The organism is Fodinibius sediminis (assembly GCF_900182555.1).
Lineage (GTDB): Bacteria > Bacteroidota > Rhodothermia > Balneolales > Balneolaceae > Fodinibius > Fodinibius sediminis.
In genome coordinates this window covers 173014-230684 of the sequence record NZ_FXTH01000004.1, presented here as the reverse complement: position 1 = coordinate 230684, position 57671 = coordinate 173014, and the positions used below count along the sequence as shown (strand labels likewise).

Here is a 57671-nt window from a genome sequence, read left to right as displayed (position 1 = left end):
GGGTTGCGGTCTCCGCCCAGGATCCAAATGATGGGTTTATTCCGGTAGCGTTGACCCAGGAAGCGCCCGTATTCGCGGGCATTTTCAGGGGTGAAAATTTCTGGCCCCTGGCCCCACTTTTTATTGAATTTATCTCCCCAGGTGGGAAGCATGCCGATATATAGGCCAAGTTCTTCGGCCTTGTTGACGATATAATCCACATGGTCAAAATAGGCGTCGTTGGGCAGGCCGGGATTATGGTTTTCAAGCGGAAGCTCCCCGTAGGGGTTGGGGATTCCCAGGCCGTCAAGCTCGGCCAGGACTGCTGCCTGGATGACTGTAAATCCCTTTTGGGCCCTGTTTTCCAAATAGCTGTTTGCCTCCTCACGGTCGAGCCGGTGGAAAAGCTCCCATGCGGTATCACCCAGCCAGAAGAAGGGACGGCCATCCCCGCTTTCCAGGTACCGGTTGTTGTCGCTGACCCGGAGTTGCTGGGCGTTTGCCGGGGGGAACGGTTGAATCAGAAGAAAAAATATTGAAAAAACTACAGCAAGATGCTTGTTGTCCCATCGGTTTTGTTGAGGCATGGTTCCACCATTTGATCCCGTTCATGTTTAAGACTATTATAGGAATAATTGGAGAAAATCACGATCATCCTGTAGTGGCGGATAAGGAAAAGGCATGAACAAACGGGGAACAGCCCCCCTCATGGTAAAAGATAGGACAAAAAAAATCTGCCTGGAAAACCAGGCAGATTATGAATCATGAGTATATATTCTGACTCACTATAGGAAGGTACCCGGTTGAAGGTCAGGGTTAAGATGCTTTAAGACAGCACTTCCCATCTCCTCGGTGTCTACCAGATACTCGCTTGACGGATCCGTGGAAATATCACCAGTGCGGAACCCATCTTTCAGTGTCGTCTGTATCGCCTCTTCGATTTCCAGGGCTGCTTCAGGCATATCCAGTGAATAACGGCACATCAAGGCTACAGAAGCAATGGTCGCCAGGGGGTTGGCTTTGTTTTCTCCTGCAATATCGGGAGCTGAGCCGTGTACGGGTTCATACATGGCATGTTCCTTACCCAGGCTTGCCGATGGCAGCATGCCGATAGATCCGGTAATCATCGAGGCTTCGTCGCTGAGGATATCACCAAACATGTTGGCCGTAACAATGACGTCGAACTGGCTGGGTGCCCGTACCAGCTGCATGGCACAATTATCAACAAGCATGTGTTCCAGCGTTATTTCGGGCCATTGCTTGGCCGATTTTTTAACGGTTCGCCGCCACAGGCGGGAGGAATCCAGCACATTAGCCTTGTCAACGGAAGTCACTTTCCTGTTGCGCACAGCGGCTGTTTCAAATGCGGTATGGACAATGCGTTCCACTTCCTCAGTCGTATAGACGAGCGTGTCCACTCCCCGTTCTCCTGTATTTGTTTTCTCGATCAGGCGGGGACGTCCGAAGTAGATGCCTCCTGTCAGTTCGCGGACAATCATAATATCCACGTCTTTTATGATCTCTTCCTTAAGTGGGGAAGACTGGAGCAGCGGCTCATAGGTTTTAATCGGCCGCAGGTTGGCATAAAGTCCCAACTCTTTTCGGAGCCCCAGAAGGGCAGCTTCGGGACGTTTGTCCTTGGGCTGGTCATCCCACTGTGAGCCTCCTACAGCGCCAAGCAAAACGGCGTCGGCCTTTTTGCAGGCTTCCAGCGTTTCCTGGGTCAGGGGACGTCCATAGCGGTCAATGCTGGCCCCGCCGACATCATAACTTTCGGTTTCTAATTTATAGCCGTGGCGCTCACAAACAGCTTGTAAAATCTTAACGGCTTCTGAGGTAACTTCGGGCCCGATGCCGTCACCGGGCAGCACAACAATATTTTTGGTTACTGACATGGGATCATTCCTTCTTTTCGTGCAAATTCAAAAATTCCACCAGCGTTTACAATATCTGCAACACTGCCCAGGGGACGAATTTCGTACTCTTTGTCCTGGGTTATATTTTTCACTACGCGCTCTTCGGGATGTATTTCAAGTTCATCGCCCGTATGGACTTCCTTGCTCAGATCCTCCAGGCTTTCATAGGGAACAACAAAACCGCCATCTACCGAATTACGGTAGAAGATGCGGGCGAAGGTCGGAGCAATGATGGCCTGAACGCCGGCGATATCCAATGATGCCGGAGCATGTTCGCGGGAAGAGCCGCAGCCAAAATTGGGACCCCCTACGATGATGTTGAACTCACTTTCGAATTTGTCTTCTTCGACCAGCGGAATATTTCCCTGGGGCAGTCCCGACTCTGCATCCGGGACTCCGGACAGGGAATATCGGCCGTAAAACTTACGTTCTTCCGGGTCGTCTAAACTATATACAAGATGTTCCGCAGGAATAATCTGGTCGGTATCAATATTCTTACCGAGCACAAATGCTTTTCCTGAAATAATTTGGTCCTGTTTAGCCATAATTTGTGTTAATAATTGAGTGTTTTAAATAACAGTTTGCTGAATGAAAACGCGGGGGTCCGTAATCTTTCCGGTTACCGCCGATGCTGCGACAGTATAGGGCGATGCCAGGTACACCTGGGATTCTTTAGAACCCATTCGTCCCGGGTAGTTACGATTAGTGGTGGAGATACAGACTTCCTGATTGTTGAGTCGCCCGAAGGTATCAGACGGCCCGCCCAGGCATGCGGCACAGGAAGCCTGTCCAATTTTACAGCCCGCTTCCCGGAATATCTGCATCAGCGGTTTGCCGTTCAGCGTATGAGTTTCCAGTCCCCGGGCGATTTCGGTTGTGGCGGGAACGATGTAGGTGTCAATTTTCAAGTCGTTGCCGGCAATGATCTCGGCAGCGGCTTCAAAGTCAGATAATTTCCCGCCGGTGCACGAACCGATATAAGCACGATCGAGATCGGTGCCTTCCAGTTCAAGGGCCGTTGCCTTGTTGTCCGGACTGTGCGGCTTGGCAACCATGGGAACCATATCTTCCAGGTTGTAGCGGTACTTGCTGTGGTATGTGGCATCCGGATCGCTGTATACAGGGTCAAAATCTTTGTCGGTACGCTCTCGAACGTATGCTTCTGTTTTGGCATCCGGCTCTACTACTCCGTTTTTACCACCGGCTTCAATCACCATGTTGGTAAGTGTCATGCGATCTTCCATTGACATGGCACTGATGCCGGGCCCACCGAATTCCATGGTGCGGTAGGTTGCGCCGTCTACGCCGATGTCGCCAATGATCTTGAGGATGATATCCTTGGCCATCAGATAGGGAGGCATGGAAGTGCCTTCGAATTCAAACCGCATGGTTTCCGGCACTTTAACCCAGAGCTGGCCCGTTCCCATGATAAATGCGGCGTCGGTATTGCCAATACCGGTAGCAAACTGTCCAAAGGCCCCGGCCGTGCAGGTATGTGAGTCCGTCCCAAAGAGCACCTCGCCCGGGCGGGTGAACCCTTCCTCGGGGAGTGCGATATGGCAGACGCCCTTGTAATCTTCCGATCCTACGTCATAGAAATAGGGAAGGTCCTGATCAGCGGCAAAAGCCCGCAGGATGTCAACGTTGCGGTTGGCATATTTGTCTTTGGTAAAGATGTAGTGGTCGGGGATGATAACCAGCTTTTCCTTGTCCCATACGCGGGCATCCTCGCCAAACTGGTTTTGAAAAATACCGATTGACGGGGGGCCGCATACATCGTGGGTCATCAATACATCGACGTCAACCCAGACGCTTTCGCCCGGTTCCACGGAGGAAGCACCACTGTGGTTTGCTAATATTTTTTCGGTGAGAGTCATTCCCATAATTCTGATCGTTTAAGCGTGTTTAAATTAGTAATATGATGTTAAAAGGTTCTATTGTGATGAACTTCAGCAGGGGGCGTCCCCTGCAAACCGGGAACTAACTGGTTATAGTCGTATCTCCCGAAATTTTCTGCTGGGGCAGGATTTCGCTGACCAGTGCAAGCAGATCCTGCTCCTCAACGGTTTTTTGCTCATCAGCAAGATTGGTGAACTTCAGATACACCTGGTTCAATTCATCTTTGCCGAGTGAGTAGCCTAACTTCTGCAGCTTCTTATTAAGGGCAAACCGGCCGGAGTGTTTGCCCAGGACAATTTTGTTGCTGGTCAACCCCACGGATTCCGGTGTCATGATTTCATAGGTCATGGGATTGTTCAAGACCCCGTGCTGGTGGATGCCTGCCTCATGGGCAAAGGCATTCTCGCCGACAATGGCCTTGTTGGGCTGTACTTTGTTGCCGGTTATCTCGGTCAGCAGCTTGCTGGCCGGCACGAGTTGATCGGTAGCCACATTGGTTGTTTTGCCCATGTTGTTCTCCCGCGTAGCAATAGCCATAACCACTTCTTCGAGAGAAGCATTTCCGGCTCGCTCACCGATGCCGTTGATGGTACATTCAATCTGCTGGGCTCCGTTCTGCACGGCCATGAGTGAATTGGCCACGGCGACCCCTAAATCGTTGTGACAGTGTACGCTCAAGGTTGCTTGGTCAATATTGGGAACATTTTCTCTGATACTTCGGATCAGCTCCCCGAATTCCCAGGGCAGTGCATAGCCAACGGTGTCAGGGACGTTGATTACGTCTGCCCCGGCATCGATGACAGCGGTAAAAATATCAAAAAGAAATTCCGGATCGCTGCGGGAGGCATCCTCAGCTGAAAACTCAACTTCATCACAGAATTTGCCCGCGTACTCTACCGCCGAAACGGCAGATTCCAGCACCTGCTCCCTGTTTTTCTTGAGTTTATACTGCATATGGATGTCCGATGTGGCAATAAACGTATGAATGCGGGGCTTGGCCGCCGGTTCAACCGCCTCTGCTGCCCGGTCGATATCGGCAGTAGTGGTTCGGCAAAGTGCGGCAACCGTACTGTGTTTTATGTGCTCACTGATTTTCTTTACGGTTCGGAAATCTCCTTCTGATGCTATTGGAAAACCGGCCTCGATAACATCCGCCTTTAGACGTTCAAGCTGGAGGGCAAGCCGCAGTTTTTCATCCTGGTTCATGCTAAAGCCGGGAGACTGTTCTCCATCTCGAAGTGTGGTATCAAAAATTTTGATTTGGTTTTCCATAGTAGTGGAATTAAAGGTATTGAGAGTTAAATTCTGATATTGTTTTAAGGTTATGAGCGAAATAAAACAGCGGTAACACGACACTGTTCAGGGATATCCTCCTGACCATTTCAGATCGCTTCTTTTGGTTGAAGATTTTTCTGCTCTTGTGCCAGAAAATAACTGAAGCTGTCGGTCAGGGCCTGCCAGCTGGCATCAATGATATTGTGTGAAACGCCAACAGTACCCCAGCTCTGACCGTGTTCGGCTGAGTCAATAAGTACGCGCACATCGGCTCCTGTACCGTCCTTTTCGTTGAGCACCCGCACTTTGTAATCATTCAGGTGCATATTGCTGATTTCAGGGTAGAATTTCCGCAGGGCTTTTCTGAGGGCCTTGTCGAGGGCATGAACCGGTCCATTACCTTCGGCGGCACAGTGTTCTACCTGGTCGTTGACCTTGATACGCAGGGTGGCTTCAGTTCGGGAACTGCCGGATACGTTCTTTTCGACGATGATGCGGAAGCCTTCAAGCTCAAAGAACTCTTCCCAGACCCCGGTCATTTTTTTAACCAAAAGCTCGAAAGAAGCTTCGGCTGCCTCAAACTGATAACCCTTGTTTTCCAAATCCTTGAGTTCCCGTACAATTTCGGAAACATTATCGCTGTATTTGTCCAGTTCAATTCCGAGCTGTTCAGCTTTGTAGCTGATATTACTTCGTCCGGAAAGATCCGAAACCAATACCCGCCGGCTGTTTCCAATTCTGCCGGGCTGTATGTGTTCATAGGTCTCTTCATTCTTCATGACGGCGCTGACATGAATACCTCCCTTGTGAGCAAAGGCGCTGCGTCCCACATAAGGCTGACGGATATCAGGGGTCAGATTCGCCACTTCACTGATGAAGCGGGAGAGAGCCGTCAGTTCTTCCAGGTGTTGATCCGGAATGCACTGATAATCCTGCTTGATCTGGAGGTTGGGTATCAGGGAGCAGAGGTTGGTGTTTCCACACCGCTCTCCGTATCCGTTGATGGTGCCCTGCACATGCGTACAGCCGCTCTGCACCGCGGCCATGGCATTGGCAACGCCCAGTTCACAGTCGTTGTGGGCATGGATGCCGACAGGTATATTGACCTGTTTGAGCACCTCCGAAACAATTTCAGATACCTGTCCGGGAAGCGTGCCGCCGTTGGTATCACACAAAACAACCGTATCGGCACCGGCTTCTTCCGCTGCTTTGAGGGTGGCTACCGCATAATCCGGATCCTCTTTGTAGCCATCAAAGAAATGTTCAGCATCGTAGATGACTTCCTTATTGTGGTTTTTGAGAAAACGGACCGAATCCCGGATGATTCCGAGATTCTGCTCCGCGGTAATTTGCAACGCCTTTTCAACATGCAAGAGCCAGCTCTTTCCGAAGATGGAGACGGCGGGTGTTTCCGCCTCAACCAGCAACTGAAGATTGCGGTCCTCATTCGGTTCGTTGCCGGCACGGCAGGTGCTGCCGAATGCAACAATCCGGGCATGATCGAAGGAGGCCTCTGCGGCCAACTCGAAAAACTCCATGTCCCGGGGATTGGAGCCGGGCCATCCGCCCTCAATATAATCGATACCAAAGGCATCGAGCTGCTGGGCAATGCGCAGCTTGTCCTCGGCAGAAAAAGCTACTTTTTCGCCCTGGGTTCCATCCCGAAGAGTGGTGTCAAATATGTTGATTGATGTGTTCATCAGTTAACGTCTGTTCTAAACTAGTTGTCTGCTTCAATCCAGTCCATCATGGATCGGAGCTCTTTACCAACTTTTTCTATTTTATGTTTGCTGAGATCGTTGCGAAGTGCCTTGAGCTTGGGAAGTCCGTCTTTGTTTTCCTGGATCCACTCATCGGCAAAGGTATGATCCTGCACCTCTTTGAGTACTTCTTTCATGCGTTCCTTGGTCGACGCATCCACCACACGGGGCCCGCGGGTGAGTCCGCCATACTCCGCTGTATCGCTGACCGAGTAGTACATGCGTTCAATGCCGCCTTCGTACATGAGGTCTACAATCAGTTTCAGTTCGTGGAGGCATTCGAAATAGGCAATCTCCGGCTGGTATCCAGCTTCGACAAGAACCTCAAAGCCCAGCTTGACCAGCTCGGAGGCCCCGCCGCACAGTACGGCCTGCTCGCCAAAAAGATCAGTTTCTGTTTCCTCTTCAAACGTTGTTTCCAGCACGCCGGCCCGTGTTCCGCCAAGTGCTTTGGTATAGGCCAGGGCCGTCGCTTTGGCTGTACCCGTAAAATCTTGTTCAATAGCGATCAGGCAGGGAACGCCGGATCCTTTCTCATATACCCGCCGTACAAGGTGGCCCGGGCTCTTCGGGGCAACCATGAATACGTCGACGTTGGACTCCGGTTCTATCTGCCCGAAGTGGATATTGAAGCCGTGAGCAAAGGCCAGTACATTGCCTTCCGATAAATTGGGTTTGATCGATTCTTCATAGACATCAGCCTGATATTGGTCAGGGATCAAAATCATGACAATATCACCGGCTTCGGCGGCTTCGGCAGTGGGCAGAACCTTCAGTCCGGCTTTTTCGGCCTCTTCACGAGAGGAACTTCCCTCACGAAGTCCTACCACTACGCTAATGCCGCTTTCTTTGAGGTTAAGAGCGTGAGCATGACCTTGACTTCCATACCCAATGATGGCAACCGTTTTATCACTGAGATACGTAAGGTCGGCATCGTCGTTATAATAAGTTTTAGCTTTCATGTCTATGGTTTATTTAATGATTTATTTAAAGTTATATTCCTAATTATACATTTCCGTCGAATTCTCTTTTCAGCGCAACGCTTCCGGTACGGGCAATTTCCGTGACTCCAAATGGATCGAGCATGCCTATGAAGGCATTAACTTTATCCCGGTTGCCGGTGACCTCAATGGTCAATTTTTCCGGGCTGATGTCGATGACCTTGGCCCGGAACACCTGAGCGATCTGCATAATCTCTGATCGCCTGGATCGGGTGGCCGTTACTTTGATAAGGGCCAGTTCCCGTTCCACAAAGCTGTCGTAGGTAAGATCATTGACTTTGACAACATCAATAATCTTATTCAACTGCTTGTTGATCTGTTCAATAATCTGCACATCGCCGTGGGTTGTAATGGTGATGCGGGCCAGGTCAGATTGTTTGCCCGATCCAAAGCTGATACTGTCTATTTCGAAGCCCTTGCCGCTGAAGATACCGATAATACGGGACAGGGCATTCAGATTATAGCTTACCAGCACCGAAAGGGTGTGTTTGTTAAGCGTCTGCGTGGTACCGTTTGTGGATTGTTTCATTATTCGTCACCTTCAACCATTTCGTTTAATGCGGCCCCTGCGGGTACCATTGGATAACAATTTTCGTGTTCCTCGACCTGGAAGTCCATGACAACGGGACGATCGTTGATGTTCATGGCCTGTTCCAGAACCTCATCCATTTCTTTTGGATTCGTCGCGCGGAGCCCTACCGCTCCGTAGCTTTCGGCCAGCTTCACAAAGTCAGGGTTCCCCTTCTTCAGGATCGAATGGCTGTATCGTTTGTCAAAAAACAGCTCCTGCCATTGCCGGACCATGCCGAGGCACTGGTTATTCATGATTGCGATCTTCAGCGGCACCTCGTATTCAACAGCCGTAGCCAATTCATAAACAGTCATCTGGAACCCACCGTCTCCGGTGATACAGACAACGGGCCGGTCAGGACAACCAAAGGCGGCTCCCAAGGCTGCGGGGAATCCGTACCCCATGGTACCCAGCCCACCGGAAGAGAGGAAGGACCGAGGGTAATTGTAGGTATAGTGCTGGGCCGCCCACATCTGGTGCTGGCCTACGTCTGTGACGACAATAGCCTCCCCGTTGGTATATTCAGATATTTTTTCAATCATCAACTGTGGCTTAATAGTATCCTCTGATTCGGGTACTTTCAGGGGATGCTCCCGTTTCCACTTGTGGATGGTATCCCACCAATCATCAATTTCCGGTTTGGTCGTTTGCTGATCGATAGCAGGGAGCACCTTCTTGACGTCACCGACAATGGGAATGTCCACGGGCACATTTTTCCCTATGTTTGAGGGATCGATATCAATATGAATTTTCTTTGAATGCGGAGAGAATCCGTCCAGCCGACCGGTCACGCGGTCGTCAAAGCGGGCACCGACAGCCAGTAATACATCACATTCGGTCATGGCCATATTGGCATAATAGGTGCCGTGCATGCCCAGCATACCTACGGACTGCGGCTTGCTCTCCGGAAAACCGCCGAGGCCCATCAAGGTGGTGGTTACCGGAATGTTGAGCCGTTCGGCCATAGCAGTCAGCTCCTCCCAGGCTTCGCCCAAAACGGCCCCTCCGCCGGCATAAATCAAAGGCTTTTCGGCTTCACTGAGCAGCTTTGCAGCTTTGGCAATTTGGGTGGAGTGTCCTTCCTTGGTCGGCTTATAGCTGGGAATTGAAATCTTTTTGAGGCCGCTGTAGTGGCATTCCGTATTCAGCATATCTTTGGGCAGATCCACCAGTACAGGTCCGGGACGTCCGCTTGTGGCTACATGGAATGCTTCGCGAATGACCTGCTCCAGATTGTTAACATCCTTAACCAGATAATTGTGCTTCGTAATGGGACGCGTAATACCTACAATATCCGCTTCCTGAAATGCATCATTTCCAATCAGGTCGGTCGGCACCTGTCCCGTGAAAACGACCATGGGAATGGAGTCCATGGCGGCAGTGGCAATGCCTGTAACCGTATTGGTTCCTCCGGGTCCCGAGGTCACCAGCACAACACCGGGTTTGCCCGTAGCCCGGGCATACCCATCAGCGGCGTGGGTACCAGCCTGTTCATGGCGTATAAGTACATGATTAATATCGTGTACGTCAAATAGGGCATCATAAATCGGCAATACGGCCCCGCCGGGATAGCCGAAAATAGTATCGACGTCAATATCCTCAAGCGTTCGGATCAGCAGTTCCGCGCCGTTTAATACAGCCGGTTCGGGCGTCGTTTGAACTTTGTCAGTTTCTGCACTGTCGAGTGATTGTGTTTTTGCTTGTGCCATATGACCTGGTAAATATACTTTTCCCACCAGAGGTCAGAAGGAAATAAAATGTTTGTTGGACTTTTATTCTAACCCCTGGCTGCTATTATTAGCTGATAATTAGAATTAGGTTGATAATGCCAGAAATTAGAATAGGTAGAATGAGTAGGATACTAATCAGACCTATTGCAGAAGAGATAGAAACGGCAGCTGAGAAGAACAGAGAAAGTACCAGTACCAAGAAAATATGATCCTGCTTCGATGCCATGGAAATGGATTCCGAAAATCGCGCAGTAGTCAACGTATTATGTGGTACTTGTGTGTTCAACGGTTGCCTTTTTTCTATTGAGAAAGGGCATGATAGAAAAAGGAATCATTGTTGTCAAATTTAAATGTGACTTTTTTGTTTTTTCTCTTGTTTAGTTCCGGGATTCTTTTAGTTTTTAAAGCGATAATGAAAATACTCAGCCTTTCCGTTGGAGTCACAGCTGCTCAACGGGATTATAAAATCCAGTATTATGGCCCCAAAACTTAATAAATACAGCTCAAAACTCACCCAGCAACAGTCACAGGTTGGCTCACGCGCCATGTTATACGGCGCAGGGCTTACAGATGAGGATATGAATAAGCCCCAGGTGGGTATTGCCAGTACCGGATGGCAGGGCAATCCCTGCAACATGCACCTGAATGACCTGGCTGATTATGTGCACGAAAGCACCTGGGAAGCGGACATGGTGGGCCTGGTTTTCCACAGTATAGGAGTGAGCGATGGAATCTCCATGGGGACTCAGGGAATGAAATATTCATTGCAGTCGCGAGAGATTATTGCGGATTCCATTGAGACTGTCATGCGGGCCCAGTGGTATGACGCCAATATATCGGTTGTGGGATGCGACAAAAATATGCCGGGATCCATCATGGCCATGGCCCGCCTCAATCGCCCCTCCATCATGGTGTACGGCGGGACGATTCGTCCCGGTAAACTCAATGGACAGGACCTGGATATCGTTTCGGCTTTTGAATCCTACGGAGCCTACCTTTCGGATGAGATAACCGAAGAACAAATGAATAATGTTTTGCGCCATGCCTGTCCGGGGGCGGGGGCCTGTGGCGGGATGTACACAGCCAATACGATGGCTTCAGCCATAGAGACAATGGGTATGAGTCTGCCTTTCAGTTCATCCATCCCGGCAACGCATGCCGAAAAGATCAAGGAGTGCCGGCGGGCCGGTAAGGCGATACGTCACCTTCTGGAAGAGGATATCAAGCCCCGTGATATTATTACCCGAAAATCGTTGGAAAATGCAGTGGTGATGACGGTGGCGCTGGGCGGATCGACAAATGCAGTGATGCATCTTCTGGCAATCGCCCATTCCGCTGAAATACCTTTTACCATTGAAGAATTCCAGGAGATCAGCAACCGCACACCTTACCTGGCAGATTTGAAGCCGAGCGGAAAGTATGTGATGGAAGACCTTTATAATGTGGGCGGTGTGCCGGCGGTGCAGAAGTTGTTGCTTAAAGAGGGCCTCCTTGACGGCGATTGTCTTACGGTTACCGGCCAAACACTGGCCGAAAATGTGGCTGATGTGCCGCCGCTCTTTGAAGAACAAAATATTATCTCGCCGGTGGATAGCCCGATCAAGCCAACCGGACACCTTCAGATTCTCTACGGAAATCTGGCACCGGAGGGGGCCGTAGCAAAGATAACAGGAAAGGAGGGTACCCGGTTTACCGGCAGGGCCCGGGTCTATAATTCTGAGGAGGAAAGTCTGAAGGGCATCCAGGGTGGGGAAGTACAGAAAGGCGATGTGGTGGTTATTCGCTACGAAGGACCCAAGGGCGGACCGGGTATGCGTGAGATGCTTTCTATTACGGCTGCTATTATGGGGGCTGGTCTTGGCAAGGATGTGGCACTCATTACTGACGGACGTTTTTCGGGCGGCAGCCATGGCTTTGTGATCGGTCATGTAACCCCCGAGGCCCAGGTTGGAGGCACTATTGCACTGATAGAAGATGGCGACACGATTACCATTGATGCTGATGAACGCATTATCAGGGTTGAGCTCTCTGATGAAGAGCTGGAAAAACGCCGCCAGTCGTGGGAGGCCCCGCCCCTGCAGGTCAGCCGGGGTGCACTGTACAAGTATGCCTGCCTGGTTTCCTCGGCTTCCGAAGGATGTGTTACCGATAACTTGCCGTACGAGTTGGTAGACCCGACAAAATAAATCGGGCTGGAACCAGAGGACCGGGCCTTGTTTGGCTATGACAGGGCCTGGCTGATATCTGATTGAATGTCATCGATGGCTTCGAGTCCCACCGCGATACGGATCATGCCCGGGGTGATGTTCACAACCGCGCGTTCTTCGTCCGATAATTTCGAGTGTGTGGTTGAGGCGGGATGGGTGGCAATGGTCCGGGAATCCCCCAGATTCGCCGAGAGGGACAGGGTCTGAAGCTTGTCCAAAAACCGTTTTGCCGCATTGTAGCCTCCCTCGATGTTGAAAGCTACGACACCACCGCCTTTTTTCATCTGTTTTTGAGCCAGATCATACTGGGGATGACTCTTCAGAAACGGGTATTTAACCCATTCCACCTGTGGCTGGTCTTCCAGAAACGCTGCCAGGGCCAGGGCATTATCACAGTGCCGGTCCATGCGCACCGGAAGCGTTTCGAGGCTTTTGGAGAACATCCATGCGTTGAAGGGGGACAGGGCCGGCCCGGAGTGACGGGTAAAAAAGCTGATCTCTTCAATATACTTTTCTTCACCAACTACAACGCCACCGATGCCTCGTCCCTGTCCGTCAATGAATTTCGTGGCCGAATGAAGTACGATGTCGGCACCGAAGGTCATCGGTTTTTGCAGGTAGGGCGTAGCAAAACAATTGTCAACGACAAGGATGAGGTTATGGGCCTCTGCGAGTTCTCCGGCCCACTCCAGATCAATCAGGTCGAGGCCCGGATTCGAGGGCGTTTCAAGAAACAGCACTCTGGTATTGTCCTGAACCAGGGATTCCCACTGTTCAGGCTGGTCAATATTTCCATATGAATAAGTAATGCCCCATTTGGGCAAAATACCGTTGAGGATCTGGTGTGAAGAGCCAAACAGTGAGCGGCAGGCCAGAACATGATCCCCCTGCTCCAGCAGCCCCGCCAGGCTGGAGAAAATGGCTGACATCCCGGAAGCCGTGGCTACACCGGCTTCAGCACCTTCCAGCTCACACATCTTCTGGATGAATTCATCCACATTGGGATTGGAATAGCGGCTGTACACATTACCTTCTGCCTCACTGGCAAAAAGGGCGCGGGCATGTTCGGCCGAATCGAAAACAAAACTCGACGTCATAAAAAGGGGCGTTGAATGCTCCCGCTGTTCGGTGCGGCTTGTCTGGGTACGTATGGCTTTGGTTTCGGGTTTTTGTTGTTTCATGGCAGTTTATTGGGAGGGGTTAATTTCGTAGCTATGGGTAATGGCAGAAGTTTTTTCCAAGGTTTTGGAAACCGAACAGTACTTGTCCAGCGACAGGTTGATCGCCCGTTCCACTTTGGAGGCTTCAAGATCACCAATGAAAATATAGTGCAGGTGGATGGTGGTATATTCCGAATAGGTTTCTTTTTTTCGGCGGTCGCCATCTATTTCAACTTGCAGATCCTGCAGGTCCTGCTGTTGCTTTTCGAGAATGCCGATAATATCAATGGCACTGCATCCTCCTGCTCCGGCCAGCAGCAGCTGCATGGGACTAAATCCGCCCTCCAGACCGCCTGTATTTCCGGAGCCGTCCATCCGGATAAGGCCTCCTTGTTCATTGGCAGCTTCCATATGGATTCCTTCTAACTGTTTGATCGTAATCTTCATGACAGACATTCATGATTAAGGGTAATGATGGAAAATCAGAACTTACACAAATAGGGGGAGGGAATAAAGGAGCAGTCGCCGTTAAAATGTTATGAGGAACAGATGATTTTCTGATTGAGCGATACTTCATTATCTTCCCGTGATCATTTCTGTTTGAATATGTCACAAATTGCAAACATACACAGAATTCAGTGGGCAAATCAGAGACAACATTTACGCCTTACGTTCGGGCAGAAGATGATCTGCCGCAAATAACAGTCAAAGCGGTTCTGCTTGGTATCTTGCTGTCGGCTATTTTAGCCGGGGCCAATGCCTATCTGGGACTGAAGGTAGGGATGACGGTTTCCGCCTCCATCCCTGCAGCTGTTATTTCCATGGCCGCCCTCCGGCTTTTTAAACGTTCCAATATACTGGAAAACAATATTGTACAGACGGCCGCCTCGGCTGGCGAATCGCTGGCAGCCGGGGTTATATTTACCCTTCCCGCCCTTATCCTACTCCGGTACTGGACCGACTTCCCATTCTGGGACACCATGGCCATTGCCATGTTTGGAGGCATACTGGGTGTACTCTTTACGATTCCGCTCCGCCGGGCCCTTATCATTCAACAAAAATTAAAATTCCCGGAGGGGGTTGCCACCGGAGAAGTCTTGAAAGCGGGCAGCACGGGAGGGAAAGGCATTATACAAATCGCATGGGCTGCCCTGGCGGCCGGGGGGTATAAACTGGGACAAACAGGGCTGAAGATATTTTCCGGATCCGTCAGCGGTTCGGTAACAGCCGGTCACTCGATATTCGGAATAGGGACGGAGCTTTCGGTGGCTCTGCTGGGGGTAGGATATATTGTAGGGTTGAATATTGCAGTGCTGGTTTTTGGAGGCGGACTTATTTCCTGGCTGTTTGGGATTCCCTTGTATATGGCATTTGCCAGTCCTGCCGAAATTGCCGAAGTCACAGGCGGGATATCAGGTTATGAGGCGGCCCTGGAGATTTGGAGTGAAAAAATACGCTATATGGGGGTAGGAGCCATGGTTGTGGGAGGTATATGGGCGCTTATTTCACTGGCCAAGCCGCTTAAAGATGGCATTCAATCGTCTTGGGAAGCTGTCAAGCAGGCACGTTCGGGAGATGGCGACCAGGGGTTGCGCACGGAGCGCGATATGCCGATAAATTTGGTGCTCTGGGGGGTGGTGGGACTATCAATACCTATTTTTATTGTCTTTACCCAGGTAATCGACACCACGCACTTGCCGGTCAGCAGGGGGCTGTATTGGTTGACAATGGCGACGGGTGTTCTCTTTTCATTGGTGGCCGGCTTTTTATTTGCCTCCGTAGCGGGTTATATGGCCGGACTTGTCGGCTCCTCAAACAATCCCATTTCCGGTGTTACCATTGCCACCATACTGGCCACTTCACTTATATTGCTGGCTATACTGGGGACACAACTGGATTTCGCTGTAGACAGCAGCAGAGCCCAGGCGGCTGCTGCAGCGGCCATTGTGGTGGGAGCGATGGTGGCATGTGCCGCTGCTATTGCCGGTGACAACATGCAGGATTTGAAGGCCGGTCAGCTCGTGGGGGCGACCCCTTATAAACAGCAGATTATGCAAATTGTGGGCGTTGTATCAGCGGCGTTGGTCATAGCTCCAATCTTAAGTCTCCTGTTTAACGCCTATGGCCTGGGGGGCGTATTGCCGAGAGAGGGCATGAACCCGGATGAAATGCTGAGTGCCCCGCAGGCAACCTTGATGCAGTCTGTTGCTGAAGGCGTGTTTGCCCGAAATCTGGAATGGAATATGATCTGGATTGGAGCAGTGATCGCCGTCGCTATCATAATATTCGACAAGGTGCTGGAAGCCCGCGGATCCTCTTTTCGCAGTCCGGTGCTGGCGGTCGCTGTGGGCATATATCTTCCGCTGGAGTTGACGGTACCTATTTTTATCGGGGGGGGGCTTGCCTGGTGGGCCGGCAGAACCGTTGCCAGGAGGGCCGGTAAAGAAGGAAAGGATCCTGAACAGGCGCGTGGAGAAGCTGAACGGCAAGGGCTGCTGTTTTCATCCGGTCTTATAACCGGCGAAGCACTGGTGGGAATTATCCTGGCTATTCCATTTGCCATACAGGAGAGTACCGATGCCCTTCGTATCGTCCCGGAATGGTTTATCCCTTATGCCGACTGGGCGGGTGGACTGGCAGCCCTGTTTTTTATTGGCTGGTTATATCGCGTTGCCGTCAAACGGCAGAACTGAAAGTACGGCAGAAACCGAAATAAAATACAGCGGGCCTTACGACTACTTATGACGTTCTTTGAGGCGCTTTATGATCTGGTCCAGCGATATTTCTTTTTCAGCAAGCAGTACCATTAAGTGGTAAAGCAGGTCGGCTGTTTCACCGATAAACTCGTCCGGTTGATTATTTTTTGCTTCAATAACGGTTTCCACGGCTTCTTCCCCCACTTTCTGTGCAATGGTATCCACTCCCTTGTCAAACAGATAGGTAGTGTATGAATCGTCGGGACGTTCCTGTTTTCGGCTGGCAATCAATTGTTCAAGTTCCCGCAGGAAAAACAGGGGCTCTTCCGAGACAAAGTCTTTTTGATAAAAGCAGCTTTGATTTCCGGTGTGGCAGGTCGGTCCGTGTGGTTGAGCCAACAGGAGCAGCGTATCGTCGTCGCAATCCTGCTGGATATCCACCAGTTCAAGAAAGTTGCCGGAGGTCTCGCCTTTGGTCCATAACCGTTTTTTGCTGCGGCTGTAGAATGTAACTCGTTTCTTGTCGAGCGTAGCCTCGAGCGCCTCTCTGTTCATATATCCAAGCATAAGAACCTGGAAGGTACTGGCATCCTGGATGACAGCGGGAATAAGACCATCGCCTTTCGTAAAATCTAGAGATTCGATGTCAATCATAATTTCTCAGGGATACTATGTATGGTATTGGAGTTGAAAAAATTAGAAGGTTTGTCTTACTGGAATCTGGGCACGCTGCAGCTCCTCTTTTAACAGGGAAATCTCAATTTCCCGAAAATGAAAAATGCTGGCCGCCAGTACCGCATCGGCATGGCCCAGCTTTATAGCATCCCTGCAGTGGGCAATGGTTCCGGCCCCGCCGCTGGCAATCACCGGAATGGATACCTGTTGATTTACCTCGGACAGAAGATCCAGGTCAAAGCCCGATTTGGTTCCGTCGCGATCCATGCTGGTGAGCAGAATTTCACCGGCCCCCCGGCGTTCAGCTTCCGTGATCCATTGCAAGGCATCGCGTCCGGTATTTTTGGAACCACCCGAGATAAAGACGGTCCACTGGCCATCGGTACGTTTTGCATCAACGGCCGCTACGATACACTGCGATCCAAACTGCCGGGCCGCACGGTTAATCAGATCGGGATCCCGGACGATAGCACTGTTGAGCGATACTTTGTCGGCGCCGGCATGGAGAATGTCGGCAATTTCCTCAACACTGCCAATGCCGCCGCCCACGGTGAAGGGGATATCGATGCGGCGCGATATTTTTTTTACCAGATCCACCAGTGTCTTCCGCTTTTCCTTCGTCGCCGTGATATCCAGGAACACAAGCTCGTCGGCTCCTTCTTCGGAATATCGCTGGGCCAGCTCAACAGGGTCTCCGGCATCGCGTAAGCCTTCAAAATTGACACCTTTTACAGTACGGCCGTCTTTAATATCCAAACACGGGATGATCCGTTTTGTCAGCATGCCTATGTTTTGTTTTGCTTTGTTACTTTTTCTATATATTGGATTTGTGAAGCAGAAGTTAAGGCATTGTAAGCAGGGAATCACAATTTATTTCAGGTTATATGCGTCTTATAGCAAATCTATTTCTTTTTGTTATTGAGTATTGTTTCAAATTGGCGGCTCCTCTCGCAGCACTCATTGCCACTGCCGCCCGCGGCGGTTTTTTTGCAAAGATGATGGAAGGTTTTCAGTCGCTGCCGGAAGCCGTCCGCGAGAGTATATGGTGGATTAAGAATATTCCGGAGGTGGGCAAGATTGTAAATGACTACAATACCCTGACGGCCGCCAATTTTAATCAGAAATACGGGAGCGGAGCTGTCAATTACGTGATGGATTATATCAACGAGGGCGTGAGCTATTTTCAGCAGGTTTATATGAATTTATCCGAACACCCCCTGGTTACCGTAATAGCCGCACTGATCGTTTTTCTTATTTTTTACCTGCTGGCCCGTCTGGTTCGTTTTGTACGGCAGGAAGGGCAGGGCTCTTTTATCACAAAATTTGAGCGACGGGCCGGAGATCGTGTCTTTAAGAGGGGTTCCACGTCATCCTCGGGTTACGAACCTACAGAATGGCGATAATAAACCGGTCATGCAGTAGTTACCTACGCTTGGCCGTGTGTATTACTGATGCTGCAAAACCTGAATAATCTAATTGCTTGGTAATTATGGAGGCTGTGAGGAAGCACATACTAGTGATACTGTTTTTAATATTTCCCTGGATCCAGGGATGTGTAAATAACGGGGTGAATGTTGATGATCAACATCCTGAAACACTCCCCAGAAGCCTTACGGCCGGCGAGGAAGAACTTATCCGTACCGGCCATACCTTCAGCTTCGATCTTTTCAGGAAAGTTACAGCTACCGAGAAGGAAGATAATGTGTTTATTTCGCCCTTCAGTGTTTCCATGGCTCTGGGGATGATGTTAAACGGGGCGGAGGGGGCAACCCTGTCAGGCATAAAGGAAACAGTTGATATGACAGAAATGGAACTTCAGGCTATTAATCAGTCGTACCAGAGCCTTACGGAACTGCTGCTGGACCTTGATCCCAAGGTGGAAATTCAGATAGCCAATTCGCTGTGGGGACGTGAAGGTTTTACTATTGCCCCCGATTTTTACGAAACCCTTCAGACCTATTTCAGTGCACGGGTCGCTTCGCTGGATTTCAGCAAAGCTTCATCGGCTGATATTATCAACGACTGGGTGTGTGCCGAGACGAATGATCGCATCCCTGCAATTATCGACGGTAGCATCCCTTCCGAGGTGGTACTTTATCTCATTAATACGACCTATTTCAAGGGAAATTGGCTCTATCGGTTTGATCCTGAGGATACCAAGCCGGGTCAGTTCCAGCTCGAAGATGGTTCCAGTGTTCAAGTGGAGATGATGCGTCAGAATGCTCCCATAGCTACGTTTCGTTCGGAGATCGTTCAGATGGCAGAGATGGCCTATGGCGACAGCCTGTACCAGATGACAATACTGATGCCTTCGGATCCTGATGTCCCGATTACAAGGTTTGCGGAGGAATCTCTCAGCGCATCTAACCTCGCTGGTTGGACCGAACAGCTTCAGAAAACGAAACTGCAACTGAAGATGCCCAAATTTGAATCCAGCTATAAGAAAAATCTGAATGACGTACTTGCCACAATGGGTATGGAGGAGGCTTTTGATGAGGTAGATGCCAATTTTTCAAAGATCAATGCTGATAAACAGTTGTTTATCAGCAAGGTCATGCACAAGGCCAATATTACCGTGGATGAAAAGGGCAGTGAAGCGGCGGCCGCAACCTCTGTCGGCATAGGAGTGACGTCGGTGCAGAAACCGTCTTTTGTGGTAGATCGCCCGTTTATATATCTGATCCGTGAACGAATCAGCGGTACGGTACTGTTCATGGGCATGATGAGGAATCCCTCGAAGTGAGAGGATGCCAGGTCTCGGGAAATATCCATCCCCAGGGGGGGCAGAGATCCGGGTTATGCCTCCCGGTGATAGTGAAGCATCTCTTCCAGCGAGATCTTTTTTTCATAGTAGGCGCGCCCTACTACCACGCCGTATAGGTTCTCTTCATCGAGGGTAGCCAGATCGCCGGGACCGGAAACACCGCCGGATGCGATAAACTGTAGCATTGGGTACTGCTGCTGCAGTGACTGATACAGTTCGGTATTGGCCCCTTCCAGCGTCCCATCGCGCGAAATGTCGGTGCACAGTACGGTGGAAAGGCCCCGTTCGATCATGGGGTGGAGAAAATCATCCAGCGACTGGTCCAGCGTTTTCAGCCATCCGCCATAGGCCACCTTGCCCTCTTTGAGGTCCATGCCCAGGATCGCCCGCTTCCCATAGCGGTCCAGCACTTTGAGCCAGTCGTCCTGGTTCTTTACGGCCATTGAACTGCAGATGATATTTGAGACGCCTTGATCCAGGAGCATGGCCGCATCCTTATAGCTGCGAATGCCCCCCCCGGTTTGTATTGAGAGGTCCAGTTCGTCGATAATTTTTGTGATATTGCCGAGATTGACAAATTTCCCTTCCCGCGCGCCGTTAAGATCAACGATGTGGATATGGGTAAACCCCGCCTCCTTGAATTTTCTGGCTTCCTGCAGAGGGTTCTCATTGTAGATGGTTACTTGTTCATAGTCTCCTTTCTGCAGTCGGACCACGTGCCCGTCGAGCAGGTCAACAGCGGGAATGACAATCATTGCTTCAATGGTTAGGTTAGTATTTATTATCAGGCAGGAAAGTAAGTTTAAGATTTGTTAATCTCTACGTTAAATGAAGATCCGCGAATCTTATTAGCTTTGAGCCGTCAAGGTAAACAAGCAGCAGATATTATGAAATTACGTTATTTTATTATTTTGGTATGGTGTATAGGGTCCATTGTCCCGGAGGTCCGTGCCCAGCAGATGGTGCAGGGAACAGTATTTATAGATCTGAATGATAATGGGAAACAGGATTCCGGGGAACAGGGCCTTGAAGATGTGGCGGTCGCCAATGGACAGGAGGTCGTCCTTACTGATGATCGGGGCCGTTATACGCTGGAGATTGATGATCAGGATGGGCAGGTATTTGTGATCAAGCCATCGGGCTATAAGCTTCCACTGGATGAGTTCAACCGCCCGCAGTTCTATTACCTGCACAAGCCGGGTGGTTCTCCGGAGCTGAATTTTCAAGGCGTGAAGCCCACGGGACCGATGCCCGAATCCGTGGATTTTCCGTTATTGAAAGCAGAACAGCGCAGCGCATTTAGCGTGCTTCTTTTTGGTGATCCACAGCCCTATACCGAGCGGGAGGTGACCTACTTCGATCGGGATATCGTTTCTGAGCTCCAGGAAGCCGAAGGATATGCATTTGGGATCACCCTGGGAGATATCGTCGGTGATGACTTGTCCCTGTTTCACCCCTACAGCCAGTCGGTTGAAAAAATCGGGATTCCCTGGTTTAGTGTTCAGGGCAACCACGATATGAACTATGATGCCCGGACGGATCAGCATGCTGATGAGACCTTTGAAGCCACTTTTGGCCCGCCTACCTTCTCCTTTAATAAAGGCAAGGCGCACTTTATCATCCTCGATGATATTGTTTATCCACGCGGGGGTGCAAAATCGGGCTATGTTGGCGGGCTTACCGATAAGCAGCTGTCCTTTATTGAAAATGATCTGAAGCATGTGCCAAACAATCATCTGGTGGTGCTGGCGTTCCATATTCCGCTCTTTACACCACAGGATAGAGAAATTTTCCGCAAATCTGATCGACAGCGCCTGTTCAATCTGCTCAAGGAATATCCGCATACTCTTTCATTGTCGGCGCACACGCACATTCAGCAGTTCCGTTTTTTTGACCGGAATGAGGGATGGGGACAGCTAAAGCCCCATATCCACTACAATGTGGGGACTACAAATGGAGACTGGTGGTCCGGAGTGCCTGATGAGCGGGGTATCCCGCCCACGCTCATGCGCGATGGTACGCCCAATGGCTATGCGATCTTGAATATCAAAGGAAACTTCTTCACCATTGATTATAAAGTGGCTGACAAACCAAAGGAATACAAGATGAGTATCTGGGGGCCCAAGGTCGTTCCCCAGGATTCCTGGCACGGTGCCCAGCTGTACGTCAATTATTTTCTGGGCAGCGAGTTCAGTCAGGTGCGCTACCGGGTGAAAGGTGTTGATGATAGCTGGCGCGCCATGAATCGCGTGGATCGTGCCGATCCCCATGTGAGTTCGCTTCGCCAAAAGTGGGATGAGGCTGACAATATACTACAGGGGCGACGCCCATCAAATCCGGTATTGTCGACGCATCTGTGGAATGCAGGGGTGCCCAACAACCTGCCGATTGGAGAGCATACGATTGAAGTGCAGGTATCCGATATGTTTGGTCGCACGTTTACGGATGAATATACGTACCGGGTGATAAAATCCGGGCCATAGGTAATGTTTTGCCATTATCACGGCATTCGGTCGGGGTCATGATAGAAGCGGTGTCACGTGGTTATGTTCTTAAAAGGGATATCCCACATTTATGCGCAATGCATAGGGACCGTTCATATCCGGGGCCATTAATGTCAATTCCACCGGACCGATGATGGTTTGAGCGCCCGCCGAAAGGCCAAAGCCCGATTGAAAGTCAGAGGGATCAAGATTCCAGTTTGTCTGGTTGGTCAGCCTGGCGGCATTCCATTTGACCTGGAGGAATGCGTTTTTCCGAATTCTGAGCTGGGTACCCAGTTGCAGGGCACGGATATTCTCACCGGAGAGCTGCTGTACGTCATATCCCAGCACCGGAAACTGGCGATCTTCCAGGATAGAAACCGGGATGGCCCCGCCCCCGTAATAGTGGTAATGCAGCGGCAGTACCGGAGAGTAATTAACCGTATGTCCGGCGGTCAGCCGGGCCAGCAGCGAGAACCGGTCGGTCACCGGGATCCGGGACTCCCAGTCTGCCGTGATTTGAAAGAAGGAACGGCTGCTTCCCCATCGGCTTTCAGAAAGCTCCGATTTAACAAGTAGTTTTTGCCCCCGGGAAGGGAAATAGGTATGATCGAAGGAATCCCCGTAGAGCAGCACTTGAGCGGTAATCAGGCCGCTTATGTTGTCCAGGATCAGTGTTTCCCCCACGGCCTCATTCAGGTTATAGACTTCGAAATGGGGACCAATTCCCATAAAAAGCTGGGGCATGATCTCTATGCGCAGCTGCGGTGAAAAGGAGAGCCATTCTACATCAATGGTTGATATGCGCTGTTCATTGTTAAAGATATCAATGGGCAGGCGGCTGGCACTCCCCGTTAGCGTGAGGTCTGTTTTGGGATAAAAAGAAAGAGGTAAGATGTAGGTACCCCGCACCTGGATCTGTTCTCCCAGCCGCAGGTCTGCCAACAGGACGTCCCCGGCGGTAAAAATTTTGTTGAACGTACCGCTGAAAAGCAGCGATGCCTTATAATGGCTGTCGTAGCGCGCCCCCAGCCCAACCGTCTGCTGGTTCTGGGTGTTGACTTGAATATTCAGGAGATATCCTTCCTGCCCTTCGAGATGCTGCAGGCGATAACTGATGAGATCGGTGAACGCTCCAGAATTGTAAATGCGGTTTAACTTTTGCTCCAGTTCCTCAAGCGACTGGCGAGTGGGCGTTTTAATGCGAAGTGAATTTTTCAGACGGTCCCGCAGATAGCCGTTGGCTCCTTCTATGTTAAGACGCTGTATCAACAAAGTGTCCGATTGTTGGATAAACGGGATAAAATGGAGAGAGGAGTGTTTTTCGGTGGCCTGTGCCAGTGTTTTAATACGGGGCAGCATTTCTCGGGCGGCCTGTTCGCCCAGCTTGATGAGTTCGGCGGCCTTGTCGAAATCAAAGGTTGTGTAGGCCTCCATGTTGGGTTGGATATGAAGGTCGGTGAGGGCAAGTTGCTGTTCGTTTGAGTTCTTCATGGTGAAGCCAACGGACTGCCAAAGGATATCGACAAAGGAGTGGAGGCTGTCTACGGGTGAAAGGGGCCTGCTGACGTCTGATGTAATGACGATGTCTGCACCGAGGGCGCGGGCATCTGATGCGGGAATATTACGGGCGATGCCGCCATCAATATAACTGGAGGTATCTATTGTGACTGGTTCAAATATACTTGGAATGGCGATACTGGCCCGGATGGCTTCCGGAAGATAGCCACGGTCCATCCGTACTGCTTCGCCTGTGGCAAGGTCCGTTGCGATGGATGCAAAGGGGATGGGGAGCTTTCGAAAATCGGAAACGCTATGGTAGGGCTCGGTCAGCCGGTACAGCAGCATCGCAATCTTCTGACCTTTGATAAGTCCCCGGGGCAGCTTAACGGATCCGTCCCTGAAGGGGAAGGTAAGGAGGTTTTGTGCAGGATTTGTTTTTTGGTAGATCGATTGATATTCACGGGGCGATCGATTGCTGAAAAACGTTTCCCAGTCGTAGGTGAGAGCAAGTTCTTCGAGCATGGCAGGGGTATACCCAATGGCGTAAAGTCCGCCTATGATGCTTCCCATACTGGTGCCAGCTACAACATCGGCCTGGATGCCGGCCTCCTCCAATACTTTCAGGACGCCGATGTGCGCAAAGCCCTTGGCGCCTCCGCCGCTTAACGCCAAGCCAATTTTGGGTGGCGGGGGTGCGCTATCAGTATGAGAGGTCTGGCCGAGGGACGGGATGGAACCGCCCAGCAGCAAGCAGACTGTTAAGAGTGCTAAAATGCGATGTGATATCATAGGAAATCTAAAAGCGTAGCAGTTGGGTATCCATAATGAGCTTTTTTAGGGTCGCAGTAAAGCGTATTTAAAGTCTGATTTTGAGATTATGATTCACTGTTTTGGCATTAGCATGTTGCATCCGTCAATACGACCACTTGAGTCGCATGAATAACAGGTTGGGAGTTGCAATATTGTCAGAGAACAGGCCGCCCTTCAACAGCTGAGACAGTATCAGGAAATCAAGGTCCTCGGCAATAGAAAATGTGAGCTGTGGTAAGAAAATAAACAACGACTTGTCAACACTGCTTATAACGCCCATGCTTCCGCTCACCAGCGGATGTAGCTGGTAGGAACCATTCAGGAAGATGCCGGAGCGGGCGATGAACAGGTTGTCAGCGGAGGGGGGACGCACCAGGCTGCTGAATGGATCACTCGTCGTGTCATGGCCTCCGTTATATAACAGTTCCGCCTGCAGGTACAATCCATTTGATAACATGTAATCGAAGGCGGTAGTCGCTGAGAAACGACCGGCGGTTCTGAAGAGGGGGGCTTCCGGCTGGAAATAGGCGATTTCGCCTTTGAAGCCGGCATCACCAATGTAGCCGGCCCATCCGCCACCAAGGGCCAGCTGGTTATGGTACTGACCGGCTATAAATTGCCAATCGTAGGTTTGCCAGTGTTCGCGAAGCATTATGGCCGCAACCAGGTCTTTGCTGCGGTCGGCAAACTGAAAAGCGATATGAATGCTGGAGGCAAAATCCCAGCTGTACTGAAAACTAAGGGCGTCGGTGCCGGGGCGCTCCTCATAGTCAAAGTCCAGGTAGGCAAAATTATTAAAGAGATCATTGGGACTCCATACAAATGTTTTGGCCCAGTTGAGTCGCTGCCTTCCCAGAGCGGCCTCATAATCCCCGTCTTGGTACGTCAGGTGCATGCGGTCAATCTGGGTATGCAACAAGGTACGGGAGGTATGAATGGGAACCCAGCTTAAATCCAGGTACCCCTGATCTTTTTCCAGCAGCCGGTCGTAGCCGGGCTGATACAGAACATTATATCCATTCATCAGCCGATTGCGCATATCGAGCTGGAAAGAAAAATGCCTGGAAAGGCTCCAGTCTGTTTCCAGCCGATGATGTATAATGTTGTTGTATCGCACAGTAGCCAGGTTATTGTCCAGCGCGAGCTGTCCCAGCTCTTTGAGGTAGCCGCTCAGATCCACATCAACATTCTTCTCCTGGGCGATAACAGGCTGTTGCCATAGAACGACTATGACTGCTAAGCATCTCAGAACGTTCAAACTGCCATGCCAAAGTCTGTGTACGCAATGCTCTGCCGTGGGGCGGCGGCTGCGGTTCCCCGCTGAGATTCGGTGAAGGGGATCAATATGGTTGGTATCATGAGTGATCATGCGGCACGTATTTCATCCTTGTCTATTTTGCCGTCTACAAGAGTGACAACCCGCCGGGCTCGCTCAATCACCCGCTGATCATGCGTGGAGAAGACGAAAGTCATGTCTTCAATCTTATTAAGCTCAAGCATCATATCCAGGAGGTCGGCCGTAGAGACGGAATCGAGGTTAGCTGTGGGTTCGTCTGCCAGTACAAAGTCGGGCTTGGAGGCCAGGGCGCGTGCTACAGCCACCCGCTGCTGCTGTCCACCGGAAAGTTCGGAGGGGCGTTTGTGAATCTTATCCTCCAGTCCAACCTCTTTTAAAAGGGCCATGCTTTTTTGATGATACTCTTTGGCCGGCCTACCCTGCATCTGCATGACAAAAGAAACATTCTCTATAGCGGTAAGTACGGGAATGAGATTGTACGACTGGAATACGAAGCCGATATGATGCAGCCGAAAATCAACCAGCTCCCGGTCGGAAAGTCCGCCCAGCTCAGTGCCCTGGATGACAGCCTTTCCCCCGGTGGGTTTGTCAAGGCCTCCAATGATATTCAGGAGAGTGGTCTTGCCCGACCCAGAGGGCCCTACAATGGCCGTAAATTCTCCCTTCTCAATGGTTAAATTCACGCCATTGAGGGCGGGGACCGGTACTTTTCCGGGGTTGTATATTTTGGAGATTCCGTATGTTTCAATAACAGCCATAATGATAATAATCAGTTGATTTTTCGAATTGCTTCCACAGGATTCAATTGCAGGGTTTTCCAGGCTGGATAGAGGGCTGAGAGCAGGGCGGCACAGGCAATGAGAAGGGTGATGTTAAAATAGTAGCCCGGAGGCAGACCGGGGTAAACAACGGCACCCAGCCCATAGGCATTCAGCCCTTCAGAGAAAGCGCCCAGGTCAATGCCTGCATGGCCAAAATAGGAAATGGTGAGCCAGCTCAGAAACAGTCCCACAGGGGTTCCAACCATGGTGAGAAATACGGTCTCCCACACCACCATTGCGAATACGCGGGTTTTATTCATCCCGATGGCCCGCAGCATGCCCAGCTCGCGTGTTCGTTCAAGGACCGCCATCAGCATGGTATTAATGATGCTGAACACGAGTGCAATGATGATGATAACCATCACGATGTACATCATGAGGTCGGTCATTTGAAAACTGTACTGCAGTTCGGGCGCCGCCTCTCCCCAAGTAGTTACCCGGAGATTGGGAAATTCTGTTCGAAGTTGTTGGGCATAGCTGTTTGCCCGGCTGAAATCGGTGATCGTGAGGCTGAGACGGTGCACTTGATCGCCAACTTCCATCAGCTGATTAAGATCGGACTGAGTGACAAAGACATTGGTCTCATCAAAAACAGAACTGAAGCTGTCAAAGATACCGACTACACGGAAGGCTCCTCCGGTAATGTTTCCAGCAGCATCCTGAAAATTCAATACTACCCTGGAGTCTGGTTCCAGTCCCAGTCGTTCGGCCAGTTTGGACCCGACAAGTACGGGATTTTGTTGGTCGTTGCCGGGCATGGTTCCCTCTTTAAGATAGGTGTTCACGCCGTGGGTACGGCCGGGCAGGATGCCGTGAATGGTTACGCCATAGCTGTTGCGGGCACTCTGGGCCAGACCACTCGCCAGGCTTTGGGCAGACACTTTCTCAACGAAAGACCGCTGGCGCAAGTCACTGATGATTGTATCGGCCCCGGGGATGGAATATTCCGGACGGTACAGATCCTTGAACTGGGGATGGGTCAGCTCGATATGGGGGACGGTCAGTTTAAACTGGTTGTCCAGGTAGCTCTGTACCATGCCTGTAAAAAAAGCTGACAGGAAGACGCCTGCCCAAGTCCCCAGCAGGACGGCCGTGATGACAACAGCACTCCGGGTAGTATTTCTCCAGATGTTCTTCCAGCCGAGTTTGATAATATTAGCAATCATAATCAAGACCTCATGGCTTTGACTGGATTGAGCCTGCTGGCACGGATAATGGGAATGAAACTGAAGAGGAGCGTGATGACAAAGATGATCAATGCCTGCGATAAGAAAATGGAGGCGTCAACCGAAAACTGGATCATGGGCTGTAATCCATAGTTTTCCATGGTTGCTGCCATATCACCGGTCAATTCAATGGGGTAGGCATTAAAATACCAGGAGATCGGCAGGCTCATCAGGATGCCCGTTATGCTTCCGATCATGGTCACAATCAGGATTTCTATCGAGAGGATGGAAGCCAGCCTGCGGCGGGGCGTTCCCACCGAAAGCATGATGCCAAGCTCATAGGTCCGTTCTGAGATCATCATTAAAAGAGTGCCAAGTATGCCAAAACCGACAACCATGTATAGGACGCCGAGGATGATGTAACCACTTACCCGGTCCACCTCTATGCCCTGGACCAGTCCAGGCATCAGTTCCTGCCATGGCAGTACTTCATAAGCCTCGCCCGGCAGGCGTTCCCTAAGCTCCTGAACAATATCGGCTGTCCGATCCGGATCGCTTACTACGAGAGCGGCGGAGGTGAGTCGGTCTCCCGCTGCAAGAAAATCCTGGGCGGTAGACAGAGGCAGCAGGACAAGGCTTTTATTCATTTCCGGGTTCGGTAATGAGAAAGTGCCTTTTACAGGGTACAGGCCTGTTGCCGACATGCCCCGGAAGCCCTGTCCCAACAGGACCAGGCTGTCACCCCGCTGAAGCTGAAGCCGATCCAGCACTTCGCGGCCCACAATGGCTGCCCGTTCATCATTGCGTTTAAAGTAGTGACCGGATTCGAGTCTCTTTTCGGGATTCATCAGTTGTCTCTCGGCATCTACATCGATACCCAGCACCATAACTGGCCGGCTTTGCCGACTGCCCGCTCCCAGGGCAAAGGATTCGATGCGGGGCACCACGGCGCTGACCCCCTCAGGAGCGTTGAGCTGGGTCAGCAGTGAATCTGTGCGTATAAAACTGTTCTCCAGAGTCTGCTCTTCCCAGTAGCCGCTGGCGTGGACCTGTATATAGCCGCTGAAGGTACCTACTGTGGTGTCAATCATATCCTTGTATTGCCCCTCCTGCATCGACCGCATAACCGCCGACAGCAAGACGGCAATGGTTATGGAGGCGATGGTAATAAGCGTACGGCGCTTGCTGCGCCATATATTTCTCCATGCCAGTTTCAAAGACAGCATATCATTTTGGACAGTAAGTTATCGGTTATCAGCAGGAGCAGGGCCACCGGCCCTATTCCCAGTCATGGATCCGTCGGGTATTCTATTGCTGCATGATTATTGCAGGCGTTTCATATTCTGTATGCTAAAAAAGCGCTCGGAGATATTGATATTGAATTCAATACTATTGTAAACGATAATCGTCTTTTTGTCTTTCTCCTCCACTGGTGTCATTTCCATGCGAGAAGGGAGCATGCGTCCTCCCATTTCCCTGATCTCTGATCCTTCCATCAGCCTGACCAGTTTTCCGTTCTCATCGTAGAATTCAGCTCTGAGCTGCAGAAATTCATCCTTGGTAACAAAGAGTATAACTTTTTCCCAAACCACTGGAGCTGTCGCCCTGGGTTCGAGCTGAATCTTATGAGTGTCGTAACCGCTGATGGTGGTATCGCCCAAGAGGGTATGGTTATAGTCGACGACAATAGAAGCCTCCCGTACCAGGTCGTTATTGGAAAAATCGGATCCCATCCATGACTGGCTCATCATGGAGGGGGGGAGTTTGATTGTGCGGTTGATGTTGGGAAGCCAATTCCATATTTCATTTCCGCGTTTGAGGTAGGCCGATCCTTTATCCCTGGCCGGTGCGGTGACCAGGATGAGGCTGTAATCCTCTCCCATACTCCAGGCTTTCATCGCAATACTGCGCTTCCAGCTGGGACGTACAATGGTCATGGTCATGTTGGCTCTTGAGCTTTCGCCCTGCATATTGTCATAGGCTTTTTGAACGATGGCAGTGGCATCCTGGCTCTGTACAGGCAGGGCGCCCAGACCCAGTACGATAATGGTGAACGTTATGTGTTTAAGAGGGGACATAGTCTTCCATTATTTTCTTTTTCATTTTTTCCAGGGGATAGGCTTCGCCCATCGTTGCGTACCCCATGAGAATGCCGTCCATCAGGGCTCCCAGACGATAGGCCTCCAGCTCTGGCTGCTGATGGCCCAGTTCTCTGAGCATTTCGATGTATTTGACCGTCTGGGTTTCATTGACTCGCTCAATTTTAGACTGCAGATTGCTGTAGGTCTCCGGCTGCAGGGCAAGGGTGATCATCAGGCGTCCTTTCCCTGTTTGCTGTTCTATAAATTGGAAGGTTTCCTGCAGGGTCTGGCGCATTTTATCAGCAGGGGTAAAATCGTCGGGAAAATCAAGAATCTCATCCCCGAGGTCTATCATTTGGTCAAAGATCGTACTCAGTATGGCTTCCTTGCTGTCAAAATAATGGTAAATCAACCCCTTGGAGACCCCCGCTTTCCGGGCGATAGCAGCGATACTGGTTGAGGCGTAGCCTTCCCTGGCAAACAGGGTGAAGCCGGCATCGACAATCTTCTGTTGTGTCTGCTCACGTATTTTTTTGTTCTGTTCGGGGGTTCTGGGGCTCATATTTTATTTTGACTGATCGTTCAGTCAAAATAATAACAACTTAATCACTAATGCACAAGGCAAAAATGGCGGGCGATACCCGGCAACCGGTCCTCGGAATAGTGATTTAATCAGCTATCTATCAGGATAATAGTTGGGGAGGGAGCTGGTAATAGGCCGTATTCCTTTTTACCTTTCTTAAGGTCATAAAATATGTATGCATGAAAGAATACCTACTCTCAATAGTAGACCTTAAATCAGGAGAAGGCAGGATTGTCGGGCTTATGGTCCTGTACAATTTTATCCTGCTGGTAACCCTCTATCTGCTGAAGCCGGTACGCGACAGCCTTTTTCTGGTTGAGCTGGGCCCCCGGCAGCTCCCGTTTGTTTTTATTTTGACCGCTTTGGCTGTTGTCCCGATCTCAATCGGCTATTCACGTTTTTCCGCTAGGGTGAGTATGGGATGGGTAATCAACGGTATTACCCTCTTCCTGGCCGTTAATCTGGTGGTCATCTGGTGGCTGATCCGGACAGATTCCCAGATTCTCTATTTTGGTTTCTATATCTGGGTAAGTATTTATTCCATTCTGATTACTTCGCAGTTTTGGCTCCTGGCCAATGCATTGTTTGATCCCATGCAGGCCAAACGGATATTTGGACTACTGAGTCTTTCCGCTATAGCAGGAGCGATGGCCGGAGGAGAAATCACGGGTTTTCTGGTTGACCAGGCGGGGGTTGCCCCCCAGCAGTTGTTGCTGGTAGGTGCTGTGATATTATTTGGAACTCTCTTGCTGGTGTGGGCGATACGGAAGGAAGCCGACGGGACATTTGCTCCGGCGGAATCTTCTATAGAATCATACCCGGTCCGCGAACAACCTGAAATGGGACGGCGATTTTTTAATGATATCATGAACTCTCGTCACCTGATGCTGATCATCGGTATTATTGCCATTTCCGTTATTTCGACGACAATTATCGACTATCAGTTCAAGACCGTAGCTTCGGCTGTCTATCTAACCGACGAGCGGCTTACGGCCTTTATGGGTCGCTTTTACGGGCGTGTCAGTATCATTGCCCTGGTATTACAGCTATTTTTGTCCACAAAATTTATCGAGCGGCGTGGTGTAGGCGGAGCCGTTACCCTTCTGCCCTGCATCCTGCTTCTGGGTTCTGTAGGACTCTTTATCTGGACCGGATTGGTTGCTGCAGTGCTGTTACGCGGGACAGACCAGAGCTTGAAACACTCCCTGGACCGAACAGGGCGGGAACTGCTGTTTATACCGGTGAAGATGAACCTGAAGAAACGGACCAAGGTATTTATTGATCTGTTTGTAGATAACGGTGCTCAGGGCTTCGCTGGACTGTTACTGCTGCTGTTGACATTCCAGTTGACGCTTTCCGTGCAGCAGATCAGCCTGGTGGTGATTGGATTGCTTGCCTGTTGGATCATACTGGCGTACTGGGTTCAGCGATCGTATGTCAATGAGTTTCGCGAATCTGTAGAAAAGCAGGTAAACAATAAACAGGCAGCCCTCCAGCAGGGAGGAAGCATGGCGTCGATGGATCAGCTTGTACAGAATTTGCAGAGTCATGATGAAGCTACGGTCTTGCGGGCACTTGAAAGCCTAAGGAAAAGGTGCGATGCTGAGGAGATGCCCCTGCAGGTATTGGAGCGGCTACTGGGACATCCGGATCCGGGGATTAGGACATCCTGCCTGCAGCTGTTCCGCAAGTGTGAAATTGATGGTTATATAGAAGAGATTGCCCGGATGATCGAGGATTCCAGTGTAGCGGTGCGTCTGGAGGCGGCCCGGTATATTTATCATTTTTATGACGCCCAAAGGTATGAAGTGGACTGGCTCGAGATTCTCAAAGAAGGATTGCATCACCAGGACATCAAAATTCGCATCGCCACATTGGGGCTGATTGCCAAGGACGGGGGACGAGAAGAGCGAGCGCTCATCACAACCGATTATCTGGAACAGGCAGCGAACTACCGGGGAGAGCATCAGAAAGATCTGAAAATGGAGGTGGCCCGTGTACTGGGAGTGGTTTATGCCCGGGATCGGTCGCATATTCTCATGGGGCTGCTTCAGGATTCTTCGCCCGAGGTGGTTCAAAGGGCTATCATTGCGGCCGGCCGGGTTGGCGACCGGAAGTTCATCCACCTGCTGCTGGATTATCTGAATTCCGAGAAATACAGGCGAACGGCACAGAAGGGACTTGCGATGTACGGGGATCGAATCCTGGGTACCCTGTTTGATTATCTGACAGACGACGAGGTTGCACTTTCCAAGCGGTTGCTTATTCCCCGTATTTTATATCTTAATGACAGCCAGGTAGCTCTGGATGTCCTGCAGATGGGGCTCGATCATTGTGATATCCCGGTGAGGCACCAGGTGGTCAAAGCATTGAGCCGGATGCGGCAGCGACTCGAATCGCCCATTTTTGATGAAGAGCAGCTAAAGCGGTTTGTCTACGAAGAAGCCCGGCGGTACGCTTTGCTCAGACAGTCCTATTCGCTGCTGCAACGGTCAGATCACCTTGATGAGCTGCTGCAGAGTATTCAGGAAGAGGCGGCCAGGAGTTTTGAAAATATATTCCGTCTGCTGGGCCTGATTTATGACGCCCACGATATCTACAATGTGTACAAGGGAATTCGAAGTGAAAATAGAGTACTGGTATCCGAAAGCATAGAATTCCTGGATAATCTGATCGAGTGGGAAATAAAAAAATACCTGATGCCTCTGTTTGAATCACTGCTATCCAGGCAGGATGATTATGGTGAGTTCGGGCAGGAGATGCAATCAGCCGGAGAAGCCCTGACCTACCTGTCTCACCTGCGGCACCCGGTGCTGCACCATCTGAGTATTGCTGCCGGCCGGGAGATTGTATGAGAAGTGAGTTGCATAAAACCGTCAATCAATCTAAACTAATCAGTGGATAAGCTTGTTTGTTTAAGCTGAGCGTAAGCAGGCCTGTTTTAACTGATTACCCCTGATCATTCATCCTGTGGATCAATCAATGACTAAAGCGTTTTACATCTTTGGAATGGCGGTGTTGTTTGTCTGGTTCATCGGACCTTCGTCGGGGATGGCCGGAGATACCATGTCTGAATCGTTCTCCGTGAAGAGGGGGGGCTCGCCCCCCGGCCCTTCCATAATCGTTCTTCCTGATACGCTGCCGGCTGCCGTTCATCCCGATTCCATACCCTACCGTGCTGAGACGGGGTTGGGCAGGGAAATACTTAGAATTCCGGCATCCATCCTGCACTTGGCGATTATGCCCCTCAAATGGGGCGTCATCTGGAGCCAGGAATACCAGGTGTACGACAGGCTGTCCGATCTTTTTTTGAATGAAGAGAGAACGGCGGGTTTTTATCCAAACTTTTCGGTGGGGGGGCGGACTGCCTTTGCTGCTGGTATTACCTACTTTAACCGGGACGTGGCCGGTACCGGGCATTCTCTTGATGTGAATACTTTTTATACGAATGCTGAAAATTTCAAGCTCGGGGTAAATTATAAAATTCCCCCGGAACAGCTGCAGCGGTATCAGCTTACTTTCAACGGGAATATGCGGCTAAATGATGATCAGAATATTTTTTTGGGAGGCAACAGCAGTTCAGATGATCTTGAAGCCTCTTATCGGATAGAACATTACAGCCTGCAAACAGAAGCGGGCTATCTGGTGACACCCGGTATCCTTGCCGAGCTTACGCTGGGGCTGACCCACGCAGTGATCCGTGATATTTCCATGGAAGCGGCGGAGGGGGAAGCCCCGCTTCCCAGTGCTCTGCAATCGGAAGGCTTTGGGCTGGGGAAAGCTACGCTGCTTCATACAGGACTCGGTATGATCGCAGACAACAGGAGGGCGCTTTCCCGGAATACAAATGATAACCTGCTCAGCACCATCACCACTTCCTACGATTTTAAACAGACAAAAATACGGGTCTATTCCGGGTCGCTCTTTGATCTGGGGGTTCGTTACAACCGCAGTACGACAGGCCGTGATTATGAGTATCTGAACTACTACGGAGATTGGCAGCAGTTCTTTCCTCTTCCGGGCCTGCCCCTGGACCGTCGGCTGGCACTTCGTGCACGTCTCCAGAAAAGATACCCGCTTGGCAACAGTTCTGTGCCTTTTTATGAAAAGAGCATCCTGGGGGATGCGGCGAATCTTCGCGGGTATCGGCAGGACCGGTTTCGGGATCTTGGCTCACTGCTTTTGACGCTTGAGTACCGGTATCCCATCTGGGATACCTGGGATGCGGTCTTATTTACCGACCAGGGACAGGTATTTCACAACTACAGGCAGATTGATCTGGATCAGTTCCACGGTGCTTATGGAACCGGCCTGCGATTTATGACGGCTTCTGATTTTCTTTTCCGGGTTGAAATAGCATTCAGCCGCGAAGGAACACGGAGCCTGATGGAATTCAGTATGAACTTTTGAGATGATAAAAAGCTTTCTCAGGGTAAAAGTATGGAGACCGTAAAAATTGTACTGTTTATTGCAGGAGTATCGCTACTGGGTGCATGCAGCACGTCTAAGCCGTATACCCTGGAAGCCGTTAAAACATTTGATCCGGATAACAGGGATATTCCGCTCCCCGCTGAAACGGAAGAGCATTTCCGCTGGGAGACCTTCTATCTGAGTACCTTTTATCAACTGGAAAAACCCCTGGATCTGGGGTCTTCATTTCAATACCTGGGGCAGCTGATGGGCACGAATGGGAGGGATGAAGCAGAAAATGTCAACGTGCTGGATGAAGTTCCCAATTCCAGCTGGTATACGCGCCGTCATTATTTCCAGCCGATGAGCATCGAAGCCTTGAAGCAGGGACCGGTAAAAGGGGATAAACCAGATACCAGCCGGGCCATTACGGTGATCCGGGGAAAATCGGAAGGGGTAACCCCCGGCTTTACAATCCGTGATGCCCGCGATAATACATACATCATCAAACTGGACCGGAACGGATACCCCGGGTTGATGTCCTCCTCAGAAGTGATTGCTACCAATATATATTACGCTTCCGGATATTTTGTGCCGCAAAACAGCATTACCTATTTGGATCCTGAGCAGCTGATGATAGCAGAAGATGCCACGGTAGTCAAGGAGGGAGAGGAACAGCTGATGACCGAGGCGGACCTGCGGGAGATATTAAAAAAAGGATACAGCAGGAGTGATGGAAAAGTGAGGGTCCTGGCCAGCAAATATGTGGAGGGCCGCCCGCTGGGGCCTTGGAATTTCAGGGGCAGGCGCAGGGATGATCCCAATGACAGGATTCCGCATGAAGACCGCAGGGAAGTGCGAGGCCTCCGGGTGCTGGCCTCATGGCTTAATGATACCGATCGCCGATGGGCCAATACGATGGCGGTCTATGTGGATGAGGGCAGCAGGCAGTACATCCGCCATTATTTGCTCGATATGGGTTCCACCCTCGGGACCGTGGGTACAACGTTGAGGCACACAAAACGAGGGCAGGAATATCGGTATGATCCCCGCTATATGGGTCTGCTGTATACCAGCCTTGGCCTGTATGTGAAGCCCTGGGCCAAACCGGAAGCCCGCGACCGACCCTTTTATCCTTCGGTTGGTTATTTCGAATCAACGCTGTTCAATCCCGGACGGTGGGTCCCCAATTACCCAAATCCGGCATTTGAGAAGGTTACTCCCCGCGATGGATTATGGGGGGCAAAAATGGTCATGGCTTTTTCTGATGAAGAGATCCGGGCCATTGTTGAGACCGGAGCCCTTCCCGATCCTGCTGCTGAAGCGTATCTGATTCAGACATTAATAGAGCGGAGGGACAAAATCGGTTGCTACTGGTATGCCCGTCTAAATCCCCTGGACAAGTTCGAGGCCGTGTTAAAAGGAGGGAAGATCTTCATCTCTTTCACAGACTTGGGTATCGAGGGGGAGCTGTATGAAGCAGATCAGACCGACTATGCCTTTAGTGTCAGCGCGGAGGGGACGGAAAAATCGATCAGAGGGAGCACACGGCGGCCGATGATAACGCTGGACCCAGATAGGTGGAAGATAACACAAAAGAATTTCCCGGCTGTTTTTAAGCTGCAGGTTTATACCCGCAGAGACCGGAGCAGATATCCGGACAAGGAAATTGCCGTTTATGTAATCCTGGATGACAGCGGGGCCCGTGTGGCGGGCCTCGTCCGCGAAGATTGATTTCCCAGATATTTATGGTGCCGGCAGGAAACTATGAGGTCAGGGCATACTGCAGGAACTGGCGAAGCAGCTGAGCCCCGGCTTTTCCAGACTTTTCAGGGTGAAACTGAACCCCCATAAAGTTGTCTTTGGCTACCACAGATGCAAAGTTGGTAATGTACCGGCAGGAAGCTATAGTGAAATCATTGACCGGGGCGTAATAGCTGTGTACATAGTAGAAATAATGATCAGTGCTGAATCCTTCAAGAAGCGGGTGATCCCGCATATCCGAAAAGGTGTTCCAGCCCATGTGGGGAACCTTTTCCAGCGAAGCATCAAATTTCCTGAGCCGACCGGGAATAATACCCAGTCCGCTGGCATCTCCTTCTTCCGATGAATCGTAGAGCAGCTGCATGCCCAGGCAGATACCCAGAACTGGCTTGGAGGTGTTTTTCAGCCAGTGGTCCAGCCCGTTTGCCTGCAGCGATTCCATGGCCGGCCTGGCATGGCCGACCCCCGGGAAAATGATTCCGGACGCCTCGTCAAGTTCCTTTTCTTTATTGGTAATGGTATGGGGTACGTCCAGCCGGCTGAGTGCATTTGATACCGAGGCTAAGTTTCCGGCTTCGTAGTTGATGATGGCAATCATGGGTGGTTACAACAGGTTTTTGGTGCTTGGCAGAATATTGGCGTTGCGTTCATTACGACTGACGGCAGCACGCAGACAGCGGGCCAGCCCCTTGAAACAGGCTTCGATTTGATGGTGGTCATTTTCCCCCTCAACGCTTAGATGAAGCGTGGCTTTCAGATTCATGGCCAGTGAATAGAAAAAGTGCTTGACCATCTCGGTAGGAAAGTCCCCGACCTTTTCGCGCTTGAACGTCCCCTCAAACTTCAAATAGGGGCGTCCGGAAAGATCCAGTGCAACGGTTGCTGCGGTCTCGTCCATTGGCAGCACAAAAGCATATCGTTGAATGCCTATTTTATTGCCCAGGGCTTCGGTAATTGTCTCTCCGAGAGCAATGGCCACATCTTCAATGGTGTGGTGTTCATCCACGTCCAGGTCCCCGTCGCAGTGCAGGTCCAGGTCAACCAGTCCATGTTTGGCAATCTGTTCAAGCATGTGGTCAAAGAAGGATAACCCCGTATCTATATTGTTTACTCCCGTCCCATCCAGGTTGAGCTCAATGGTAATATCGGTTTCGGCCGTTTGCCGCTGATAGGAAGCAGTACGCGTGGGAAAGCAGATTTTCTGGCTCAGTGTGATCCAGTCTTCCGACTCCTCAACCGTCTCGGCATCTCCCGTTGCGTGCAACCGGGAACCTTCAGCCCGGATGAGCAGCTCGGCTGTGTCCTCCTCAAAGGAAGCGGGCGCAAGCTGTTCGTTTTGCAGGAGTTCTTGTTGTCGGTCCGAAAGGAAATCCATGGAGTAGCTAATGCTGTGACCGAGCTGCTGCAGGCGTTGAAGGCCATAGAGCGTTCCCGGCCGGAGCAGATCGTCATTCCGGCCCGCCATGGCATCCGAGGAGATCCAGATCTTCATTCTGTCAGTTGTTTTAAAGCTGAGATTAAACGTTCATTTTCTTCAGGCGTACCGACGGTAATACGCAGGGTATCATCGCAGTGCGGTTCGTTACCGCGGTACCGGACAATAATGCCCCGGTCGGCCAGCTTCTGGTAAATCTTCCGGGCATGGTCCACCCTTACCAGCAGGAAGTTGGCCTCAGAGGGATAAATATGCCTTACGATAGCAATCTGTTCCAGCTGTTGCCGCAGCGTGGAGCGTTGTTTTTTTATCTTTGCAATATTTGATGCAATACGGTCCATCTTATCGAAAGCCTCGAGTGCTCGCTGGGCCGTTAACTTATTAACGTTGTAGGGCGCCTTTACTTTCATCATATAATCAATAATTGCATCGGAGGCAAAGGTGATGCCCAGGCGGATGCCAGCCAGGCCGAACGACTTGGAGAGTGTTTGCAGTACGACGAGGTTGGGATAGGTATTAACTTCGGAGGCCCAGCTTTCTTCGTCACTGAAATCGATGTACGCCTCATCAACGACTACAATTCCGGGGAACGACTCTATCAGCTCTCGCATCCTGTCCCGCTCGAAGGTATTGCCCGTGGGGTTGTTGGGGGAACAGAGAAGTAAAATTTTGGTATGATCGGTGACAGCCTTCAGTATCTGATCAACCTGTGGCTGGAAGTGATCTTTGGTAAGCAGGACCTCGTCAATAGCGATATCGTGGATATTTGCAGAAACCCGGTACATGCCATAGGTGGGCGGGGTGGTCAGGATGCGGTCTTGCCCGGGGGTACAGAAAATACGATACAGCAAATCGATGCCTTCGTCGCTTCCAACCCCTATAAACACATTCTCCGGACGGACCCTGCGCCATTGCGCAATGCGCTTGCGCAGCCGTGGATGGGTTGGCGACGGATAACGGTGCAGCTCCTGGCTGCTTCGAATGGGATCTCCGTAGCTGTTTTCGTTGGCATCCAGCAGCAGCCCCTCGCTGAAATCCTGCCGGGCACTGTGATACGGCTTCAGAGCTTGGATGTTGGGACGAACAAGTTTCTCCAGGTTAAAGGAAGTACTCATTGCTTCTTTCTTCATTAAATGGTCACGGTTAACATTTTGGCGTTGTCGTAGCAGTAAACGAACCATCCAGGCCGGCATTGTGAAGCCCGGACTTTCTGCATGACTTTCGCTTTCAGGGGGCCATCGCCTGTATGCGGATGGATACGGCCCTGCGATGCCCCTCCAGCTTTTCAAGACTGGCGAGTTTCTCGATGGCCGGGCCCAGGTTTTTTAACCCTTCTTCCGAAAGCTCCTGTATTGTAATCTGCTTCAGGAACGAATCGACCGAAACACCGCTGTACATGCGGGCATACCCGTAGGTTGGGAGGGTGTGATTGGTACCTGAAGCATAATCACCGGCACTTTCCGGGGTCCAGTGACCCAAAAAGACCGATCCTGCATTCTTGATCTCATCCTGCCACGCCGCGGCATCTTCACATTGCACGATCAGGTGCTCCGGGGCATAGAGATTGGAGAATTCAAAAGCTTCCCGGGGGGATGCCACTTCAAGTACAAAACTTTGTGATATGGCCTGCCGGGCTATCGTCTTCCGGGGCAAGCCGTCCAGCTGCCTGTCAAGCGATCGGCGGAACGCCTCCAGGTTAAAACCCTCTATGGCAACAAGAACCACCTGGCTGTCGCGGCCGTGTTCTGCCTGGGAAAGCAGGTCGGCAGCCACAAAGTCCGGCTGGGCGGTTTGGTCAGCAATGACCAGCACCTCTGACGGTCCTGCGGGCATATCGATAGCAATCTGAGCATCGCTGTTTTGCAGCAGCATCTTGGCCGCCGTTACGTATTGATTGCCTGGTCCCAAAATTTTATCCACCTTGGGTATCGAGCCGGTGCCGAGGGCCATGCCGGCTACTGCCTGTGCGCCGCCCGCCTTGAGAAGGTGAGTGGCGCCAATCTTCTGAGCGATATAGATGAGCTCAGCCGCAATCGATCCGTCCTGTTGAGGAGGCGTTGCGACAACAATGGTCTCAGCACCGGCCAGGGCGGCAGGAATACCGAGCATCATCAGGGTCGAGGGCAATATGGCGGTGCCGCCGGGAACATAAAGTCCCACCCGTTCGATAGGGCGAGCCACCCGCCGGCATTGTACCCCTTTCATTGTTTCAACTTCAAGCGGGGTCGGCAGCTGTGCCTCATGGAACTGACGTATATTATGATAGGCTGTATCGATAGCCTCCTTGAGTTCCGGCTCAAGGGTTATGTCCCGCTCGCGCGGATCGATTACCAGTGGGTCGGGAGAAAGTCCGTCAAATTTCTGCGAATAATAGTTTATGCCGGTATCTCCCTCTTCTCTCACCTTTGCTATAATGGGTTCAACGACTTCGAAAATCGCTTTGAAATCCATTTTTGGGCGCTGGCAGAGCTCAGCAACTGCTTTGCGAGAGAGTTCCCTATAAGAATACGTTTTCATGGTGAAGCCTCATCAGGGGGATATTAGGATGTTTTCTGTTGCTACAGGATCATGCTTTCTATGGGAAGGATGACAATGCCCGTTGCCCCTTCCTCCTTAAGCCGCTCCATTACAATCCAGAACTGGTCAATTGGAATGACCGTATGAATGGCCACCATATGGTCATCGGCCAGGGGCATGACGGTGGGACTGTTCAGTGAGGGGATAATTTCCTTGATTTTAGGGACTGCAGACTCCGGGGCATTCATCATGATGTAGCGGCTGCGCTCCGCCTGTTGGTGACTGTCCATGCGGATTAAGAATTTCTCAATCAGCTTTTTCTTGCCCGGAGACAGTTTCTTGTTGGTTTGGATGAGCTGGGTTTCAGACTCCAGGATGACTTCCAGCTCTTCCAGCCCGTTTGCTTTGAGCGTATTTCCGGTGGAAACGAGATCACAGATGGCATCGGCGACTTCAAGACGGGGGGCTATTTCAACCGCTCCGGAGATGGTTACAATATTGGTATTGGCAATATTATTGTTTTCCAAGAAGCGGCGAGTCAGCCTTGGATAACTGGTGGCAATGGTCTTGCCTTCAAAGTCTTCAAGCTGTTGGATATCTCCATCTTTGCGTGCGGCCAGGGAGAGCCGGCATACCCCGTAATCCAGGCCACGGAGTACACTGACATCAGCACCGGTTTCGGCAGTGACATTCGCTCCTACAAAGCCCAGATCGCAGACCCCGTCTTGCACATATTCGGGGATATCGTCATCCCGGATGAGCAGGAGCTCAACATCAAAGTTTCGGCATTTGACCATCAGGTTGCGTTTGTAGTCATCAAAGCGCAATCCGATGCCTTTCAGCAGTTCAATCGTCTTGTCCGTCAGTCGTCCGGATTTTTGGATAGCGATGCGTAGTGAAGTTTTGGAATCAGCAGTTCGTTCCATAGCAATGAACAATAGGTCTAAGTTGAAAAAGTTGTGAAGTAAGTACGGGGATGGAGGAGTAGCTTCAGCTACTTTCAGAAATGCTATTGACGGTCGAAACCGCCATGATGATGGAAGGAGTGGATATGGTTCTTGTATTTTTTCATCAGTTGAAAGATAATGGTTTTTAAGTAATCTTCCACAAGTTTTTTACACCCGATTCTTTCAGAAGGGGGGAGATGCATTTATCACTCCCCCCGTTCTAAAAGGAAACTCCGGGTTACTGTTCGATGTTCTCCTGGTCAATTTGCCAGATATCCACGCGGTTCAGGTTGATGTAGGGAACCGCAACCTGGTTCCTTTTGGTGTCAAGAGCTATATCGGCCGGGGAGGGGGCCGTTTTGATAATGGCCCTGCTCTCCATGTCCGAACTGATGAGGTAAAGGCTTGAATCGTTTTGGCTGGCTGCCAGAAATGAGCCGTTGTAAGGTTCAATGCCATCAAAGTTACCCCCCGAGGTGACGGTAATAAAATCCTGTGGTGTGGTATTCTCTGTTGTAAATGAGGGGAAAACCCGGCCGCCGTTCCACGGGGCAAGCACGAGACGGTTGCTGTCGGGGTCAAACGTAATGCCGTTGGGCGGATTTTCCAGCGTGTCAACAGCTATAGATACTTGCTGGCCGCGCATTTGGTAGACCCGAGCCTGGCCGGTGTCGGTAACATAGACAACGCCGGCGGGGTCGACAGCCACATCATTGAGAAAGCCGGGCTCGAACTCCGTAAAGTCGGTAAAAGAAAGCTGGGCGCCCGTTCGCTTGTTGAAGCTGTGAACCCCCTTTACATCGGCGACAAGAAGCGTGTCTCCGGTAATATACATACCGCGCGGGGCATGCAGCGGTGCTTCTTTAGTCCCGGTCATAAACTTCAGTGAGTCAACGGTTCCGTCGGGCCGGGCCCGGGCGATGTATCCATTGGAATCCGCTTCCCCGCCGGGGCCGTTAAAGTTGGAAATAAAATATACATCCTGGTCCGGATCGTAGCGAACAGCTTCCGGTCCAGCTAATCCCTCGTCGATGACGGTCACCCGATCAGCGAGCTCCTGGATCGTTTTCGATTCGGCTTGTTCTGCAGGTTGTTCCGTCTCTGAAGTACAGCTGCTGAAGATGAATAGCAGTGCGATGAATATACTGTGCGATACAGATGTGGTTTTAGTCATAAATTCCCGGTTTATTAAAATTTAAAAAGAATAGGATATGAACGCCTGTTGTAAAGCCCATCGATTCCCAGGCATGATCCCTGTACTCAATCCTTGCTGAAGGATATTAACTGCCTGCTTATAATCCAAATATAACTATGGGGCGGGGGCTGATACCGCCGGGCCGTGAGAATGGCATAAAAAAAGGTCCTGCTTCCAGAAGCAGGACCTTGACATTAGGATAATGTTTTCTGCACCGGGTTATTGAAATGAAACAGTATCAACCACGGTTTCTTCATTTGCGGTTACTTCAATGCCGGTTACCGTCGTATCGCTGTGCATATCGCTGTCCGGATCGAAAACCACGTCATAGGTGGCTGGCAGCAGTCCCATGATCATATAGTCGCCGTTGTCGCTGGTGATAGTAGAGAGCGTGTCATCACCGGTAATGGCCATGACGTTGGTTCTGAATCCATCGTCCTCTGAAACGGGCGGTTCAACATTGCCGCTGATAGACCCGGCTTCTGCCAGGTTGACGGCATGAAGCACCGGCTTGAGAATGTATTTCCCGCTGTTGCCGGCCTCGACAATGGATCGGGCGGCATCAAAATCAACCAGAAGGGTATAGGTTGTGCCCGATTCGATGTCGGTGTTAAGCTGCAGCTTTAACCCGGACTGTTGAGCACTTGGCGTGGTAAGAGGCTCAGTTTGCCCGTCGATGGTGATGGTGTTGTTATCACCGAGGACAAACCGAAGCTGAGAATACCGGCCTTCTTCCAGTTCTGCAGAGCCCAGGGTGATATCGTTGCCGTTGGTCAGCTCAAGAAGGTCAACCTCCATCGGCTCTTCAAGGATGGTTATCCACCCGTCCTCTGCGTCTTCCTCCCCGGATTCGGTGGTATCTACCTCCGCATCCGCGCTTTTATGAAGAAGCACTTTTTCGATGTCAATGTTCACCGCCTCATAATTTGCCGGTGCATCGGTCAGCTTGACTTCAATTTTCCCGGTTTGGGTTGAATTATTTTCATTTGTTGTGTCGCAGGCAGTAAAACCCAACATGACAGCAACAGAAAAAATGAGTAATAGTGATGGTAACTTTAGGTTCGCCATAATAGTATATGTTTATTCAAGATTAGAACCTTTTTTCAGGTATGTGCTTAACGTTCAGTGACTTCCCATCGTTCAGGAAACAGGAAGTCAGGCTGAAAAGGTAATCACTAAACCTATCAAAAAAAGGGTAAAAATAGTCAACTGAATAAAAGCGTTGCTGATTAGTTTCCAGTGCATGATTACGATTATGGTGATGGTTCTTCTGGTATGATCTATACTGCTTAAAATACAAGTTGTTCCCCGGGATATCATTTTTTCGGGTGCATATTGACAGGGGGGGACGGGAAGTATTTCCCGCTGTTGACAAGCTATAGCCGGCTGCTTGCTAAAATAGTGGGGCAAAGATAAACAATTATTACCATTGAGACATCCTGTAAGATCGAAATTCTTCAGCTGTGGCCTGTTTCTGCACATACCGGCCGGCAAAGGCAGCCGTAAACGCATCCATGCGTGGCTGACCGGGTATTTTTCATTGAACTATTAGCGGGAATCATTTATCCTTACTAACCAAAACAAGTGAATAACAGATTTTTAAATTGAGTGTTTAAATTATGATTACAACTGCACAGTTTACGTATATTCCTCTTAAAGCGGCCGAACCTCGTGAAAGCATTGACTTTCTGCTCGAATTAGTAGCACAGCACGACGTGGAGGTAGATGTGAACTACTTGTCGACCAGTGTGCGAGGGGAGACGGAAGTGGTTTTTGGTCTCATACGGGAAATGTACGAAACCATGACCATAGAAGGGGAGGAATTCCGCTTTCATGTTGAATTGTTGAGTCCTGTTGCAGAGGAACATGAGGCGGAAGAGGCCGAAGGCTGAGTTTTTCAACTTTTCCGGACATGTGATGTGTGCCCAATGCTCTTTAAGTGTTGGGCTTTTTTAATATTCACGTCTTATTTCCAATTTTGTGTATTTACGGATGAAAACAGCAGTCGAATTTTGTATCTTTAGCGTTCTTTTTTGTAAGCCAAACCGGTGCAGGTAGCACAATCTTATGTCAGAAATCCGCAACTTTTGTATCATTGCCCACATTGATCACGGCAAATCCACGCTCGCCGACCGTCTGCTGGAGCGGACAGGGGCTATAACCGAGCGGGAAATGCAGGAGCAGATCCTGGACGATATGGATCTGGAGCGTGAGCGCGGCATTACGATTAAAAGCCACGCTATCAAGATGGATTATCACCGGCCCAATGGCGAACATGTGATCTTCAATCTGATTGATACTCCCGGGCATGTTGATTTTGCCTACGAGGTCTCGCGGGCACTTAAAGCCTGTGAGGGGGCATTACTGGTGGTGGATGCGGCCCAGGGCATTGAGGCCCAGACCATCTCAACGCTCTACCAGGCCATCGAACAGGACCTCGAAATTGTTCCGGTTTTGAATAAGATCGACCTGCCGGGAGCAGACCCGGAAGGGGTCGGGCAACAGATTGTTGACCTTATCGGCTGTGATCATGAGGATATTCTGCATGTCTCAGCCAAAACAGGGCAGGGGGTTGATGAGCTGCTCGAGGCTATAGTCGAGCACATCCCGGGCCCGGCGCGCGATACCGGTAAGCCACTGCGTGCCCTTATCTTTGATTCTGTGTTCAACACCTATCGTGGCTCTATTGTGTATGTCCGGGTAATGGAGGGGACGCTCCATAAGGGAGATGGCATACGGTTTATGGCTACCCAGAAGGAATATGATGCAGAAGAAATCGGCCACTTGAAACTTAAACAGGTGCAGACCGAAAAGCTTGAGGCCGGCGATGTCGGTTATGTTATTGGGAGTGTGAAATCACTGCAGGATGCGCGGGTGGGCGATACGCTAACCACCTCCGAAAATCCGGCCGAAGAACCTATTCCCGGCTACCAGGAACCCAAGCCGATGGTGTTCAGCGGGCTGTTTCCCACCCAGTCGGATGAATTCGAAGATCTTCGCTCGGCACTTGAAAAGCTGCAGCTGAATGATGCTTCGCTGACCTACCAGCCGGAAACCTCCAAGGCCCTCGGCTTTGGTTTTCGTGCCGGTTTTCTGGGTATGCTGCACATGGAGATTGTCCAGGAGCGCCTGGACCGGGAATTTGATATTGATATTATCACTACAGTACCCAATGTGGAGTACGAGGTGCATGTCACGGAGAAAAACGAGCAGAAAAAGATCAAGGTGGACAATCCCAGCGAGATGCCGGATCCCGGTAAAGTGGATACGGTCTATGAGCCGTATATCCGGGCCAGCATTATCACGCCCTCCGACTACATCGGTCCGGTGATGAAGCTGTGCGAAGAAAAGCGAGGCAAGTATGTCAACCAGATTCACATGCAGAGCCAGCGCGTGGATATTACCTATGAGTTGCCTATGGCGGAAGTGGTCTTTGACTTTTATGACCGCCTGAAAAGCGGTACGCGGGGCTACGCCTCACTGGATTATGAATTTTTGGAATACCGCCAGGGAGACCTGGTTCGGCTGGATATTCTGCTCAACGGGGACCCGGTGGATGCGCTCTCGAGCATCATTCACCGCGACAAAGCCTACGATCTGGGACGTAAACTGTGCAAGAAACTCAAAAAGCTTATTTCACAGCACCAGTTTGAAATCCCCATTCAGGCCGCTATCGGCTCGCAGGTTATTGCCCGTGAAACGATCCGGGCGATGCGCAAGGATGTTACGGCTAAATGCTATGGCGGTGATATCTCCCGAAAGCGAAAACTTCTGGAAAAACAAAAAGAAGGAAAGAAACGGATGAAACAGGTCGGTACAGTAGAAGTACCCCAGGAAGCATTTCTTGCTGTTCTATCCATGGATGACGATAATTGAATATATTATCAGACCGGTAATATTTACCGGCTTCCAACGTTAACCCAACTTGAACCCATTTACTAAACAAACATTTTCTGATGCAAACGTTACTTAAACCCTTAGTCCTTGTTGCTTTGTTTTTACCCTTAATAGCTACGGCAGGTTATGCCCAGTTCGAAGAGCCCGAAATTGAAAAAATCGGGCAGGATCGGCATAGTTGGTTTATGAGTCAATTTGGCGATGTCAAATGGACCGGTCAGGGCTTTTACGACAAGACCGAAATTGACGGCCGACAGACCAATGAAATCAGGGCGCGCCTGCAGGAGGTATACGGTGACCCGACCAAGACCATCGAAGACCTCATAAAGCTGGAAGACTTCCGGCCTGCACAAGCCATCCAGTTCGAGTACTGGTTTGTTATTGATGACAGCATCCCCATGATGGTGCTCGATATTGACGGTCCCTTCGGGCGTGGCCTGGTTTATGCCGGAGCCAGTGAATACATCGACCTGATGCCTCAGATTAAACGCTATTTCTCACAGGAAATCATGGCTGTTAATGATTTGCCGACCTACCAGGATTATTACTATTCGCCTGAACGCAGACAGTGGTTTAATGTGACCCACGAAGATGGCAGTTACCGTACCACCAAAATTTCTTCCCCTCCCGGAATGACGTACTAATCCAGGCACAAAATATTTGAACGACACATAAGGAGCTATTTTGGCAAATCAACTTTCGAAGGAAGAACGGCGGCAAAGAAGGGAGCAACGAAGAAAGGATCAAAATAAACAAGCAAAAAGCTGGCTGCGTGAATGGGCTGATGCCCTTCTCTTTGCATTTGTGGCGGCGCTGATTATACGGACATTCTTTTTTGAGGCGTACCGTATTCCCACACCCTCCATGGAAAAAACACTGATGACCGGTGATTTTCTCATCGTCTCAAAAATGAGCTATGGGCCGCGCACACCCATGGTCATCGGCATCCCGTTTACCAACATCTATATGCCCGGTTTTGTGCTGCCGTGGGTGCGTCTTCCGGGACTGGGTGAAGTTGAACGCAATGACATCGTGGTTTTTAACTATCCCATTGACCTTGCGCCTGTTGCCGCTAAGACGAATTATGTCAAGCGGTCGGTTGGGGTGCCGGGAGATACCCTGAGGATCGATGACAACCAGCTTTTTGTAAACGGGGATCGTGCACAGTCTTTTCCCGGGATCCAGAAGACCTACGAAGTACAGGTGCGGAACCGCGTGCGGCTGAGTGCAGCGAAAGTGAAAGCTGCCGGGGGTACCCTGTACCGTTCCCAGCAGCCCGGCCGTTACCGTATCAATATGAACGATCAGGTTGCAGAAACTATCCGGCAATGGCCGGAGGTGACCAATGTTGAGCTCTTTGTTCTGCCCGACGGCTTCAATGAATATGACCGGCGCCGGTTCAGCTTCTCATCCGGTTTTGTGAACCACCATCACCTTCCGACTACGGTGGTGCCGTTCAAGGGACAGACCGTAACGCTCACGCCCGAGAACTATCATGTCTATGAGAACATTATCACGCGGTATGAGGGCAATAATGTAGGGCGCAATGGCGACCAGTTTACGATCAACGGCGAGCAGACCAACCAATATACGATTCAGCAGGATTACTATTTCATGATGGGTGATAACCGGGATAACAGTGAAGACAGCCGCTTCTGGGGATTTGTACCGCAGACCCACGTTGTAGGCAAAGCCGGCATGATTTATTTTTCATGGGATGCCGAACGCTGGCTGCCCCGTTTCGACCGGTTATTGAATTTTATTCACGATTGAGATTACGACGCCGGGGCTTGCCCGGGGGAGGCCATAATAACCAAGCACCGTCTAAAAGAGGGGCATGCCGGCCTGCATAAGCTTGAAGCTGCGCGGTTAATCTAATTTATTTCTTTGCGAATTGATTTGCCCCGGGGCTGGTCTTCCTTGATAGCCAGCTGCCCGCAGCCGGCATCAATATCGTCGCCGCGGCTGCGTCGCACAGTAGCGGTGATATCACGGGCTATAAGTTCCTGCATGAATTTGTCAAGGCGGTCTTCCCGGGCTCCTTTCAGGGATACGCCTGCCACATCATTATACATGATGATATTGACTTTGCTGGGGGCCCAGCGTACAATCTCAGCCAGCTGGCGCGCATCTTCCGGCGAGTCGTTAAACTCATCAAACAGCAGGTATTCATAGGTAATGGGCCGGTGAAGCTTTTCGTAATAGTACTGAACAGCCTCTTTTAGCTTTTCGAGGTTCATAGAGCTGTTGATTGGCATGATTTCATCCCTTTTCTCATCATTGGCGGCATGCAGCGAGATGGCCAGATTGAAGGGCTGTCGTTCGTCAGCAAGCTGTCTAATCTGTTTGGTAAGTCCAACGGTAGATACTGTAATCCGCTTGGGCGAGAGGCCGATACTCAGCTCGTCGGTGATAATGGAAGCCGAATTGACGATGGCTTTATAATTATGAAGAGGTTCACCCATTCCCATATAAACAATATTGGTGATGCCCTTGCCAAATTTCTGCTCGCACAGCTGATCGATATACTGCACCTGGTCTACAATCTCTCCATGGGTCAGACTGCGGAAAAAACCCATCTTTCCAGTCGCACAAAAAGAGCAGCCGAATACACAGCCTACCTGTGAAGAGACACATACGGTCAGCCGGTTGGCGGCTCCGTCGGGGTAAAAGTCCGGAATAAGGACAGATTCAATCTTGTGTTCTTCCTTCCCCTGCAATTTAAACAGGAACTTGATGGTGCCATCCCTGGATTCTTGCTGCCGGACATGCTCGATGGTGGGCACCCGGGCTACCTCCCCGAGACGTGCACGCAGATCCTTTGATAAATTAGTCATTTCATCAAAGCTGTGGACGCCTTTCTGATAGAGCCACTGAAACAGCTGATCGCTCCGGAAGGACTTCAGTCCAAGGTCGGCGGAAAACTGCTGCAGCTCTTGTTTGGTGAGTGCTTTGAGATTAATTTTTTCGTCTATATCGGTTTTTACTGTCATAGCGCTAAAGATACAAATTGTGTGGCACCTTTGTTAACCAATGTTGGCGCCTCATGGTTCATCGCGTACCCGGCAGGTCCTGCCATCGGCCAGGGGAACCACTCGTTGAAAGCCTGACCTTAAAATTCGACTGATCCAGATAAAATATTATGAATTAAATGCAGATATCTTGATTTTAAGGCTTGAATGAATCCGGTAACCAGAGACTATGTTTCAATCGATGGATATTTCCCGAATTTTTGACGATTTCAGGGCAAAGCTCAATGAAGAGGTTATGAGTAAGCTTGAAAGCTGGCTGGATACCCTGATAAGCATGCTTCCCGAGATGGTGATGGCGCTGCTCGTGCTGGTCATATTCTTTGTCATTGGCAAGCTGGTTCGCAAGACCCTGCACAAATTGCTCTCCAAGGCGACCGTCAATAAAACCGTCATAGATCTGCTGGAGACCGTTGCGGGCATAGTGGTCATTGGGATCGGTATCTTCATAGCCCTCGGGGTCTTGAACCTGGACGGGGCGGTAACCTCGCTGTTGGCCGGTGCCGGTATTGTAGGTCTGGCTTTAGGTTTTGCCTTTCAGGATATTGCGTCCAATTTTATTTCAGGCATTATCCTGACCATACGTCATCCATTTGGCATCGGAGATATTATTGAGACCAACGACATCTATGGTACCGTGCAGAAGCTGAACCTGAGAAATACCATCCTGCAGACTCCCCAGGGGCAGACGATTTATATTCCCAATAAAATAGTCTTCGAGAATCCGCTGACAAACTATACGGGTAATGGGCAACGCAGGATTGATCTCGCCTGTGGCATCTCGTATGGCGATGATCTGAAGAAAGCCCGCAGCCTGGCTATCGAGGCCATCGAGGAGCTTGAAGGATATAACAGTGACCGTGAAATTCTGTTTTTCTACGAAGAGTTTGGGGGCAGTTCCATCAATTTCAAGGTCTGCTTCTGGGTTAACTTCCGTACGAATCCCGACTTCCTGGACATGCGCAGCGAAGCGATTATTGCAATCAATGAGAAGTTCAACGAACACGATATCATGATTCCGTTCCCCATTCGCACGCTCGATTTTGGAATTCGGGGGGGCGAAAAACTGGACAGCATGCTGCAGGGGTTTGGAAAAGACAGCCAGGATCAGGACACCGCGGGCAGTTCCAAACAGGAATAGTGCACCGCTGGCATCCGGAGGCTGACGGTATGGTTAGAATCGGGGATTCACGATGTTGTTGTATATGGAACCGAAGCTGTAGGCAATACCCATGGATACGCGGTAGGAGTAGGAAGTAGACTGTTGCCGCAGGTTGAGCAGCTGCTCGGCGTCGCTGATGTCACCTTTTGGAATATACAGCTGGTCGTGGATAATGGCATAGCGGCTGTTGACATTGAACGACAGTCCCCGGAATATCCTGACATCGAGTTCCAGGTCGACTTCGAAGCGATTTTTGGTGAAGTCGTGAAGAAAGGTCGTTGCGTCCAACCGGCCCTCGAATTCTCCCCAGGGTTGATTTATTTGAACGTTGGTACGCAGCCTCTGCCGGACCAGTGTTTCATGCATCTTTCCATAAATCGTTTCCTCTTGGTACTCATAATAGTTGGGGGCAAGGCTGTACATGATGCTGAATTCGCGCTGGGCATATTCCCGGTACGGAAAAAGGTTGTATTCAACAGCCGGGCTTCCGTAAACCCCCAGCTCAATGTTATTCCTGGTAGAGCGGTTTGCTTCTGCAAAAATACCCACCGACCAGTGATCAGAGAGGCTTTGAACTACGGTCCCGTCCAGTTCCTGCCCGCGGGTTATAAAAATATCCGTGGAATCATCCCTGTCAAAACTTCGTCGATCATAGTCCCAGTCATAATTGAGCCGTATTTTCAGCTCTTCTGAAATCCGGTCGGCATCGGCCCCGGTGCTCAGGAAGAATTGGTTCTGGCTTTGTTCTCCCCGCAGTGAGGTGTAGGCATATACTTCAAAAACCCAGTAGTTCCAGTCATCGGCTAGCGCTGAAGGTGATGTACGCTCTTCCCGGGGCTCGTATCTTATCTCCATCTGCTTGATAACCGGCATTGAAGACAGGTAGGGCACCAGTCCTAAGCCGATACGATTCACAAGCCCCTGTTGCCGTTCTTCCTGTGTATCGGAGGCCGAGGAGATATACCGGTAGGTATTGTCCTGCCCTTCATACTCCCGGCTACCGATGAACCGCATGGTATATTCAAAACCGCCGCTGCCCGTAGATTGACGTGTAATCAGCAGGTGCAGTTCCGCATCTTCTTTATTACGGACATAATTGATATAGGTCAACTCATTTCGGATGTAGGTTTCGCTGCATCTTCTGCAATCGAGAAAAACATCAACGGTCTGGTCCTCGGATGATGAGGAGGGGGTTTGACTTTTACTGATCCCGTTGAAACCAAGAAAGATGGTCAGGACGATGAGTAGTTTTGTTCTGAAGCGCATAGATATGTTTGACTTGAAAAAAAATTCGGGCTATAAATAAAATTTTTAGCTGACAATCACCAATGAATAGTTCCCAAAAGGAAGATTTTTTTGAGAGGATCGGCTTCGGGGAGGGGCGGGCAGCAAGAAAACGAGGCTGACTGCCCCCCGGCCTGTCCTTTTTCTACTTCAGCAATCTATTCAAGTAGTTGGTATAGGTGCTGTAAAGCAGCACGTAGCTGGAAGTGTTGAAAGCTACCCCGTGAGCTCCGGGAGGATAAATTCGGAGATCCGCGTCTTTGCCCTGGCTTGTCAGCTGCGTTATCAGCTGCATGGTGTTCTGGATGTGAACATTTTCATCCATCGCGGAATGGGCGATAAAAAGGTGCCCCTGCAGATTCTCCGCATGGGTAGAAGCGGCACTCTGCTCGTAGGCCTCCAGATTGTTGTCAAGCAGTCCCATATAACGTTCGGTATAGATGCTGTCGTACAGCCGCCAGTCGGTGACCGGGGCTCCGGCAATACCCACTTTGAACACATCGGGATGCGTAAGCATGGTATAGGTGGTCATATAACCGCCGTAACTGTGCCCGCGGATGGCCATGCGTGAACTGTCAACCCAGTTTTTCCGCCCCATATACTGTGCCGTTTCAACAAAGTCGTTCGCTTCCCATTTGCCCAGCTGTTTGTAGACCGCTTTTTCAAAAGCCTTTCCATAGCCCCCGCTGCCCCGGTTGTTGACATTGACGATGACGTAGCCCTCTTGTGCGAGATACTGTCGCCAGCCGGAAGATTCCCACGAATTGTAGACTCCCTGGGCCCCCGGTCCGCCATAAATATTCAGCAGCAGCGGGTACGACTCTGTGGAATCGAAATCGATGGGCTTGATCATATAGCCGTCCAGTTGCTGCCCGTCGGAAGTAGTAAAGGAAAAGAGTTCACGTGGGGCATAGACGTGGTTCTCAGTAAATTCCTTGACCGATGCGTTGTCTTCTAATACCTCCAGCTTTCCTTTTTTCGTCTCCCAGAGCTCAACCTGTGTTGGAGTGTCAACGTTGGAATACCGGTCCAGGTAGTAGGTGGTGTTGGGACTCATGTCGATCTGATGGGTACCAGTGGTGCGTGTATATCGCCGTTTGTCGCTGCCGTCGAAGCGTATGGAATAGAGATGGCGTTCGAGCGGAGAGATCTCGGTTGAGGTGTAGTAGATTCGGTTGTTGTCATAGTTGACCCTATGTACGTAGGTTACCTCCCAGTCTCCGCGGGTCACTTGGTTTTTGAGATTGCCCTCATAGTCATATCGGTAGATGTGGCTCCATCCGTCCCGGTCGCTGATCCAGAAGAATTCCTCACGTTCCGGTGGGAAGAAGAACAGGTGATTGATACCGGCAAAGAAATCAAAGACGTCGATCCAGGCATCCGACTGCTCTTGCATAACCAACTTGCTTTCTCCAGAGCTTACATCACTGAAATAGAGCTTTAGGTGGTTCTGGGGACGATTCAAGTGTACAACGGCAAGCTGTCCCTCTTCGGACGTCCAATACAGGCGTGGAATGTAACCGTCATCGGGGATATCAACCCATTGCTGTTCCGTTGATTCTACATTGACGACCCCGATCTTTACCGTGGGGTTGACGTCTCCCACTTTGGGATAGGGAATTTTTTCATATTCGGGGTGCTGATTTTCATAACTGGTCATTTGGAAGAGGTGAACGTCACGCTCGTCTGTTTGCCAGTAGGCAATGTACTTGCTGTCGGGCGACCATTGCCAGGCCTGGGCCAGACCAAACTCTTCTTCATAGACCCAGCCGAAGCGCCCGTTGTAAAAATATTCATCACCGCTGTCGGTTAGCCGGGTTTCTTCTTCTGCTTCAATATCATAAACAAAAAGATCACCGTCTCGCTCGTAGCCGATTTTGCGACCATTGGGAGAAAGCTCGGCCGTGCGGGCATCTTCCACCAGCAGGCGGAGGGTTTGGTTTTCCACCGAATAAAGGTAATAGTCGGAGATGCCGGAGCGGCGGTATACGGGGCGGAAGTTGGACTGAAAAACCAGATATTTGGAATCTTCGGACCATTGGAACGAGGAGTATTCAAAGGTCGAGTCGGCAGCGGGGAAGGTGTGTTCTTCGGCATTGAAGATCAGCACATCTTCACCGGTGGCAGGGTTGTAGGCCCTGATTTCCATGCTGTTTGTCTTCTCATTGCGCTGCATATAGGAGTAGCGTTCCCCTCCGTCAATCCATTTGACGTTCTGGGGGCCGCTTGAGCTGCGTAAGCCGCTGCTCAGCAAGGCGTCGCCGATTTCAGTATATCGCTCCTTCTGCTGCGCCTGACTCTGCAGCTGAAAAATGATCAGCGAGAAGAACAGGGTACAAACGAAAAACTTGATACTCTTTGGTAGTGATTGTGTCATAAGTCTGTTGGTGAATTATTCGAGGCTTTGAAAATCAGAAGCAGTTTCGTAAAACAGAAAGATGAAAATAAGAAATTCTGAGCGTAAAAATTGTAAGGTTCTATTAATTCTGAGAGGCCTCTTCAGCCAATAAGAACCTGGAAGACAATCATGAGGGCAACGGCTATGGTAACGGTTGTGGCAACGGTGGATGAGTTGCTGTCTTCCAGGGCGTCTGGTATGAGTTCCGAAAAGACCATCCATATCATGGCGCCCCCTGCAAAGCCAAGGCCCATCGGCAGGTACTGCCGGAAGATTTCAACGAAGATGAAGGCCGGTACGGCCATAAGAGGTTGAGGGAGACTCGAGAAGATACTCCACCAGGCCGCTTTCAGCGGGCTTGCCCCCCGGGGGATCAATACCAAGCTGATGGCCAGGCCTTCGGGGATGTTGTGAACAGCGATGGCTGTGGTTATAAACAGCCCGAGGTCCAGCCCGCCGCTGAAAGAAACACCTACGCTGACTCCCTCCGTGAAAGAATGGAGCGTCATGATGCCGACAATGAGCAGCATTTTAGTACTGTCGGCATTACTGATGTTGGCAATGGAAAACTGCCCGTTGTAGCGGTCAAGGATGCGCTGGCTGCCAATGATGAACAGAAGTCCGATGATGATCCCCCAGAAGGTGTACCAGAGATCGTAGTTGAGGCCCTCGTAGATCAGGCCGAAACTGGCTGCAAGCATCAGTCCGGATGCTATGGCGTTGGAGATGCCCACCCACCTGTGCTGGAGATTTTTGAATATCATAAAAGGCAGGGCCCCCAACCCGGTAGCCACAGCCGTGATCATGGCATAGTAAAAGACTTGGGCTTCTGGACTTGAGAGAAGATCGGACATCGGTCTGTTCGGTTTATTATTCAGGCATTAGCAGGTATGCACTGGTTTTAAAACAGTTTTTCCAGGAAATGGCCGGTGTAGTAGGCCAGGACTGCCGCTATGGTACCCAGCAGTAGTGTTTCGCCAATGCTTTTCAGTTTGCTGGTTTGAGTGACAATGGATTTGAGGAATCCTATGCCTACAAAAGACAAAGAGGTCAAAATGATGGAGCTGGTAAAAAGATGATTCAATGGGGCACTGGTAACATAATCAAGAATATAGATCAACAGAGGTACCAGGCCGACTATAATGAAGGAGATAAACGTGACGATGCCCATTGCCAGAGGTGATTTCGACCGTTTCATCATGGCGAGTTCTTCCTTCATCATCACATCGACCCAGCGTTCTTTATCATTTGTGATCACGGTTACGACTTTTTCAAGCAACGGGCCCTCAAAGCCTTTTTCCCTGAAAATATTGCGGACTTCTTCGGTTTCCTGTTCCGGCATATTCTCAACTTCCCAGTGCTCCCGGCGTTCATGCTTCCTGAAGTTTTCTAGCTCACTTTTATTGGAAAGATAGCTGCCAACGGACATGGAAAACCCATCCGCAATTAAATTGGCAAAACCGAGAATGATAATGATGGCAGGGGCCAGGTCGGCGCCGGCCGAGCCGGCCACGACGGCAAAAGTGGTTACACTGCCGTCAATACCGCCGTAAACAAATTCTGCGAGGTATTTTTGATTCCTGCTGAGCCAGCCGGGATCCCTGTAATCCTCGTCCAGACTATGGTTGAGCTCATTTTTCATTGATACATGACTGACGTCATTAGCCGGGGGTAGCTGCTATTATGCAAAGATACGGCCCGCCCCCTTTAATCTCTAACAGAGCACTGAATTTAGAAAAGGATTAAATAGTCGCAAGAGTTTGGCGACATGCCCATCCATATCCGGCCATTGCTGGTCAGGCGAGCTCCGGCTACTGCGTCAGATCCTCGATGATAGCATCAATTTTGTGTTCAAGACGGCGGGTTGTGGCTTCAAACTCTTCCCGGCTTTCAAGGTCCGTATTGACGCTGCAATAGAACTTGATCTTGGGTTCTGTACCCGAAGGACGAACGGAGATCATGGAACCGTCTTCCGTTATAAACTGAAGCACATTGGATTTGGGCAGATCAATGGCTGTTGCCGATCCGGAACGCAGGTCTTTCTCTTGTTGTATCTGGTAGTCCTTGATGGTAACCACTTCAGACCCGCCGAGTTCGTTCGGTGGCTGTTCGCGGTAGCGGGCCAGCATCTTCTTGATTTCACGGGCGCCCTCCCGTCCTTTCTTGTAGATAGAAACCAATCGTTCCCTGAAGTAACCATACTGCTCATAGATATCAAGCAATGTCTCGTAAAGGCTGCTGCCCTTGTCCTTGTAAAAAGCCGCCATTTCTGCAATGATGACTGCTGAGACAATGGCATCCTTGTCGCGTACATGCTCGCCGATGAGGTATCCGTAACTTTCCTCCCCTCCGGCAATAAACTGCTGTGTTCCCTCCAGCCTGGTCATCAGCTCGCCAATATACTTGAAGCCGGTCAGGGTATTGTAGCAGGTGACATTGTAATGGTCGGCTATGCGGTCAATCAGGTAGGAGGTCACAATGGTCTTGACAATATATTCCCTGCCTGTCAGTTTTCCCGCCTTCTGCCAGGCGTCGAGCATATAGTTGATGATCAGGGTACCGGTCTGGTTCCCGTTGAGCAGCGTCCAATCGTCGTGATGATCCTTGACGGCAATGCCCACGCGGTCAGCATCGGGATCCGTAGCCATGACCAGTTCGGCATCAATGGACTTTGCTTTGTCCAGAGCCATTGACAGGGCTTCCTGCTCTTCCGGATTGGGATATTCCACGGTCGGGAAATTGCCGTCAAAGCTCATCTGTTCTTCCACGTACGAGACGTTTTCGAAGCCGTAGCGTTCCATTGCCGGGGGCACCAGCACACCGGAGGTTCCGTGGATGGGGGAGAAGACAATGCTTAAATCCTTTTGTCTTTCTATGGCATCCGGGGAAACTGAAAGGGCAGCTAGAGCTTCAATATATTTTTCATCAATCTCGGCGCCGATCATTTCAATATGCTCATTAACACCGTCAAAGTTTACTTCCTCAACGTCATTTATCTTCTGAACCTCCTCCATCACCTGCTTGTCATGCGGGGATACAAGCTGTCCGCCGTTGGGACCATAGGCTTTGTAGCCGTTATACTCTTTGGGGTTATGCGATGCAGTAAGCATGACGCCCCCGTGGCAGCCGAGCTCGCGGATGGCAAATGAAAGCTCCGGGGTGGGGCGCAGGCTGTCGAAGAGGTAAACGTGGATGCCGTTGGCAGAGAAAATATCGGCCACGGTACGGGCCAGGCTGTTCGAATTATTGCGGCAGT

The 57671-nt window shown here is 50.6% G+C and carries 47 protein-coding genes (2 of these 47 only partly in view); 13 read left to right on the top strand and 34 right to left on the bottom strand.

The features are described from left to right. The 9 genes from FN808_RS06235 to ilvB form a co-directional block, all read right to left on the bottom strand. Nucleotides 1-566, bottom strand: the 5' end (the start) of a protein-coding gene (locus tag FN808_RS06235) for a glycoside hydrolase family 140 protein (protein WP_142713696.1). It extends 856 nt beyond the left edge of the window; the window shows 566 of its 1422 coding nt (coding positions 1-566); the start codon lies at nt 564-566; its stop codon lies off the left edge, out of view. A gap of 198 nt (nt 567-764) precedes the next feature. Then, a complete protein-coding gene (gene leuB / locus FN808_RS06230; protein WP_142713695.1) occupies nt 765-1874 on the bottom strand; it encodes a 3-isopropylmalate dehydrogenase in 1110 nt (369 codons plus the stop codon). Continuing rightward, complete coding sequence (locus FN808_RS06225; RefSeq protein ID WP_142713694.1) at nt 1865-2440, bottom strand: 3-isopropylmalate dehydratase; 576 nt, start codon at nt 2438-2440, stop codon at nt 1865-1867. Before FN808_RS06225 ends, leuB begins: the two co-directional genes overlap by 10 nt. 24 nt (nt 2441-2464) lie before the next feature. Beyond that, nucleotides 2465-3778, bottom strand: a complete 1314-nt coding sequence (locus FN808_RS06220; protein ID WP_142713693.1) for a 3-isopropylmalate dehydratase large subunit — start codon at nt 3776-3778, stop codon at nt 2465-2467. Nucleotides 3779-3875: 97 nt separating this feature from the next. Continuing rightward, nucleotides 3876-5066 carry a 2-isopropylmalate synthase gene (locus FN808_RS06215; RefSeq protein WP_142713692.1) on the bottom strand — a complete coding sequence of 397 codons (1191 nt, stop codon included), beginning with the start codon at nt 5064-5066 and terminating at the stop codon, nt 3876-3878. A 110-nt stretch (nt 5067-5176) separates the two neighbouring features. Then, complete coding sequence (cimA, locus tag FN808_RS06210) at nt 5177-6769, bottom strand: citramalate synthase (protein WP_142713691.1); 1593 nt, start codon at nt 6767-6769, stop codon at nt 5177-5179. Nucleotides 6770-6789: 20 nt separating this feature from the next. After that, a complete protein-coding gene (ilvC, locus tag FN808_RS06205; protein ID WP_142713690.1) occupies nt 6790-7791 on the bottom strand; it encodes a ketol-acid reductoisomerase in 1002 nt (333 codons plus the stop codon). Nucleotides 7792-7834: 43 nt separating this feature from the next. Next, a complete protein-coding gene (gene ilvN, locus FN808_RS06200; protein ID WP_142713689.1) occupies nt 7835-8359 on the bottom strand; it encodes an acetolactate synthase small subunit in 525 nt (174 codons plus the stop codon). Next, nucleotides 8359-10110 carry a biosynthetic-type acetolactate synthase large subunit gene (ilvB, locus tag FN808_RS06195; protein ID WP_142713688.1) on the bottom strand — a complete coding sequence of 584 codons (1752 nt, stop codon included), beginning with the start codon at nt 10108-10110 and terminating at the stop codon, nt 8359-8361. The genes ilvN and ilvB overlap by 1 nt, the downstream gene beginning before the upstream one ends. A gap of 497 nt (nt 10111-10607) precedes the next feature. On the opposite strand from ilvB, the gene ilvD reads away from it, so the two are divergent. Beyond that, nucleotides 10608-12317, top strand: a complete 1710-nt coding sequence (gene ilvD / locus FN808_RS06190) for a dihydroxy-acid dehydratase (protein ID WP_142713687.1) — start codon at nt 10608-10610, stop codon at nt 12315-12317. Nucleotides 12318-12352: 35 nt separating this feature from the next. On the opposite strand, the gene FN808_RS06185 is transcribed toward ilvD, so the two are convergent. Then, nucleotides 12353-13519: a trans-sulfuration enzyme family protein gene (locus tag FN808_RS06185; protein ID WP_142713686.1), complete on the bottom strand. Its 1167-nt coding sequence runs from the start codon at nt 13517-13519 to the stop codon at nt 12353-12355. 6 nt (nt 13520-13525) lie between these two features. Beyond that, nucleotides 13526-13945 carry an OsmC family protein gene (locus FN808_RS06180; RefSeq protein WP_142713685.1) on the bottom strand — a complete coding sequence of 140 codons (420 nt, stop codon included), beginning with the start codon at nt 13943-13945 and terminating at the stop codon, nt 13526-13528. A 191-nt stretch (nt 13946-14136) separates the two neighbouring features. Between FN808_RS06180 and FN808_RS06175 the strand changes: the two genes are divergently transcribed. Continuing rightward, on the top strand, nt 14137-16191 hold the full coding sequence (locus FN808_RS06175) for an OPT family oligopeptide transporter (RefSeq protein ID WP_142713684.1): 2055 nt from the start codon (nt 14137-14139) through the stop codon (nt 16189-16191). 42 nt (nt 16192-16233) lie between these two features. Here the strand turns inward: FN808_RS06175 and hisIE are convergent, their stop codons facing one another. Next, a complete protein-coding gene (hisIE, locus tag FN808_RS06170) occupies nt 16234-16848 on the bottom strand; it encodes a bifunctional phosphoribosyl-AMP cyclohydrolase/phosphoribosyl-ATP diphosphatase HisIE (RefSeq protein WP_142713683.1) in 615 nt (204 codons plus the stop codon). A gap of 42 nt (nt 16849-16890) precedes the next feature. Next, nucleotides 16891-17652, bottom strand: a complete 762-nt coding sequence (hisF, locus tag FN808_RS06165; RefSeq protein WP_142713682.1) for an imidazole glycerol phosphate synthase subunit HisF — start codon at nt 17650-17652, stop codon at nt 16891-16893. 101 nt (nt 17653-17753) lie between these two features. Here hisF and FN808_RS06160 point away from each other — a divergent pair, with 101 nt between their 5' ends. Both FN808_RS06160 and FN808_RS06155 read left to right on the top strand, forming a co-directional pair. Beyond that, on the top strand, nt 17754-18272 hold the full coding sequence (locus tag FN808_RS06160; RefSeq protein ID WP_142713681.1) for a hypothetical protein: 519 nt from the start codon (nt 17754-17756) through the stop codon (nt 18270-18272). A 113-nt stretch (nt 18273-18385) separates the two neighbouring features. Next, nucleotides 18386-19612, top strand: coding sequence for a serpin family protein (locus FN808_RS06155; protein WP_185958275.1), 1227 nt, complete (start codon nt 18386-18388; stop codon nt 19610-19612). A 53-nt stretch (nt 19613-19665) separates the two neighbouring features. Here the strand turns inward: FN808_RS06155 and hisA are convergent, their stop codons facing one another. After that, complete coding sequence (hisA, locus tag FN808_RS06150) at nt 19666-20388, bottom strand: 1-(5-phosphoribosyl)-5-[(5-phosphoribosylamino)methylideneamino]imidazole-4-carboxamide isomerase (protein WP_142713679.1); 723 nt, start codon at nt 20386-20388, stop codon at nt 19666-19668. 132 nt (nt 20389-20520) lie between these two features. Between hisA and FN808_RS06145 the strand changes: the two genes are divergently transcribed. Further along, the gene (locus tag FN808_RS06145) at nt 20521-22116 is read left to right on the top strand and encodes a calcineurin-like phosphoesterase C-terminal domain-containing protein (protein WP_142713678.1); all 1596 of its coding nucleotides are present in this window, start codon (nt 20521-20523) and stop codon (nt 22114-22116) included. A gap of 69 nt (nt 22117-22185) precedes the next feature. On the opposite strand, the gene FN808_RS06140 is transcribed toward FN808_RS06145, so the two are convergent. From FN808_RS06140 to FN808_RS06110, 7 genes are all read right to left on the bottom strand, one after another. Next, nucleotides 22186-24408: a patatin-like phospholipase family protein gene (locus FN808_RS06140; protein ID WP_142713677.1), complete on the bottom strand. Its 2223-nt coding sequence runs from the start codon at nt 24406-24408 to the stop codon at nt 22186-22188. 124 nt (nt 24409-24532) lie between these two features. Further along, nucleotides 24533-25798, bottom strand: a complete 1266-nt coding sequence (locus FN808_RS06135; RefSeq protein ID WP_142713676.1) for a hypothetical protein — start codon at nt 25796-25798, stop codon at nt 24533-24535. After that, on the bottom strand, nt 25795-26484 hold the full coding sequence (locus FN808_RS06130; RefSeq protein WP_142713675.1) for an ABC transporter ATP-binding protein: 690 nt from the start codon (nt 26482-26484) through the stop codon (nt 25795-25797). Before FN808_RS06130 ends, FN808_RS06135 begins: the two co-directional genes overlap by 4 nt. A gap of 11 nt (nt 26485-26495) precedes the next feature. Then, nucleotides 26496-27713 carry an ABC transporter permease gene (locus FN808_RS06125; protein WP_142713674.1) on the bottom strand — a complete coding sequence of 406 codons (1218 nt, stop codon included), beginning with the start codon at nt 27711-27713 and terminating at the stop codon, nt 26496-26498. Between the two features lie 2 nt (nt 27714-27715). Then, a complete protein-coding gene (locus tag FN808_RS06120) occupies nt 27716-28939 on the bottom strand; it encodes an ABC transporter permease (RefSeq protein WP_142713673.1) in 1224 nt (407 codons plus the stop codon). A 96-nt stretch (nt 28940-29035) separates the two neighbouring features. Continuing rightward, nucleotides 29036-29791: an outer membrane lipoprotein-sorting protein gene (locus tag FN808_RS06115; RefSeq protein ID WP_221929938.1), complete on the bottom strand. Its 756-nt coding sequence runs from the start codon at nt 29789-29791 to the stop codon at nt 29036-29038. Beyond that, a complete protein-coding gene (locus FN808_RS06110; protein ID WP_142713672.1) occupies nt 29778-30356 on the bottom strand; it encodes a TetR/AcrR family transcriptional regulator in 579 nt (192 codons plus the stop codon). The genes FN808_RS06115 and FN808_RS06110 overlap by 14 nt, the downstream gene beginning before the upstream one ends. 200 nt (nt 30357-30556) lie before the next feature. On the opposite strand from FN808_RS06110, the gene FN808_RS06105 reads away from it, so the two are divergent. The 3 genes from FN808_RS06105 to FN808_RS06095 all read left to right on the top strand — a co-directional run bounded on the left by FN808_RS06105 (nt 30557) and on the right by FN808_RS06095 (nt 36521). After that, nucleotides 30557-33232, top strand: a complete 2676-nt coding sequence (locus tag FN808_RS06105) for an Npt1/Npt2 family nucleotide transporter (RefSeq protein ID WP_142713671.1) — start codon at nt 30557-30559, stop codon at nt 33230-33232. Between the two features lie 127 nt (nt 33233-33359). Beyond that, nucleotides 33360-34787, top strand: a complete 1428-nt coding sequence (locus FN808_RS06100; RefSeq protein ID WP_142713670.1) for a BamA/TamA family outer membrane protein — start codon at nt 33360-33362, stop codon at nt 34785-34787. A 30-nt stretch (nt 34788-34817) separates the two neighbouring features. Next, nucleotides 34818-36521 (top strand): hypothetical protein, encoded by a 1704-nt coding sequence (locus FN808_RS06095; protein WP_142713669.1) that lies wholly within the window; start codon nt 34818-34820, stop codon nt 36519-36521. Between the two features lie 31 nt (nt 36522-36552). Here FN808_RS06095 and hisH read toward each other — a convergent pair whose 3' ends face one another. The 7 genes from hisH to FN808_RS06060 all read right to left on the bottom strand — a co-directional run bounded on the left by hisH (nt 36553) and on the right by FN808_RS06060 (nt 43713). Then, nucleotides 36553-37149 carry an imidazole glycerol phosphate synthase subunit HisH gene (hisH, locus tag FN808_RS06090; RefSeq protein WP_142713668.1) on the bottom strand — a complete coding sequence of 199 codons (597 nt, stop codon included), beginning with the start codon at nt 37147-37149 and terminating at the stop codon, nt 36553-36555. Between the two features lie 6 nt (nt 37150-37155). Beyond that, nucleotides 37156-38043 (bottom strand): imidazoleglycerol-phosphate dehydratase HisB, encoded by an 888-nt coding sequence (gene hisB / locus FN808_RS06085; protein WP_142713667.1) that lies wholly within the window; start codon nt 38041-38043, stop codon nt 37156-37158. Then, on the bottom strand, nt 38040-39116 hold the full coding sequence (hisC, locus tag FN808_RS06080; RefSeq protein ID WP_246068288.1) for a histidinol-phosphate transaminase: 1077 nt from the start codon (nt 39114-39116) through the stop codon (nt 38040-38042). Before hisC ends, hisB begins: the two co-directional genes overlap by 4 nt. Before the next feature lie 97 nt (nt 39117-39213). Further along, nucleotides 39214-40503, bottom strand: coding sequence for a histidinol dehydrogenase (gene hisD, locus FN808_RS06075; protein WP_142713666.1), 1290 nt, complete (start codon nt 40501-40503; stop codon nt 39214-39216). Between the two features lie 41 nt (nt 40504-40544). Next, a complete protein-coding gene (hisG, locus tag FN808_RS06070) occupies nt 40545-41429 on the bottom strand; it encodes an ATP phosphoribosyltransferase (RefSeq protein WP_142713665.1) in 885 nt (294 codons plus the stop codon). Nucleotides 41430-41688: 259 nt separating this feature from the next. Then, the gene (locus tag FN808_RS06065) at nt 41689-42624 is read right to left on the bottom strand and encodes an SMP-30/gluconolactonase/LRE family protein (RefSeq protein WP_142713664.1); all 936 of its coding nucleotides are present in this window, start codon (nt 42622-42624) and stop codon (nt 41689-41691) included. 240 nt (nt 42625-42864) lie between these two features. Continuing rightward, nucleotides 42865-43713 carry a DUF4382 domain-containing protein gene (locus FN808_RS06060; protein ID WP_142713663.1) on the bottom strand — a complete coding sequence of 283 codons (849 nt, stop codon included), beginning with the start codon at nt 43711-43713 and terminating at the stop codon, nt 42865-42867. Between the two features lie 551 nt (nt 43714-44264). On the opposite strand from FN808_RS06060, the gene FN808_RS06055 reads away from it, so the two are divergent. The 4 genes from FN808_RS06055 to lepB all read left to right on the top strand — a co-directional run bounded on the left by FN808_RS06055 (nt 44265) and on the right by lepB (nt 48315). Beyond that, nucleotides 44265-44537, top strand: a complete 273-nt coding sequence (locus FN808_RS06055; protein ID WP_142713662.1) for a hypothetical protein — start codon at nt 44265-44267, stop codon at nt 44535-44537. 175 nt (nt 44538-44712) lie between these two features. Beyond that, complete coding sequence (gene lepA / locus FN808_RS06050; RefSeq protein ID WP_142713661.1) at nt 44713-46521, top strand: translation elongation factor 4; 1809 nt, start codon at nt 44713-44715, stop codon at nt 46519-46521. A gap of 80 nt (nt 46522-46601) precedes the next feature. Then, on the top strand, nt 46602-47186 hold the full coding sequence (locus tag FN808_RS06045; protein ID WP_142713660.1) for a hypothetical protein: 585 nt from the start codon (nt 46602-46604) through the stop codon (nt 47184-47186). A 40-nt stretch (nt 47187-47226) separates the two neighbouring features. Beyond that, on the top strand, nt 47227-48315 hold the full coding sequence (lepB, locus tag FN808_RS06040) for a signal peptidase I (protein WP_246068287.1): 1089 nt from the start codon (nt 47227-47229) through the stop codon (nt 48313-48315). Between the two features lie 101 nt (nt 48316-48416). On the opposite strand, the gene rlmN is transcribed toward lepB, so the two are convergent. Next, a complete protein-coding gene (gene rlmN, locus FN808_RS06035; RefSeq protein WP_142713658.1) occupies nt 48417-49535 on the bottom strand; it encodes a dual-specificity RNA methyltransferase RlmN in 1119 nt (372 codons plus the stop codon). Between the two features lie 220 nt (nt 49536-49755). Between rlmN and FN808_RS06030 the strand changes: the two genes are divergently transcribed. Beyond that, nucleotides 49756-50712, top strand: a complete 957-nt coding sequence (locus FN808_RS06030) for a mechanosensitive ion channel family protein (protein WP_142713657.1) — start codon at nt 49756-49758, stop codon at nt 50710-50712. A 33-nt stretch (nt 50713-50745) separates the two neighbouring features. Here the strand turns inward: FN808_RS06030 and FN808_RS06025 are convergent, their stop codons facing one another. The 5 genes from FN808_RS06025 to FN808_RS06005 form a co-directional block, all read right to left on the bottom strand. Then, nucleotides 50746-51999: a hypothetical protein gene (locus FN808_RS06025; protein ID WP_142713656.1), complete on the bottom strand. Its 1254-nt coding sequence runs from the start codon at nt 51997-51999 to the stop codon at nt 50746-50748. Between the two features lie 163 nt (nt 52000-52162). Continuing rightward, entirely contained in the window at nt 52163-54394 is a 2232-nt protein-coding gene (locus FN808_RS06020) for a S9 family peptidase (RefSeq protein WP_142713655.1), read from the bottom strand. Between the two features lie 122 nt (nt 54395-54516). Beyond that, complete coding sequence (locus tag FN808_RS06015) at nt 54517-55269, bottom strand: ZIP family metal transporter (protein ID WP_142713654.1); 753 nt, start codon at nt 55267-55269, stop codon at nt 54517-54519. 47 nt (nt 55270-55316) lie between these two features. Then, nucleotides 55317-56057: a VIT1/CCC1 transporter family protein gene (locus FN808_RS06010; RefSeq protein WP_142713653.1), complete on the bottom strand. Its 741-nt coding sequence runs from the start codon at nt 56055-56057 to the stop codon at nt 55317-55319. Between the two features lie 169 nt (nt 56058-56226). Further along, nucleotides 56227-57671, bottom strand: partial view of a phospho-sugar mutase gene (locus FN808_RS06005; protein ID WP_142713652.1) — the 3' portion only. It continues 292 nt past the right edge of the window; only the last 1445 of its 1737 coding nucleotides appear in the window; its start codon lies beyond the right edge, outside the window; it ends in the stop codon at nt 56227-56229.

Bases quoted from the DNA above. Each gene is read 5' to 3' on its own strand.
- ilvD (WP_142713687.1), top strand. From the start codon at position 10,608: ATGGCCCCAAAACTTAATAAATACAGCTCAAAACTCACCCAGCAACAG.
- leuB (WP_142713695.1), bottom strand. From the start codon at position 1,874: ATGTCAGTAACCAAAAATATTGTTGTGCTGCCCGGTGACGGCATCGGG.
- FN808_RS06010 (WP_142713653.1), bottom strand. From the start codon at position 56,057: ATGAAAAATGAGCTCAACCATAGTCTGGACGAGGATTACAGGGATCCC.
- hisD (WP_142713666.1), bottom strand. From the start codon at position 40,503: ATGAAAACGTATTCTTATAGGGAACTCTCTCGCAAAGCAGTTGCTGAG.
- cimA (WP_142713691.1), bottom strand. From the start codon at position 6,769: ATGAACACATCAATCAACATATTTGACACCACTCTTCGGGATGGAACC.
- FN808_RS06110 (WP_142713672.1), bottom strand. From the start codon at position 30,356: ATGAGCCCCAGAACCCCCGAACAGAACAAAAAAATACGTGAGCAGACA.
- FN808_RS06045 (WP_142713660.1), top strand. From the start codon at position 46,602: ATGCAAACGTTACTTAAACCCTTAGTCCTTGTTGCTTTGTTTTTACCC.
- FN808_RS06135 (WP_142713676.1), bottom strand. From the start codon at position 25,798: ATGATCACTCATGATACCAACCATATTGATCCCCTTCACCGAATCTCA.
- ilvN (WP_142713689.1), bottom strand. From the start codon at position 8,359: ATGAAACAATCCACAAACGGTACCACGCAGACGCTTAACAAACACACC.
- hisC (WP_246068288.1), bottom strand. From the start codon at position 39,116: ATGAAGAAAGAAGCAATGAGTACTTCCTTTAACCTGGAGAAACTTGTT.
- hisIE (WP_142713683.1), bottom strand. From the start codon at position 16,848: ATGATTGACATCGAATCTCTAGATTTTACGAAAGGCGATGGTCTTATT.
- hisB (WP_142713667.1), bottom strand. From the start codon at position 38,043: ATGAAGATCTGGATCTCCTCGGATGCCATGGCGGGCCGGAATGACGAT.
- ilvC (WP_142713690.1), bottom strand. From the start codon at position 7,791: ATGAAAGCTAAAACTTATTATAACGACGATGCCGACCTTACGTATCTC.
- FN808_RS06180 (WP_142713685.1), bottom strand. From the start codon at position 13,945: ATGAAGATTACGATCAAACAGTTAGAAGGAATCCATATGGAAGCTGCC.
- FN808_RS06095 (WP_142713669.1), top strand. From the start codon at position 34,818: ATGGAGACCGTAAAAATTGTACTGTTTATTGCAGGAGTATCGCTACTG.
- lepA (WP_142713661.1), top strand. From the start codon at position 44,713: ATGTCAGAAATCCGCAACTTTTGTATCATTGCCCACATTGATCACGGC.
- FN808_RS06145 (WP_142713678.1), top strand. From the start codon at position 20,521: ATGAAATTACGTTATTTTATTATTTTGGTATGGTGTATAGGGTCCATT.
- rlmN (WP_142713658.1), bottom strand. From the start codon at position 49,535: ATGACAGTAAAAACCGATATAGACGAAAAAATTAATCTCAAAGCACTC.
- FN808_RS06120 (WP_142713673.1), bottom strand. From the start codon at position 28,939: ATGCTGTCTTTGAAACTGGCATGGAGAAATATATGGCGCAGCAAGCGC.
- ilvB (WP_142713688.1), bottom strand. From the start codon at position 10,110: ATGGCACAAGCAAAAACACAATCACTCGACAGTGCAGAAACTGACAAA.
- FN808_RS06160 (WP_142713681.1), top strand. From the start codon at position 17,754: ATGCGTCTTATAGCAAATCTATTTCTTTTTGTTATTGAGTATTGTTTC.
- FN808_RS06100 (WP_142713670.1), top strand. From the start codon at position 33,360: ATGACTAAAGCGTTTTACATCTTTGGAATGGCGGTGTTGTTTGTCTGG.
- FN808_RS06020 (WP_142713655.1), bottom strand. From the start codon at position 54,394: ATGACACAATCACTACCAAAGAGTATCAAGTTTTTCGTTTGTACCCTG.
- FN808_RS06030 (WP_142713657.1), top strand. From the start codon at position 49,756: ATGGATATTTCCCGAATTTTTGACGATTTCAGGGCAAAGCTCAATGAA.
- hisF (WP_142713682.1), bottom strand. From the start codon at position 17,652: ATGCTGACAAAACGGATCATCCCGTGTTTGGATATTAAAGACGGCCGT.
- FN808_RS06065 (WP_142713664.1), bottom strand. From the start codon at position 42,624: ATGACTAAAACCACATCTGTATCGCACAGTATATTCATCGCACTGCTA.
- FN808_RS06130 (WP_142713675.1), bottom strand. From the start codon at position 26,484: ATGGCTGTTATTGAAACATACGGAATCTCCAAAATATACAACCCCGGA.
- hisG (WP_142713665.1), bottom strand. From the start codon at position 41,429: ATGGAACGAACTGCTGATTCCAAAACTTCACTACGCATCGCTATCCAA.
- FN808_RS06225 (WP_142713694.1), bottom strand. From the start codon at position 2,440: ATGGCTAAACAGGACCAAATTATTTCAGGAAAAGCATTTGTGCTCGGT.
- FN808_RS06060 (WP_142713663.1), bottom strand. From the start codon at position 43,713: ATGGCGAACCTAAAGTTACCATCACTATTACTCATTTTTTCTGTTGCT.
- FN808_RS06185 (WP_142713686.1), bottom strand. From the start codon at position 13,519: ATGAAACAACAAAAACCCGAAACCAAAGCCATACGTACCCAGACAAGC.
- FN808_RS06105 (WP_142713671.1), top strand. From the start codon at position 30,557: ATGAAAGAATACCTACTCTCAATAGTAGACCTTAAATCAGGAGAAGGC.
- FN808_RS06125 (WP_142713674.1), bottom strand. From the start codon at position 27,713: ATGATTGCTAATATTATCAAACTCGGCTGGAAGAACATCTGGAGAAAT.
- FN808_RS06140 (WP_142713677.1), bottom strand. From the start codon at position 24,408: ATGATATCACATCGCATTTTAGCACTCTTAACAGTCTGCTTGCTGCTG.
- hisH (WP_142713668.1), bottom strand. From the start codon at position 37,149: ATGATTGCCATCATCAACTACGAAGCCGGAAACTTAGCCTCGGTATCA.
- FN808_RS06220 (WP_142713693.1), bottom strand. From the start codon at position 3,778: ATGGGAATGACTCTCACCGAAAAAATATTAGCAAACCACAGTGGTGCT.
- FN808_RS06055 (WP_142713662.1), top strand. From the start codon at position 44,265: ATGATTACAACTGCACAGTTTACGTATATTCCTCTTAAAGCGGCCGAA.
- FN808_RS06015 (WP_142713654.1), bottom strand. From the start codon at position 55,269: ATGTCCGATCTTCTCTCAAGTCCAGAAGCCCAAGTCTTTTACTATGCC.
- FN808_RS06215 (WP_142713692.1), bottom strand. From the start codon at position 5,066: ATGGAAAACCAAATCAAAATTTTTGATACCACACTTCGAGATGGAGAA.
- FN808_RS06025 (WP_142713656.1), bottom strand. From the start codon at position 51,999: ATGCGCTTCAGAACAAAACTACTCATCGTCCTGACCATCTTTCTTGGT.
- hisA (WP_142713679.1), bottom strand. From the start codon at position 20,388: ATGATTGTCATTCCCGCTGTTGACCTGCTCGACGGGCACGTGGTCCGA.
- FN808_RS06115 (WP_221929938.1), bottom strand. From the start codon at position 29,791: ATGTCCCCTCTTAAACACATAACGTTCACCATTATCGTACTGGGTCTG.